The following is a 57,406-nucleotide window of genomic DNA, read 5'->3' as shown; positions in this document are numbered from 1 at the left end:
CCTCAGCGGCATGTTCCTGATGGCCTGGAATACCTGGCGCACCGTGCGTTCGCCGGCGCTTGATGCTGCCCCTGCGAACGCCCAGCTGGCTTGAGGAGACCTGCCTGATGAAACATGAAGTCATCGAGAAAAACGTTGGCCTGCTGGCCCTGCTGATGGTGTTGGCCGTCAGTATCGGCGGCCTGACCCAGATCGTGCCGCTGTTCTTCCAGGACGTCACCAACAAGCCGGTCGAAGGCATGAAGCCTTACACCGCGCTGCAGCTCGAAGGCCGCGACATCTACATCCGCGAAGGCTGCGTAGGCTGCCATTCGCAGATGATCCGCCCATTCCGCGCCGAAACCGAGCGCTACGGCCACTACTCGGTCGCCGGCGAGAGCGTGTGGGACCACCCGTTCCTGTGGGGCTCCAAGCGTACCGGCCCGGACCTGGCCCGGGTCGGCGGCCGCTACTCGGACGACTGGCACCGCGCGCACCTGTACAACCCGCGCAACGTGGTACCGGAGTCGAAGATGCCGGCGTACCCCTGGCTGGTCGCCCAACAGGTGGATAACAGCCACACCGACGTGAAGATGCGCACCCTGCGTACGCTCGGCGTGCCGTACACCGACGACGACATCGCCGGTGCCCGCGACGCGGTCAAGGGCAAGACCGAGATGGACGCGCTGGTGGCCTACCTGCAGGTGCTTGGCACCGCGATCAAGAACAAGAGGTGATTGCGATGGAAATGGACACCGGCATGATTCGCGGCCTCGGCACCCTGGTGGTGATGGTCGCCTTCATCGGCCTCTCCCTGTGGGTATTCAACCGCCGTCGCGACCGTGATTTCGCCGAGGCGCGCTTGCTGCCCTTCGTCGACGACCGCCTGCCCGCTGCCGGGCAGGAACCTGCTGCAAAAAGGAGTAACGGGCAATGACCACCTTCTGGAGTACGTATATCAGCGTACTGACCATCGGGAGCCTGATTGGCCTGACCTGGCTGTTGCTCGCCACCCGCAAGGGCCAGAGCCACAACCCCACCGACCAGACTATGGGCCACAGCTTCGACGGCATCGAGGAGTACGACAACCCCTTGCCCAAGTGGTGGTTCTGGCTGTTCGTCGGCACCCTGGTGTTCGCGGTCGGCTACCTGATCCTTTACCCGGGCCTGGGCAACTGGAAAGGCATTCTGCCGGGTTATGAAAATGGCTGGACCGGCGCCAACGAATGGCAAAAGGAAATGGACAAGGCCGATGCCCGCTTCGGGCCGATCTTCGCCAAGTACGCCGCCATGCCGGTGGAGGAAGTGGCCAAGGACCCGCAGGCGTTGAAAATGGGCGGGCGCCTGTTCGCCTCCAACTGTTCGGTCTGCCATGGCTCGGACGCCAAGGGCGCGTTCGGCTTCCCCAACCTCACCGACAAGGACTGGCGCTGGGGCGGTGATGCGCAGACCATCAAGGCGTCGATCATGAACGGCCGCCATGGTGTGATGCCGGCCTGGGCCGAGGTGATTGGCGAGCAGGGCGTGGCCGACGTCGCCGCGTTCGTGCTGACCAGCATGGACGGCCGTAAACTGCCGGAAGGCGCCAAGGCCGACCCGGCCAAGGGCAAGGAGATCTTCGCCGGCAACTGCGTGGCCTGCCACGGGCCGGAAGGCAAAGGCACCCCGGCCATGGGCGCGCCCGACCTGACCCACCCACAGGCGTTCATCTATGGGTCGAGCTTTGCCCAGCTGCAACAGACCATCCGCTACGGTCGCCAAGGGCAGATGCCGGCGCAGGCCGAGATTCAGGGTAATGACAAAGTGCACCTGTTGGCGGCGTATGTGTACAGCCTGTCGCAGGATGGCGCGGCTGAAACTGTGACCTCCAAGTAATACCCCCGGGGCCGCTTTGCGGCCCATCGCGACGCAAGGCCGCTCCTACAGGAGATCGCATTTTTTCTGTAGGCGCGGCCTTGTGTCGCGAAAGGGCTGCAGAGCAGCCCCAGCGCTCCCCCGCCCTACTCCCTCCCTTGCACCCCCTCCGAACAGAACTAAGCTTGTTGCCACAGTGGGCATCCTACGAAAGCACCGGCGCAGACGCCGCGCCTGGTCAGTGGCCGCCTCCAAAAAAAGCTTGACCGATCGATCAGAAAAAGGTGAAAAACGGTACACATTACAAATATTTATTTGTGTACAATCCACCTGACCCGAGCGCTGCGGGACATCAGTGAACGGGCCCGGACACGGGTCGGCGTACCAAAGTTGCGTTGCGGTAACCCGGAGGGTTATCAATACTGGCGCCGATTTTTCAACCAACAAGAACATCAAAACCGTGGAACCTTAGAATGAGCACAGCAATCAGTCCGACTGCTTATAACTATAAGGTCGTCCGCCAGTTCGCCATCATGACGGTGGTCTGGGGGATCCTTGGCATGGGCCTCGGCGTCTTCATCGCCTCGCAGCTGGTGTGGCCACAACTGAACCTGGACCTGCCCTGGACCAGCTTCGGGCGCTTGCGTCCGCTGCACACCAACCTGGTGATCTTCGCCTTCGGCGGCTGCGCGCTGTTCGGCACCAGCTACTACGTGGTGCAGCGCACCTGCCAGACGCGGCTGATTTCCGACAGCCTGGCCGCCTTCACCTTCTGGGGCTGGCAGGCGGTGATCGTCGGGGCGCTGATCACCCTGCCGATGGGCTACACCACCACCAAGGAATACGCCGAGCTGGAGTGGCCACTGGCGATTCTGCTGGCCATTGTCTGGGTCACCTACGGGGTGGTGTTCTTCGGCACCATCGTCAAGCGCAAGACCAAGCATATCTATGTCGGCAACTGGTTCTACGGTGCCTTCATCGTGGTCACCGCGATGCTGCACATCGTCAACCACATCTCCCTGCCGGTCAGCCTGTTCAAGTCGTACTCGGCCTACTCCGGCGCCACCGATGCGATGATCCAGTGGTGGTACGGGCACAACGCCGTGGGCTTTTTCCTGACCACCGGCTTCCTGGGCATGATGTACTACTTCGTGCCCAAGCAGGCCGAGCGGCCGATCTACTCGTACCGCCTGTCGATCGTGCACTTCTGGGCGCTGATCACCCTGTACATCTGGGCCGGCCCGCACCACCTGCACTACACCGCCCTGCCCGACTGGGCGCAGTCGCTGGGTATGGTGATGTCGATCATCCTTCTGGCGCCAAGCTGGGGCGGCATGATCAACGGCATGATGACCCTGTCGGGCGCCTGGCACAAACTGCGTACCGACCCGATCCTGCGCTTTCTGGTGGTGTCGCTGGCGTTCTACGGCATGTCCACCTTCGAAGGCCCGATGATGGCCATCAAGACCGTCAACTCGCTGTCGCACTACACCGACTGGACCATCGGCCACGTGCACGCAGGCGCCCTCGGCTGGGTCGCCATGATTTCGATCGGCGCCGTGTACCACATGATCCCGCGCCTGTATGGCCGCGTGCAGATGCACAGCGTTGGCCTGATCAACGCGCACTTCTGGCTGGCCACCATCGGCACCGTGCTGTACATCGCCTCGATGTGGGTCAACGGCATCACCCAGGGCCTGATGTGGCGTGCCATCAACGATGACGGCACCCTCACCTACTCGTTCGTCGAGGCACTGCAAGCCAGCCACCCGGGCTACATCGTGCGTGCCCTGGGCGGTGCGTTCTTCGCCAGCGGCATGCTGCTGATGGCCTACAACGTGTTGCGTACCGTGCGTGCCGCCAACCCGGCACAGGCTGAAGAAGCCGCCAAGATCGTCGTTGTGGGAGCGCACTGATGAAGCATGAAGCCGTCGAGAAGAACATTGGCCTGCTGGCCTTCTTCATGGTCATCGCGGTAAGCGTCGGTGGCCTGACCCAGATCGTCCCGCTGTTTTTCCAGGACGTCACCAACAAGCCGGTCGAGGGCATGAAGCCGCGTACCGCCCTGGAGCTGGAAGGCCGCGACATCTATATCCGCGAAGGTTGCGTGGGCTGCCACTCGCAGATGATCCGCCCGTTCCGCGCCGAAACCGAGCGCTACGGGCACTACTCGGTCGCCGGCGAGAGCGTGTGGGACCACCCGTTCCTGTGGGGCTCCAAACGCACCGGGCCGGATCTGGCACGGGTCGGTGGCCGCTACTCCGATGACTGGCACCGCGCGCACCTGTACAACCCGCGCAACGTGGTGCCGGAATCGAAGATGCCGGCCTACCCCTGGCTGGTCGAGAACACGCTCGACGGCAAGGACACCGCGAAGAAGATGGAGGTGCTGCGCACACTCGGCACACCGTACACCGACGCCGACATTGCCGGCGCCCGTGACGCGGTCAAGGGCAAGACCGAAATGGACGCCCTCGTGGCGTACCTGCAGGGTCTTGGCACCATCATCAAGAGCAAACGGTGACGCTGATGGATATCGGGATGATTCGCGGCCTGGGTACCGTCGTGGTGATGGTGGCGTTCGTGGGCCTGGCGCTGTGGGTGTTCAACCCACGGCGCAAGAAGGACTTCGACGAAGCCACCCAACTGCCCTTCGCCGATGACCCCGAGGCCAAACGGCACGTCGAGCAAGCAAAAGCTTCTGGGAGCAAACAACAATGACAACCTTCTGGAGTCTGTACGTTACCGTCCTGACCCTGGGCACCATCTTCTCGTTGACCTGGCTGCTGCTGTCGACCCGCAAGGGCCAGCGCGAAGAGGTGACCGACGAAACCGTCGGGCACGCCTTCGATGGTATCGAGGAGTACGACAACCCACTGCCGAAATGGTGGTTCTGGCTGTTCGTCGGCACCATCGTCTTCGCCCTCGGCTACCTGGTGCTGTACCCAGGGCTGGGCAACTGGAAAGGCATGCTGCCGGGTTATGCCTACCTGGACAACGACAAACAGACCGAGTTTTCCAACGGCCAGCAGGGCTGGACCGGCGTGCACGAGTGGGAAAAGGAAATGGCCAAGGCCCAGGCGCGCTTCGGCCCGATCTACGCCAAGTTCGCCGCCATGCCTATCGAGGAAGTGGCCAAAGACCCACAGGCGCTGAAAATGGGCGCACGCCTGTTCGCCTCCAACTGCTCGGTATGCCATGGCTCCGACGCCAAGGGCGCCTTCGGTTTCCCCAACCTGACCGACAATGACTGGCGCTGGGGCGGCGAGCCGGAAACCATCAAGGCCACCATCATGGGCGGCCGCCACGGTGTGATGCCGGCATGGGCCGAAGTGATCGGCGACCAAGGTGTGGCCGACGTCGCGGCATTCGTGGTCAGCAAGCTCGATGGCCGTACCCTGCCGCAAGGGGTCAAGGCCGATGTGCAGAATGGGCAGAAGATCTTCGCCGCCAACTGCGTGGCCTGCCACGGGCCGGAAGGCAAAGGCACGCCAGCCATGGGGGCACCGAACCTGACCCACCCGCAGGCGTTCATCTACGGCTCCAGCTTTGCCCAGTTGCAGCAGACCATCCGCTATGGCCGCCAGGGGCAGATGCCGGCCCAGGAACAGCTGCAGGGTAACGACAAGGTGCACTTGCTGGCGGCTTATGTGTACAGCCTGTCGCACCAGGCTGAGCCGGCCAAGGCCGAGTAAGGCAGGCCCGGCCTCTTCGCGGGCTCGCCCGCTCCCACAGCCTCGAGGCTGATGAGGGACCTGTGGGAGCGGGCAAGCCCGCGAAAAGGCCGGCACAACCAAGCATTTCTCGCAGGCTGATGACCTGGATCAATTGACACCCGCCATAACACGATTCACACCGCGAACCCAACGCGACTAAAGGTCGCAGTGCGACCCCGGGCCGCCCACAGCGGCGTATCATGAACCGCAGAGCGCTAGCAGATTGCGCGAGACTGCGGCCGGCACGCACTGGCCGCGGCATTTTTCCACTGCCGTGGGACTTGATGATGAGCAAGCAAATTCCGGTACATGATGTAACCCCGCCTGCCACGAAAGGGAAGGACTCCGTCGACCTCTACGCGTCCCGCGAAAAAATCTATACCCGCGCCTTCACCGGCCTGTTCCGGCGTTTGCGCATGGTTGGCGGTGCCGCGCTGTTCCTGCTGTACTTCGGCACGGTATGGCTGAACTGGGGTGGCCACCAGGCGGTGTGGTGGAACCTGCCCGAGCGCAAGTTCTATATCTTCGGTGCCACCATCTGGCCGCAGGACTTCATCCTGCTGTCAGGCATCCTCATCGTCGCCGCCTTCGGCCTGTTCTTCATCACCGTGTTCGCAGGCCGGGTCTGGTGTGGCTACACCTGCCCGCAAAGCGTGTGGACGTGGATCTTCATGTGGTGTGAAAAGGTCACCGAGGGCGACCGCAACCAGCGCATCAAACTGGACAAGGCGCCCATGAGCGCCAGCAAGTTCCTGCGCAAGTTCAGCAAGCACAGCCTGTGGCTGCTGATCGGCTTCGTCACCGGCATGACCTTCGTCGGCTACTTCTCGCCGATCCGTGAACTGGTGATCGAGTTCTTCACCGGCCAGGCCGATGGCTGGGCCTATTTCTGGGTCGGCTTCTTCACCCTCGCCACCTACGGCAACGCCGGTTGGCTGCGCGAGCAGGTGTGTGTGTACATGTGCCCCTACGCCCGCTTCCAGAGCGTGATGTTCGACAAGGACACACTGATCGTCTCCTATGACCCGCGCCGCGGCGAAACCCGGGGGCCGCGCAAGAAAGGCGCGGATTACAAGGCCCAAGGCCTGGGTGACTGCATTGACTGCACCTTGTGCGTGCAGGTCTGCCCGACCGGCATCGACATCCGCGACGGCCTGCAGATCGAATGCATCGGCTGCGCCGCCTGCATCGATGCCTGCGACGGCATCATGGACAAGATGAACTACCCCAAAGGGCTGATCAGCTACACCACCGAGCACAACCTCTCCGGGCAGAAAACCCACCTGCTGCGGCCCCGCCTGATCGGCTACGCGCTGGTGCTGCTGGTGATGATCATCGGCCTGGCCACGGCCTTCGCCACCCGCTCGCTGGTCGGTTTCGACGTCAGCAAGGACCGTGTGCTGTACCGCGAAAATGCCCAGGGCCGGATCGAGAACGTGTACAGCCTGAAGGTCATGAACAAGGACCAGCGTGACCATGTGTATGTGCTGGACGCCACTGGCCTGCCAGACCTCACGCTCGAAGGCCAACGCGAGATCCGCGTGGCCGCCGGGGATATCGTCAGCCTGCCGGTGCAGCTGTCGGTGGCGCCGGAAAAACTGCCATCGACCACCAACGAAATAACCTTCATCCTCAAAAGCGCCGACGACAGCAGCGCACAAGTTGAAGCCAAGAGCCGCTTCATCGGCCCACAGATCCGCTAAGAGAGATAACCCACAATGCCTGCCACCGCCGCCGACCCTTGGTACAAGCACCTCTGGCCCTGGATCATCATCGCGATCCTCACCACCTCGGTGTGCCTGAGCCTGAGCATGGTCAGCATCGCCGTGAACAACCCGGACAACCTGGTGAACGACAATTACTACGAGGCGGGCAAGGGCATCAACCGCTCACTGGACCGCGAACTGCTGGCACAGAAGCTGCGCCTCCAGGCCAGTGTGCACCTGGATGAACTGACCGGCGAAGTGGACCTGCGCCTGGCCGGCAACAGCAACCCGCAGAACCTGGAACTGAACCTGATATCGCCCACCCAGCCGGAAAAGGATCGCAAGGTGCTGCTGAGCCAGGTCGAGGCCGGGCGTTACGTGGGGCAACTGCAAGACAAGGTTGACGGGCGGCGTTTCGTTGAGCTGCTGGGCAGTGAAGGTGGCCAGGTGTGGCGGCTGTTCGAGGAGGAGAAGGTCGAGCATGGCGTGACCTTGCAGCTTGGTGATGAAGCCATCCAAGGCGCCGAGCACCTGTAGGAGCGGCCTTGTGTCGCGAAAGGGCTGCGCAGCAGCCCCTGCAACCTATGCTGCGAAGCTAAGATCGTGGGGCCGCTTCGCGCCCCTTTCGCGACACAAGGCCGCTCCTACAGGGAAGCGCGCCAACCGGCCGCTATGTGTAAGGCAATGATGTGATGACCCAACCCATTCCCTGCTACCACTGCGCCCTGCCCGTTCCGGCCGGCAGCCGCTTCACCGCTGTGGTGCTCGGCGAGCCCCGCGAGTTCTGCTGCCCCGGCTGCCAGGCAGTGGCCGAGGCGATCGTGGCCGGCGGCCTGGAACACTACTACCAGCACCGCAGCGACAACAGCACCAACCCCGAAGCGTTGCCCAGGCAGTTGCAGGACGAACTGGCCCTGTACGACCGCAGTGACGTGCAGCAAACCTTCGTCCACCACCTGGGCGACCTGGCCGAGGCCACCTTGCTGATCGAAGGTATCAGCTGTGCAGCGTGTGGCTGGCTGATCGAAAAACACCTGCGCAACCTGCCCGGCGTCGCCGAGGCGCGCCTTAACCTGTCCAACCACCGCCTGCTGGTTGCCTGGGATGCCTCGCAGCTGCCACTGTCGCGCCTGCTGGCCGAACTGCGCCAGATCGGTTACGCCGCTCACCCCTACCAACCCGACCAGGCCGCCGAGCAGTTGGCCCGGGAAAACCGCAGTGCCCTGCGGCGCCTGGGCGTTGCCGGGTTGTTGTGGTTCCAGGCAATGATGGCGACCATGGCCACCTGGCCGGAATTCAACATCGACCTGTCGCCCGAGCTGCACACCATCCTGCGTTGGGTGGCGCTGTTCCTGACGATCCCCATCGTGTTCTACAGCTGCGCACCGTTCTTCAAGGGCGCCGCCCGCGACTTGCGCACCCGCCACCTGACCATGGATGTTTCGGTGTCACTGGCCATTGGCCTGGCCTTCGGTGCCGGCATCTGGACAGCCATCACCGGCAGCGGCGAGCTGTATTTCGACACCGTGGGCATGTTCGCCCTGTTCCTGTTGACCGGCCGCTACCTGGAACGCCGCGCCCGCGAGCGCACCGCAGCGGCCACGGCGCAACTGGTGAACTTGCTGCCGGCTTCGTGCCTGCGGCTGGACAGCCAAGGCCGCAGCGGGCGCATTCTGCTCAGTGAACTGCAATGCGGCGACACCGTACAGGTGCTGCCCGGCGCGGTGATTCCCGCCGACGGGCGCGTCGTCGAAGGCCGCTCCAGCGTCGACGAATCGCTGCTCACCGGTGAATACTTGCCACAGCCGCGGCGGGTGGGGGACCGGGTCACCGGCGGCACCTTGAACGTGGAAAGCACGCTGAATATAGAAGTCCAGGCCTTGGGCCACGACTCGCGGCTGTCGGCTATCGTCCGCCTGCTGGAGCGCGCGCAGACGGAAAAACCACGCCTGGCAGAAATTGCCGACCGCGCCTCGCAGGGGTTCCTGCTGTTCTCGCTGCTGGCCGCAGTGGCCATCGGCCTGTGGTGGTGGTACCTGGAGCCGGCCCGGGCGTTCTGGATCGTGCTGGCCATGCTGGTGGCGACGTGCCCTTGTGCGCTGTCGCTGGCCACCCCCACCGCACTCACTGCAGCCACCGGCACCCTGCATAAGCTTGGCCTGCTGGTGACCCGTGGCCATGTGCTGGAAGGCCTGAACCAGATCGATACGGTGATTTTTGACAAGACCGGCACGCTGACCGAAGGCAGGCTGACCTTGCGCAGCATTCGCCCACTCGGCAGCCACCCCGCGGACCGTTGCCTGGCGCTGGCGGCGGCATTGGAGAACCGCTCGGAGCACCCCATCGCCCGCGCGTTCGGGCGCGCGGCCACAGCTGCTGAAGAGGTGCAGAGTGTACCCGGCCTGGGCCTGGAAGGGCTGGTCGATGGCCAGCGCCTGCGCATTGGCCAGGCCAGCTTCGTCTGCGCCTTGAGCGGCGCGCAAGTACCTGCGGTGCCCGAGCCTCGCGGCCAGTGGCTGCTGCTGGGCGACCGCCAGGGGCCATTGGCCTGGTTCGGCCTGGACGACCGCTTGCGCGATGATGCACCGGCCCTGCTGGCTGCCTGCAAAGCGCGGGGCTGGCGCACCCTGCTGCTGTCTGGCGACAGTTCGCCGATGGTCGCGGAAGTCGCCGCGCAACTGGGCATCGACCACGCCATTGGCGGCCTGCGCCCGGACGACAAACTGGACCGCCTCAAAGCCTTGCAGGCCGAAGGGCGCAAGGTGCTGATGCTGGGCGACGGGGTCAACGATGTGCCGGTGCTGGCCGCCGCCGACATCAGCATCGCCATGGGCAGCGCCACCGACCTGGCCAAGACCTGCGCCGACGCGGTGCTGCTGTCCAACCGCCTGAGCGCGCTGGTGCAGGCGCTGGAACTGGCGCGCCGCACCCGCCGCAACATCCTCGAGAACCTGCTGTGGGCAACCCTGTATAATGGCCTGATGTTGCCGTTCGCCGCCCTCGGCTGGGTCACCCCGGTGTGGGCTGCTGTCGGCATGTCGGTGAGCTCACTGATCGTGGTGCTCAATGCCCTGCGCCTGACCCGCGCGCCAGTCAGTGCGGGGCTGCCCGCGATGGATGCCGCGCAACCCGCCAGGAGTACGCCATGCCCGCCCTCTATGTCATGATCCCCGCAGCCCTGCTGCTGGTCGGCGTGGCCGTGTACATCTTCTTCTGGGCCGTGGACAGCGGCCAGTACGACGACCTCGACGGCCCGGCGCACAGCATTCTGTTCGACGACCAGGACCCTCGTCACCAGGCGGCGGTCAAACCCGACGACACGCCGGGCAGCGCCGACAAGGACTTGCCACCCCGTGTCTGACCTGCTTCCCCTGCTGGGCTCGGCGCTGGTGCTCGGCTTGCTCGGCGGCGGCCACTGCCTGGGCATGTGCGGCGGCCTGATGGGTGCGCTGACTTTGGCCATCCCCCCTGAACAACGCGGCAGGCGCCTGCGCCTGCTGCTGGCGTACAACCTGGGGCGCATCTTCAGCTATGCCTGCGCCGGGTTGCTGCTGGGCCTGGCCGGCTGGGCCGTGGCCAGCAGCCCGGCCGCCCTGGCCCTGCGGGTCCTGGCCGCCTTGCTGTTGATTGCCATGGGCCTGTACCTGGCCGGCTGGTGGAGCGGGCTGACGCGTATCGAGGTGCTAGGCCGCGGCGTGTGGCGGCATATCCAGCCGCTGGCGTCACGCTTGCTGCCGGTGTCCAGCCTGCCCCGTGCGTTGCTGCTGGGGGCCTTGTGGGGGTGGTTGCCATGCGGGTTGGTGTACAGCACGTTGTTATGGGCGGCCAGCCAGGGCCATGCCGGCTACAGCGCGGCGTTGATGCTGGCGTTCGGGGTGGGCACCTGGCCGGTGCTGCTGGCGACCGGATTGGCGGCAGAGCGGGTAAACACTTTGTTGAAACGGCGCAGTGTGCGGGTGGCTGGCGGGGTGCTGGTGATGCTGTTTGGTATCTGGACCATGCCCGGGCCGCACCAGCATTGGCTGATGGGGCATTGAGGGCTACAAGCTACAAGCTACAAGCTACAAGAAAAAGCAGATCTGCTTTCGACTTTCGACTTTCGACTTTCCACTTGCTGCTTGCTGCTTGCCGCTTGCCGCTTGCCGCTTGCCGCTTGCCGCTTGATACAAATCAACACAGATTCCTACAGACGCCCATAGACTCCGGTTCACTGCTGCTCTTTCCGGGGACCGCCCACATGCTCGACGACATTCGTTGGGATACCGACCTGATCCGCCGCTACGATCTTGCCGGGCCACGCTACACCTCCTACCCGACCGCCGTGCAACTGCACAGCGAGGTGGGTTCCTTCGACCTGCTCCACGCCCTGCGCGAAAGCCGCCGGGCGGTACGCCCGCTGTCGCTGTATGTGCATGTGCCGTTCTGCGCCAACATCTGCTACTACTGCGCCTGCAACAAAGTCATCACCAAGGACCGCGCCCGCGCCGCGCCGTACCTGCAGCGCCTGGAGCAGGAGATTCAGCTGATCGCCTGCCACCTGGCACCGAAACAGCGAGTGGAACAGCTGCATTTCGGCGGCGGCACCCCGACCTTCCTCAGCCATGTGGAACTGCGCCAACTGATGACTACCCTGCGCCAGCACTTCCACTTGCTGGACGATGACTCCGGCGACTACGGCATCGAGATCGACCCGCGCGAAGCCGACTGGTCGACCATGGGCCTGCTGCGTGAACTGGGTTTCAACCGCGTCAGCCTCGGCGTGCAAGACCTCGACCCCGCCGTGCAGCGCGCGATCAACCGCCTGCAAAGCCTGGAGCAGACCCGCACCCTGATCGAGGCGGCGCGCACCTTGCAATTCCGCTCGATCAACCTCGACCTGATCTACGGCCTGCCCAAACAAACCCCGCAAGGCTTCGCCCGCACCGTCGAAGAGGTGATCCGCCTGCAGCCCGACCGCTTGTCGGTGTTCAACTACGCCCACCTGCCCGAACGCTTCATGCCGCAACGGCGTATCGACAGCAGCGACCTGCCCAGCGCGGCCGCCAAGCTGGAGATGCTGCACGCCACCATCGAGCAGTTGACCGCCGCTGGCTACCGCTATATCGGCATGGACCATTTCGCCCTGCCCGACGACGAGCTGGCCATCGCCCAGGAAGAAGGCACCCTGCAGCGCAATTTCCAGGGCTATACCACCCACGAGCACTGCGACCTCATCGGCCTGGGCGTGTCGGCCATCAGCCAGATCGGCGACTTGTACTGCCAGAACAGCAGTGACCTCAACACCTACCAGGACAGCCTGACCAACGCCCAGCTGGCGACCCAGCGCGGCCTGCTGTGCAACCATGACGACCGCATCCGCCGGGCGGTCATCCAGCAACTGATCTGCCATTTCCAGCTGGTTTACGAACCCATCGAGCAAGCGTTCACCATCGATTTCCGCGGTTACTTCGACCACCTCTGGCCAGAACTGCTGACCCTGCAGCGCGACGGCCTGATCAGCCTGGACGACAAGGGCATCCGCATTCTCCCGGCCGGGCGCTTGCTGGCGCGTTCGGTATGCATGGTGTTCGATGCCTACCTGGCGATGCAGAACCGCCAGCGCTTCTCCCGGGTTATCTGAAAAGCGAGACGTTCAACCGCATGGACACCCCACCTTGCCGGGCACACTATGGGCGAACGAGGAGTCCCGGCAGGGCATCTGCCGGGGTTTTGCCAGCGCGCAGCATTGATGCGCACACTGGCCTACACCCTGTGTCGTAGGTTACCCTTACGACTTATGTGTGCTTTCCCACAAGGATCGATCCAAATGTCCGAGCCAGTCAAACTGCGCCCTCACAACCAGGCCCATTGCAAGGATTGCAGCCTGGCCCCCCTGTGCCTGCCTCTTTCACTCAACCTGGAAGACATGGATGCACTGGATGAAATCGTCAAACGCGGGCGTCCGCTGAAAAAAGGCGAGTTTCTGTTCCGCCAGGGTGACAATTTTGGCTCGGTCTACGCGGTACGTTCCGGCGCCCTGAAAACCTTCAGCCTCAGCGACAGCGGCGAAGAACAGATCACCGGTTTCCACCTGCCCAGCGAACTGGTCGGCCTGTCGGGCATGGACACCGAAGCCTACCCGGTGTCGGCGCAAGCTCAGGAAACCACCTCGGTGTGCGAAATCCCCTTCGAGCGCCTCGACGAACTGTCGGTCCAGCTCCCGCAGCTGCGCCGCCAGCTGATGCGGGTAATGAGCCGTGAAATCCGCGATGACCAGCAAATGATGCTGCTGCTGTCGAAAAAAACCGCCGACGAGCGCATTGCCACGTTCCTGGTGAACCTGTCGGCGCGCTTCCGCGCCCGCGGCTATTCGGCCAACCAGTTCCGCCTGAGCATGTCGCGCAACGAAATCGGCAACTACCTGGGCCTGGCAGTGGAAACCGTGTCACGGGTGTTCACCCGCTTCCAGCAGAACGGCCTGCTGCGCGCCGAAGGCAAGGAAGTGCACATCCTCGACCCGATCCAGCTGTGTGCGCTGGCCGGTGGTGCAATGGAGGCCTGATGCCGGTATTTAGCGGGTATACTTGGGCATTCGTTTTCCCAGGATACCCGCAACAATGCACAGCGACGCCTTCGACCTCAAAGCCCTGATCCGCCCAGTGGTGGACTTCCCCAAGCCCGGCGTGATCTTCCGTGACATCACCCCGCTGTTCCAGTCGCCGCGCGGGCTGCGCTATGTGGCCGACCAGTTCATCGAGCGCTATGTCGAGGCTGAGTTCAGCCACATTGGCGCCATGGACGCGCGGGGTTTCCTGATTGGTTCGATCATCGCCCACCAGTTGAACAAGCCACTGATCCTGTTCCGCAAGCAAGGCAAGCTGCCAGCCGACGTGCTGAGCGAGGGTTACCAGACCGAGTACGGCGAGGCCTTTCTGGAGGTGCACGCCGACAGCCTGTGCGAAGGCGATTCGGTGTTGATTTTCGATGACTTGATCGCCACGGGCGGGACCTTGCTGGCAGCGGCCAACCTGGTGCGCCGCACCGGTGCGCAGGTGTTCGAGGCCGCCGCGATCATCGACCTACCCGAACTGGACGGTTCGCGCCGGCTGCAGGCGGCCGGGGTGCCGACCTTCTGCCTGACCGAGTTTTCCCTCAGCGAGTATTGAGTTGCAAGTCGCAAGCAGCGCAAGTCGCAAGTCGCAAGTCGCAAGTCGCAAGTCGCAAGTCGCAAGTCGCAAGTCGCAAGCTACAAGCAGAAGCCGATCTGCTTTAGCTTGTAGCTTGTAGCTTGTAGCTTGTAGCTTGCAGCTTGCAGCTTGCAGCTTGCAGCTTCAGAGCGAAATCGGCCGCCGCCCGGCAAAGGCATGGGCCAGTGTTCCGCCATCCACCAGTTCGAGCTCCCCGCCCAGGGGTACACCATGGGCGATGCGCGAGGCCACCAGGCCTTTTTCATTGAGCAGCTGCGCGATGTAATGCGCCGTCGCCTCGCCTTCCACGGTCGGGTTGGTCGCCAGGATCACCTCGGTGAAGGTACCCTGCTCTTCGATCCGCGCCATCAGTTGCGGAATGCCGATGGCCTCCGGCCCCAGGCCGTCCAGTGGCGACAGGTGGCCTTTGAGCACGAAGTAACGGCCGCGGTAGCCGGCCTGCTCGACCGCATACACATCGGTCGGCCCCTCGACCACACACAGCTGGGTGTCGTCACGCCGCGGGTCAGCACACTGTGGGCACAGGTCCTGCTCGGTCAAGGTGCGGCACTGCCGGCAATGCCCTACCCCTTCCATGGCCTGGGTCAAAGCCTGGGCCAGGCGCAGCCCCCCGCTACGGTCACGCTCGAGCAGTTGCAGGGCCATGCGCTGGGCGGTTTTCTGGCCTACACCTGGCAAGATGCGCAGGCCGTCGATCAATTGGCGGATAAGGGGGCTGAAGCTCATGGGGAAGGCCTGACAATTCAATAAGGGGCGGTTTATACCCAGCGGGGACAGTGGCGTCAAATCAGCCTCCGGGTGGGAGCGCGCCGGGTCAAGAATAATGACCGCGGCGGCTGCGAGTACGCACAAAAAAAAACCGCCGCTGGTGTCAGCGGCGGTTTTCGAGGGCGCATGCCTTAGAACGGCATTTTGAAGCCCGGCGGCAGCTGCATGCCGGCGGTCATGCCGCCCATTTTTTCCTGGCTGCTCTGCTCCACCTTGCGCACTGCATCGTTCAACGCAGCGGCGATCAGGTCTTCCAGCACTTCCTTGTCATCTTCATCGGTCGACATCAGGCTCTGGTCGATGCTGACGCGCTTGACGTCGTGACGACCGGTCATCACCACGCTCACCAGGCCGCCACCAGACTGGCCGGTGACTTCGGCGTTGGCCAGCTCTTCCTGCATTTTCTGCATTTTTTCCTGCATCTGCTGGGCCTGCTTCATCAGGCCGGCCATGCCACCTTTCATCATGGGGGTATACCTCGATTGGGTCATTTGATGCGGCCCGGCGCCGGGCCGGCCGCAGGGTTATCCGTTACTGGCCCTGGTTGGCCAGGGCTTCTACAGGCTCAATAGTATCCTGCCGCACCTTGGCACCGAACAACTTGATCATCTGCTGGATCAATGGATCCTGCTCGATCGAGGCGACGGCGCCCTGCTGACGCTCGGCCCGCTTGCGCGCGGCGGCCTGGGCCGGGGTTTCCTGCTCGGGCAGGACCAGTTCGATGCGCAGGTTCAGCGTGCGCCCCAGATGCTGGTTGAGCGCCTCGTTCAGGCGCCGCTGCTGGGTCGTGTTGAACAGCGCACCCTGGCCTGGGTCCAGGTGCAGCAGCCAGTCGTCGCCATCGGCGGCAATCAGCGTACAGTTTGCTGCGATGTTGCCTGTCATACCCGAGACAGGCAACTGTGGGAATAATTCCAGCCATTGCAGGGCCAGACCGGTGGCCGGCTTGGCGGCTGGCAACGGAGCAGGCGCGGGCGCAGGGGCTTCTTCCTGAACGTGTTCGGCTAACTCGTCGAGGTAGCTGAAGCCAACCGGATCGCTTTCGCCGCCGTAGTAGTCTTCGTCCAGCGGCGGCTCGTCGTCCCGGTCCATGCCAACGGCGGCGTAGGCAGACGGGTCGAAAGGCGGCTCGTCATGCACGGCAGGCGCGGCCGTAGGCGCCGCCTGCGGGGTCGGCCGCGGGGCTGACGCAGGCTCTGCGACTGGCGTCTGCGGCGCCACAGGCGCGCTGGTCGGGGCTGGGTCCTCCCACGGCAGGTCGACCACCTCGGCGACGGGCTCAGGCACCGAAATGGCCTCGACTTCGGCCCTCAGCTCGGCGTCTGCGGGCAGCTCGGGCTCATGGTCCACCGTGGCTGGCGGCGGCACTACCAGCGGCGCGGGCGCAGGCTCGGCGGCGGGCGGCGGCACGGCAGGCGCAGGGGCTGCCACCGGGTTGGCAGGATCAGCTGTGGCCTGGCTGATCCCCACTGGCTTTAGCACCGGTTTCGGCGCATCGTCGGTGTCGGCCGGGCGGAAGGCGAGCATTCGCAACAAGACCATCTCGAAGCCACCACGCGGGTCCGGCGCCAGCGGCAGGTCACGCCGACCGATCAGGCCCATCTGGTAATAGAACTGCACATCCTCGGCCGGTAATGCCTGGGCCAGCGCCAGCACCCGGTCACGGTCGCCCTGGCCGTTGTCCACTGCCTCGGGCAGCGCTTGGGCGATGGCTACACGGTGCAGCACGTTGAGCATTTCCGCCAGCACGCCAGCCCAGTCCGGCCCTTGCTCGGCCAGGTTGCGCACGGCCTCCAGCAGGGCCCGGGCATCGCCCTCGAGCAGCGCCTGCAGCACCCCATAGACCTGCCCGTGGTCGAGGCTGCCGAGCATGGCCCGCACATCGGCGGCCAGCACCTTGCCTTCGCCGAATGCGATGGCCTGGTCGGTCAGGCTCATGGCGTCACGCATGGAACCGTCGGCGGCGCGGCCCAACAGCCACAGGGCATCTGCCTCGAACGGGACGTTCTCCGCAGCCAGCACATGGCTGAGGTGCTCGACCACCCGCTCTGGGCTCATGTTCTTCAGCGAGAACTGCAGGCAACGCGACAGGATGGTGGCCGGCAGCTTCTGCGGGTCGGTGGTGGCCAGGATGAACTTGACGTACGGCGGCGGCTCTTCCAGTGTCTTGAGCAAGGCATTGAACGAGTGCGTCGAGAGCATGTGCACTTCGTCGATCAGGTAGACCTTGAAGCGCCCACGGCTGGGCGCGTACTGCACGTTATCGAGCAGTTCGCGGGTGTCTTCGACCTTGGTACGGCTGGCGGCGTCGATTTCGATCAGGTCGACGAAGCGGCCCTCGTCGATCTCCCGGCACACCGAACAGGTGCCGCAGGGCGTGGAGGTGATGCCCGTCTCGCAGTTCAGGCATTTGGCGATGATACGGGCAATGGTAGTCTTGCCCACGCCACGAGTACCGGTGAACAGGTAGGCATGGTGCAGGCGCTGGTTGTCCAAGGCATTGATCAAGGCCTTGAGCACATGGGTCTGGCCGACCATTTCGCGGAACGAGCGCGGACGCCATTTACGTGCAAGAACCTGATAACTCATCGAAAAACCATCGTAGCCTGATCGAGCGGAAGATCGCTAATGCTAGCGGAGCGGGGGCAAAATTGCACCCTGCGCAGCTCGTCTAAGCTATGAATCGGGCGCCTGTTGTCCAGGGAGGAGATGCTTTTGCGAAAACTGCTGGCCTTGCTGTTGGTCTGGGCTACCCAGAGCGTGGCAGAACAGCCGGTGCTGCGTTTTTCCGTGGCTGAAAGCTGGAGCATGCCGCTGGTGCGGATTGAAGATGACCAGCCGGTCGAGGGCCTGGTCTATGACCTTGTACAGGCGCTGGCCCGGGAAGCAGGGGTCCGCCCGCAGTATCACGTGATGGCCAGGCTGCGCTTGCAGGAGGCCATGAACAGCGGTGACATTGATGTGCGCTGCTACGTCAGCACGCAATGGTTCAATGACCGCCCGGGGGACTTTGTCTGGAGCATCCCGCTGTTTCACCAGCGCGACGTGCTGGTGGGGCGCCTTGGCGACAGCAACCCGGTCGCAGCAGAGCAACTGCCGCCCCAGGCCATCGGTACAGTGCTGGGGTACACCTATCCAACCTTGCAACCCCTGCTGGACCAAGGCCGGCTGAGTCGCGAAGACAGCCGCAGCCAGCTGCTGGTCCTGCAGAAACTGCAAGCCCACCGCTATCGCCATGCAGTGAGCAACGAGTTGTCGCTGCAGTGGTTCAACCAGGGGCAGCCGGCAGCTCGGCAGCTGCAAGTGCTGGCAGTACTGGAGGAGCAGGACCTGGGGTGCATGGTGCGCAACGACCCGGCGATACCCACACAAGGGCTGCTGCGGGCCTTGGTGCGCCTGAAACAGACGGGGGAAATCGAGCGGATCCTGCAGCGATACGCAGGGATGGGCCGTAGCGACAACCCGTCTGTCGCTCGCCCGTGAAACAGAAGCGCTGGTGATGTACAGAGGCAGCAAGCCAGCACGCTCCCTGTGGTCGCTGGCTTGCCGGCGATCTACGGCGAAGCGGGTGCCTATACCGCGTCGCCTGTTTCGCGGGCACGCCCGCTCCCACAGGGTATTGCGACCGATTCGAGCTCGCGTGGTGCCTGTGCCATGGACTACAACATGCTTGCTTCAGGCTGACCGCGAACACCTCGAACTTGAGAAGTTACAAAATGAAGGCCGCAAGCTAGGCGCCGAGACGCAGAAATTCGTGGCAGAAGCGCGTAAGCTCAGACAAGAAGCACTTTGGCATCCCATAGCAACTGGCTCAGCGGTTGTAACGACCATCGTTGGCATCATGGCGCTGGCCAGCAAGCTGTGAGTTTTAGATCGATCCAGTAACAAGGAGTCGCTAATGCGCTTCACTCCCCCAAGTCACACTGAAAACGCACGAAGTGAAGCGGAGGCATTCGCCGAGGAAATGCGCAAGCTCAGAACATCCTCCCCCTGGACAGGCGTGCTGCTGTTTTACCTTGGCGCCCTCTCTACAGCGCTCATGCTGATTGCCGGCATTTTCATCCTGCGCTCGCTCTGACCGCCTGGCCTGTCCTCACACCGAGGCCCGCAGCCCCGCACTCAGGAACAACCCCACACCAAACACAAAATGCGTAGCCAGGCTCTTCACGCAGTTACGCGCAGGCGCCGGTGTCCTCGACGCAAAGAACCCTGCCCCCAACAACGGCTGCATGAGACACAACGGCGCAACGGCCGTGCCCACGCCGAGCGCTACCGCGGGCAGCAAGGTAGGCGCCATCAACCATCGTTCCCCCACAAACCCAATCAGCAATATCGCGAACAGCACGCCGACGGCGTAATGAATCCCCCACCCCAACACCTGCTCATGCCGCACCGGCTCAGCCCTGGCAATCGCCTGATGCCGCACCCGCCCATTCAGCAGATGCCCCGCCCAACGCCCGACCATGGCGAAACTCAAGGTGGCAACGCCAAAGCGCCTCAGCAACAGGCCCCACATGTCCATCACTACCGTAGCACCGATACCAATCGGCAAGGCCGCTGAAAACATCGCAGTCAACGTCATTGAAAAATCCCCCATAGATTGACTGTCATCACCACGCCACGCAGCATAGAAGTTGAAGCCAGCTTTAAGTCAAGGACCCAAAATGGACATAGCCGACGTTGCCAAACGCACGGGCGTACCCGCCTCGACACTGCGTTACTACGAGAAGAAAGGGCTGCTCAAATCGCTCGCTGCACACGGCCAGCGGCGCCAGTTCGCAGCCGATGTGACCGACCGCTTGGCGCTGATCGCCTTGGGCCAGGCTGCGGGGTTTTCGCTGGATGAGATGGGAGCGATGCTGGTGAATCTGCAGGTCGACCGGCAGAAGCTGCTACTCAAAGCCGATGAACTGGATGCACGGATCAGGCGCCTACAGGCGATGAGCAAAGGCTTGCGACATGCGGCGCAGTGCCCTGAGGAGGATCATCTGGCCTGCCCTAAATTCCAGCGACTGATGAAGCTGTCGGCGGTGGGAGCATTGGGCGAGAAGCAGGACAGAAAGAAGGCGTTCGCAGCAGATTGAGGTTTTCCGACCCCGGAAATGGAGGCGGCCCCACCAGCCACACCCCGGCACTCGATGTTCCCGCTATGGCTGCTCCCTTCCGGGCCTGACCAGGTTAACGGGTAATCAATGCGGGGGGACCGATGGGGCCACCACTACATGCCTCGCTGAGCAGCGAGTGGCGCCATTGTACCGGTCTTGGGGGCAGATACAACCTCTGGGAGCAGAAAAAGTCATCATTTCTCAATGACTTGTCTGGGTTGGGGTGGCGCTGCAGGCAAGACTGGCGCGAGGCCTGTGGGAGCGGGCGTGCCCGCGAAGCAAGCTACGCGATGGATGGCACCGGCTTTGCCGGTGTTCGCGGGCATGCCCGCTCCCACAAGTGGCGCGCGCAGGGACTTAAATAGTGATGCCCTGCCCAGCCAGGAACGCGACGAAGGCCTCCTCGTCCAGCACCTTCACGCCCAGCTCGCTGGCCTTGGCCAGCTTCGATCCAGCCCCCGGCCCTGCGACCACGCACTGGGTCCTGCCAGACACCGAACCGGCCACCTTGGCGCCAAGGCTTTCCAGCTTGTCCTTGGCCACATCCCGGCTCATGCGCTCCAGGGTACCGGTCAGCACCCAGGTCTGGCCGGCCAGCGGCAAACCCTCGGCGACTTTCTTCTCGCTGGTCCAGTGCATGCCGAACGCCAGCAACTGCGCTTCGATCGCGCGCGCCAGTTGCTGGTTGGCCTCATCCTTGAAGAATTCACGCACCGCGTCCGCCTGCTTGGCCGCCAATGCCTGGCGCAGGTCGATGCCGTCGGCAGCGATGATCTTGTCCAGGCTGTCGAGCTTGGCTACCAGTTTCTCGGCACCGGTTGGGCCTACCGAAGCGATGTCGAGCTTGGCGATCATGCCGGCCAAGCTGGTGCTGGCCGCGAATTCGGCGGCCAACTCGCCTTCGTCCTGCAGGTGCATGCCGCTGTCGAGCAACTGCTGGATAACCTTCTGGTTGTGCTCATCTTCGAAGAAGTTGTGAATCTCGTAGGCGACCTCAAGGCCAATGTCCGGCAGATACGTCAGCACCTGCGGCAAGGCCTGCTGCACGCGCGCCAGGCTGCCCAGCGAACGGGCCAGCACCTTGGCCGTCTCCTCACCCACATCCGGTATGCCCAGCGCATAGATGAAACGCGCCAGGCTCGGCCGCTTGCTGGCTTCGATGGCATCCAGCAGTTTGCGGGTGGACACCTCGGCGAAGCCTTCCAGGCCGACCACCTGCTCGAACTGCAGCTTGTACAGGTCAGCCGGCGAGCCGATCAGGCCTTCGTCCACCAACTGCTCGACGCTTTTTTCGCCAAGCCCGTCGATGTCCATGGCGCGACGCGACACATAGTGAATGATCGCCTGCTTGAGCTGCGCACCACAGGCCAGGCGGCCGACACAGCGGTACACCGCCCCTTCGCTGGTGGTCTCCTTGCCCTTGCTGCGCTTGACCAGCTGGGTGCGCTCGACTTGCGAGCCACACACCGGGCACTCGCTTGGCACGGCAACCGGGCGGGCATCGTCCGGGCGACGCTCCAGCACCACCTGCATCACCTGCGGGATCACGTCGCCGGCCCGGCGGATGATCACCGTGTCGCCAATGCGCAGGCCCAGGCGGGCGATTTCGTCCATGTTGTGCAGGGTGGCGTTGGACACGGTCACGCCCGCCACCTTGACCGGTTTCAGGCGCGCCACCGGGGTGACCGCGCCGGTACGGCCGACCTGGAACTCGACGTCCAGCACCTCGGTCAGCTCTTCCATGGCCGGGAACTTGTGGGCGATTGCCCAGCGCGGTTCACGGGCGCGGAAGCCCAGTTCACGCTGGGCGGCCAGGCTGTTGACCTTGAACACCACACCATCGATTTCATACGGCAGGCTGTTGCGCCGCTCACCGATGTCGCGGTAGTAATCCAGGCACTCTTCGATCCCTGCCGCATGCTTGAGCTCGCGGCTGATCGGCAGGCCCCATGCCTTGAGCTGTTCAAGGATGCCGATATGGCTGTCGCCGATGCTGGCAGACAGCTGACCGACGCCGTAGCAGCAGAACTCCAGCGGGCGGCTGGCCGTGATTTTCGAATCGAGCTGGCGCAGGCTACCGGCAGCCGCGTTGCGCGGGTTGGCGAAGGTCTTGCCGCCGGCTTCGGCCTGGGCTGCATTGAGGCGGTCGAAGCCGGCCTTGCTCATGTAGACCTCGCCACGCACTTCCAGCACCGCGGGCCAGCCCTCGCCGTGCAACTTCAGCGGGATGTTGCGCACGGTGCGTACGTTGGCGCTGATATCTTCGCCAGTGGTGCCGTCGCCGCGCGTGGCACCCTGCACCAGCAGGCCGTCGCGGTACAACAGGCTAACGGCCAGGCCATCGAGCTTGGGTTCGCAGCTGTAGTCAACCGCGCCCGGCTGATCGAGGCCGTCCACCACGCGGCGGCCGAACTCACGCAGGTCGGCCTCCTCGAAGGCGTTGCCCAGGCTGAGCATGGGCACTTCATGGCGCACCTGGCTAAAGGCCGACAGGGCCGCACCGCCGACGCGCTGGGTGGGCGAGTCGGGGGTAACCAGGTGCGGGTGTTCGGCTTCCAACGCCTTGAGCTCGTTGAACAGGCGGTCGTATTCGGCGTCGGGCACACTGGGCTCGTCGAGCACGTAGTAGCGGTAGTTGTGCTGGTCGAGTTCGGCACGCAGTTCGTGGATACGGGTTTCGGCGGTCATGGGGTTTGTCTTCTCTTGCAAAGCAAAAGAGCAGCCTGGGGCGGCGGCTGCGGTCTGGAGTAGCCATTGCCTGCCCTGGCCCTGTCGCCGGCAAGCCAGCTCCCACAGGCCCTTGTGGGAGCTGGCTTGCAGGCGACAAGGCCGGAACAGGTAACAACACCCGAACCGGCCAGCACGCCCTCAGGCTGCTCTTTCGTTGGATCTGTCAGCGCTTCTGGGTCAGCGCACGGCGCTCGAACTCGACGATGCGCTGGCGATAGTGCTCGATGGTCTGGGCGGTCAGCACGCTGCGCTGGTCGTCCTTGAGCTCACCATTCAGTTCATGGGCCAGCTTGCGCGCGGCCGCCACCATCACGTCAAAGGCCTGCTTCGGATGACGTGGGCCAGGCAGGCCGAGGAAGAAGCTCACCGCACGGGTGCTGAAATGGTCGATGTCGTCCAGGTCGAACACACCAGGCTTGACCGCATTGGCCATGGAGAACAGCACTTCGCCGTGGCCGGCCATGCTTTCGTGGCGGTGGAAGATGTCCATTTCGCCGAAGCGCAGGCCGCTTTCAAGAATGTTCTGCAACAATGCCGGGCCCTTGAAGCCACCCTCGTCGCGGGAAATGACGCTGATGACCAGCACCTCTTCGGCCGGTGGCAGCTCCTTGACGCTGCTGGCAGCGGGCGCCGGGTTGCCACGGGTATTTTCGGCGGCGAAGTCGTCGTCGCTGTCGGTGAACAGGTCGGGCTCGCGCGGCTCGGCGCTCAGGCCCAGGTCGCCCTGCTGCACATCGGCCGCGGCTGTGGCGCGCTTGCCACGCTTGCTGGCCTTGGCCGGCTTTGGCTCGCGCTCGCGGTCACGCGCCGAGGCGCTGAGCGAAGGCAGGTCGCTTTCGTCCAGTTCCGGTTCTTTATGGGTATCCAGTACCCGCGACGGGCCGAGTACTTCGGCACTGCCGCCCTCTTCGTCCGGCAGGTTGGAATAACTGCGGTCCAGACGGAATTTCAACTTGCCTTTGCCGCCGCGCATGCGGCGCCAGCCGTCGAAAAGAATACCGGCAATGACAATGATGCCGATGAGGATCAGCCACTCGCGCAGACCGATTTCCATGTAATCCCGTGCCTCTATAAAAATATGCTTGAAAACAAAGGGTTCAAAGCCCTTTAACACGTGGCGCCAACTCTATGTTCTGACAGGCGTTTTACCCACGCAATAAACGAGTGACATTAAGCTAGCACGACCAAAGACAACTTTACACCGTCTGTCGCACATGACGGGGGCATTTCGTTGGAGAAAGTGCCCGCATCGTCGCGCATCACGCATCGACCATGGCCATGGCGGCCTCCACATCAACTGCAACAAGACGTGAACAACCGGGTTCATGCATGGTTACCCCCATCAGTTGATCGGCCATCTCCATCGCAATCTTGTTATGGGTGATGTAGATGAACTGCACGCTCTCACTCATTTCCTTGACCAGGCGCGCGTAGCGCCCGACGTTGGCATCGTCCAGCGGCGCATCGACTTCGTCGAGCATGCAGAACGGTGCGGGGTTCAACTTGAAGATGGCAAACACCAGCGCCAATGCGGTCAGTGCCTTTTCGCCGCCGGACAGCAGATGGATGGTGCTGTTCTTCTTGCCCGGCGGTCGCGCCATGATCGTCACCCCTGTATCGAGTAGATCTTCGCCCGTCAGTTCCAGATAAGCGCTGCCACCACCGAAAACTTTTGGGAAAAGTGCCTGTAATCCGGCATTTATCTGATCAAAGGTATCCTTGAAGCGGTTGCGGGTTTCCTTGTCGATCTTGCGAATGACGTTTTCCAGGGTCTCCAGCGCCTCCACCAGGTCGGCGTCCTGGGCATCCAGGTAGCGCTTGCGCTCGGATTGTTGCTCGTACTCCTCAATGGCGGCGAGGTTGATCGCCCCCAGGCGCTGGATACGCGCCTCGAGTTGTTCCAGCGCCTGTTCGGTGCCCTGCTCGCTGGCATCGGCCTCCAGGGTGGCGAGCACCCCTTGCAGGTCGTAACCGTCGGCCAGCAGCTGCTCCTGCAGGGTCTTGCGCCGCACATCCAGGCCCTGGCACTCCAACCGCAACTGCTCCAGCTGGCCGCGCAACAACAGCGCCTGCTGCTCGGCCTGTGAGCGACGCTTCTCGGCCTCGCGCAATTCGCGGTCGGCTTCGTCCATGTGCAGGCGCGCCAGGCGCATTTCCTCGTCAACACTCATGCGCAGTTCCAGCAGCGCTTCGAGCTTCAGGCGCAACTCCTCCTGTGGTGCCTCGCCCTCCTCCAGGTTCAGGCTCAGTTGCTCCTGGCGCTCGGTCAGCCTCGCTGCTTGCTGCTCCAGGCGCTCCAGGGCCTGGCGGGTGGAGTCATGCTGCGCACGCAGCGAGCCCAGCCGCACGGCCAGCTGGTGGGCGTGGTCCTTGTGCTGGCGGGCCTCCTGGCGCACCCGGTCGAGGCTTTCGCGCAGGGCGTCGCGGCGGGCCATCAATTGCTCGCGCTGCTCGGTGTCCTGGGCCATCAGCTCCACCGCCTCTTGCAGCAACAGGCGGGCTTCGCCCAGTTGTTCGTGCTCAAGGGCGCGCTGTTCTTCCAGTTCGGCCAGTTCTTCCTGCAAGCGCCGGCGGCGCAGCTCGACCTGTTCGGCGCGCGCACGGCTGGCCGAGAGGCTGGCTTTCAGTTCACCGTGCAGGCGGTTTTCTTCCTGGCTGCGGCGGCGCAGTTGCTCGCGCTGTTCCTCCAGGTCCAGCTGCTGCTCGCGCAGGGTTTGCAACTGTTGCTCAAGTTGTTCCAACGCCGCTTCCTGCTGCAGTTGTTCCTGGCCCAGGCGGTCGATTTCCTGGCCACGCGCCAGCACACCGCCTTCGGCCTCACCACCACGGCGCACCCGCAAGAAGTGCCGGCCAACCCAGTAGCCATCGCGGCTGACCAGGCTCTGGCCGTCGCCAAGCGCTATGCGCTGCGCCAGCGCCTGGGCCAAGTCTTCGACAGGCTTGACCTGGCCCAGCCAGGGTGCCAGATCGACACCGCCTTCGACCTTTTCCAGCAGGCTGCCGGGCAACGACGCGCTGGCATCGCTGGCCTGCAGCAAGCGCAGCTCGCCTTGTTCCAAACCGGCAAAATCGAGGCCGTTGAAATCGTCCACCAGCACGGCCTGCAGGTCAGCGCCGAGCACGGTTTCTACGGCAAGCTCCCAGCCCGGTTCTACCCGCAAGCCTTCAGCCAAGCGTGGCTGTTGCTCCAGGCCCTGGCCCTGCAGCCAGTCTGCGGCGCCCGCCCCCGGCTCCAGGGCTGCCTGCTGCAACGCTTCCAAGGATGCCAGGCGGCCGCCCAGGCGCTGCAGGTCGCCCTGTGCCTGCTGCTGGGCCTGGGTAGCCTGCTGCAACTGCCCGCGCGCGCTTTCCAGACGCTCGACCACCTGTTCTTCGGAGAGCTGCAGTTCTTCCAGCAACATTTCGCTGCTGGCCAGCTGCTCGGCCAGATCCAGCAGGGTGGCGTCCTGCGGATCGCTCCCCAGTTGCTCGCGCTCTTCGCCCAGCTTGCGCTGGCGCTCGGCCTGGCGCTCCAGGCTGGCTTCCAGCTGCTGCAGGCGCGCCTGCTGCACTTCGGCCTGGCGGCGCGGTTCGGCAGAGCGGCTGTTGAAGCTGTCCCACTGCTCTTGCCAGCCGTGCATGGCCAGCTCGGCCTCTTCCAGCGCCGCCGCAGCTTCTTCGGCGGCGGCCAGGGTCATTTCCTGCTCGGGTTCGAGCATGGCCAACTCTTCGCCCAGGGTCGCCAGCAAGGTGCGGTCATGCCCCAGGTGCGACTCGGTTTCCAAACGGGTGCGCTCGGCCTCGTTGAAGTCGTCCTGCAACTGGCGCAGGCGCTGCTGGCCGTGCTGGATACTCTGCTCGACCCGGGCAATGTCACCGGCCACCGAATAGAAACGGCCCTGCACCTGGTTGAACCGCTCGGACAACTCGTGATGGCCGTCACGCAGGCGCTCGATGCTGGCATCGGCGTTGCGCTGCTCGGCCACCAATGCCTCGTGGGCCACGCCCTGATCACCAATCACCGACTCGCGCTGGCGTACCCGCTCGTCCAGGTCGCGCCAGCGCAAGGCCGACAGCCGCGCTTTCAGCTGCCGTTCCTGCGCCTTGTACTCACGGTACTTTTCCGCGGCCTGGGCCTGGCGGTGCAGGCGCTCGAGCTGGCGTTCCAGTTCTTCACGCAGGTCGGTCAGGCGCGCCAGGTTTTCCTGGGTGCGGCGGATACGGTTCTCGGTTTCGCGGCGGCGCTCCTTGTATTTGGAGATGCCGGCGGCTTCCTCGATGAAATTGCGCAACTCTTCGGGCTTGGCCTCGATCAGCTTGGAGATCATGCCCTGTTCGATGATCGAGTAGCTGCGCGGCCCCAGCCCGGTGCCGAGGAAAATGTCGGTGATGTCGCGCCGGCGGCACTTGGTGCCGTTCAGGTAGTAGCTGTTCTGCCCGTCGCGGGTGACCTTGCGGCGGATGGAAATTTCGGCGTACGCGGCATACTCGCCGACCAGGGTGGTTTCGCTGTTGTCGAAGACTAGCTCGATGCTGGCCTGGCTGACCGGTTTGCGCCCACTGGAGCCGTTGAAGATGACGTCGGTCATCGATTCGCCGCGCAGGTTCTTCGCCGAGCTCTCGCCCATCACCCAGCGCACCGCGTCGATGATGTTGGATTTGCCGCAGCCGTTGGGTCCGACCACGGCCGCCATGTTGCTGGGGAAATTGACTGTGGTCGGGTCGACGAACGACTTGAAGCCAGCCAGGCGAATGCATTTGAGGCGCATCGGTCAGCCTCGGGCCAGTGCCGCCAGCACCAGTTCGCAGCTGCGCTGGCAGTAAGCGGTAAGCACCTCGCGAATGTGCGGCAGGTCACGGGCGACCACCGCTTCGAGCAGGCGGGCGAACAGGTCGAGGTAATCGATCATGTTGGCCTGGCGTTGGTCCAGCGCCAGATAATAGGCACGGCTCATGGCCGGCTGCAGGTTTTCCACGGTTTCCTGCAAGAAAGGATTATCGGCAAATGGATAGGCGGCGCGCATCACCGCGAAGCTGTCACCGACGAAAGCCTTGATGTCCAGCCGGTCGTGGGCGCGCTGCAGCCGCTGCTGAATCTCCAGAAACGGGCGCAGGTCGGCTTCGGTGCGCCATTTTTGTGCAACCGCATTGCCCAGCAGGATATAGAACTCGCCCATCAGCGCGCACAGGCTGCGCACGCTGCGTTCGTCCAGCTCGGTGACATGGGCACCGCGGCGCGGCAAGATCGCCACCAAGTGGCGGCGTTCGAGAATCAGCAACGCCTCGCGCACCGAACCGCGGCTGACATTGAGTGCCTGCGTAACCTTTTGCTCCTGAATGCGCTCGCCGGGCGCCAGCTCGCCGCGGATGATGCGTTCGGCCAGGTAATCGGCAATCTGCTCGGAGAGGCTGTCCGGGGCCTTGAACGTCATGGTTTTCCTTCAAAATCATTGAACTGGGCACAAGGGGCGAAGTGTAGCGCACTTGACCATTGGTCGCGCAGAGGGGGCAGGCGGTTTATTTGACCCAGCAGACAACCGCGGGCCCGGCGCGATCTATGCTTGCAATATGGGCAATGAACAGGGTTGGGCGAGACCATGCGCAATTTCTTGACCCTTGGGTCAGAAAAATATTGACCTGCTGGACAGGTGTTGCTTAGAGTCCGCCCAACAACAATAAAACCATTGCGAGGCCATCCCCGTGATCCAGTTTCTCGTCAATCAGGAGCTGCGTAGTGAGCACGCCCTGGACCCTAACATGACGGTGCTGCAGTACCTGCGCGAGCACCTGGGCAAACCCGGCACCAAGGAAGGCTGCGCCAGCGGTGACTGCGGCGCCTGCACCGTGGTGGTCGGTGAACTGACCCAGGACGCACAGGGCAACGACAACCTGCGCTACCGCAGCCTCAACTCGTGCCTGACCTTCGTCTCGTCGCTGCATGGCAAGCAGCTGATCAGCGTCGAGGGCCTCAAGCACCAGGGCCAACTGCACAGCGTGCAGCAAGCCATGGCCGACTGCCATGGGTCGCAATGCGGGTTCTGCACACCCGGCTTCGTGATGTCGCTGTTTGCCCTGCAAAAGAACAGCGACGGCGCCGACCTGCACCAGGCCCAGGAGGCCCTGGCCGGCAACCTGTGCCGCTGCACCGGCTACCGGCCGATCCTCGACGCCGCCGAGCAGAGCTGCCGCCAGCCTTGCCGCGACCAGTTCGATGCCCAGCAGGCGCATACCATCAGCCGCCTGAAGGCCATTGCCCCCACCCAGACCGGTGAACTGAACAGCGGCGACAAGCGCTGCCTGGTGCCACTGACCGTGGCGGATCTTGCCGAATTGTACAGCTCGCACCCAGAGGCGCGGCTGCTGGCCGGCGGTACAGACCTGGCCCTGGAAGTCACCCAGTTCCACAAGACCCTGCCGGTGATGATCTACGTGGGCCACGTCGCCGAACTCAAACGCATCGAGAAAACCGCCAGCCACCTGGAAATCGGCGCCGCAACCCCGCTCACCGACTGCTACGGCGCCCTGAACGACGAGTACCCCGACTTCGGTGCCCTGCTGCACCGCTTCGCCTCGCTGCAGATCCGCAACCAGGGCACCCTCGGTGGCAACATTGGCAATGCCTCACCGATTGGCGACTCGCCACCCCTGCTGATCGCCCTGGATGCGCAGGTGGTGCTGCGCCAGGGTGAGCGTCAACGGGTGATGCCGCTGGAGGATTACTTCATCGACTACCGCATCACTGCCCGCCAGGACAGCGAGTTCATCGAGAAGATCATCGTGCCACGCGCCAGCCGCGACTGGGCGTTCCGTGCCTACAAGGTATCCAAGCGCCTGGACGACGACATCTCCGCCGTGTGCGGCGCTTTCAACCTGAGCATCGAGGACGGGGTGGTCAGCGGTGTGCGCATCGCCTTTGGCGGCATGGCAGCGATACCCAAGCGCGCGCGCGCCTGCGAAGCCGCGCTGCGCGGCAAACCCTGGAACGCGGCGGCCATCGAGCGTGCCTGCCAGGCCCTGGCCGAAGACTTCACCCCGCTCAGCGACTTCCGCGCCAGCAAGGAATACCGCCTGCTGACTGCACAGAACCTGCTGCGCAAGTACTTCATCGAACAGCAATCGCCGCACATCGAAACCCGGGTGACCGCTTATGTCTAACCACCATGTAGCCAAGAGCCAGGCCGAGATGGCCGAACTGTTCAGCCAGCACCTGACCACCGGGGTTGGCCGCAGCGTCAAGCACGACAGCGCCGACAAACATGTCTCCGGCGAGGCGCTGTACATCGACGACCGCCTGGAATTCCCCAACCAGCTGCACGTCTATGCCCGCACCGCCGACCGTGCCCATGCGCGCATCCTGCGCATCGACACCACGCCGTGCTATGCCTTCGAGGGCGTGCGCATCGCCATCACCCACGAAGACATCCCTGGCCTGAAGGACATCGGCCCGGTGGTGGCGGGTGACCCGCTGCTGGCTATCGACAAGGTCGAGTTCTTCGGCCAGCCGGTGCTGGCCGTGGCTGCACGTGACCTGGACACCGCACGCAAGGCGGCCATGGCCGCAATCGTCGAGTACGAGGACCTGGAGCCGGTGCTGGACGTGGTCGACGCGCTGCGCAAGCGGCACTTCGTGCTCGACAGCCACACCCACCAGCGCGGCGATTCCGCCAGCGCCCTTGCCAGCGCCCCGCACCGCCTCCAGGGCACCCTGCACATCGGTGGCCAAGAGCACTTCTACCTGGAAACGCAGATTTCCTCGGTGATGCCTACCGAAGATGGCGGCATGATCGTCTACTGCTCCACGCAGAACCCCACCGAGGTGCAGAAGCTGGTCGCCGAAGTACTCGACGTGCCGATGAACAAGGTGGTGCTGGACATGCGCCGCATGGGCGGCGGCTTTGGCGGCAAGGAGACCCAGGCCGCCAGCCCGGCCTGCCTGTGCGCGGTGGTGGCGCGCCTGACCGGCCAGCCGACCAAGATGCGCCTGCCGCGGGTCGAAGACATGACCATGACCGGCAAGCGCCACCCGTTCTACGTCGAGTACGACGTGGGCTTCGATGAGAATGGGCGCCTGCATGGCATCAATCTGGACCTGGCCGGCAACTGTGGCTATTCGCCCGACCTGTCTGGCTCGATCGTCGACCGCGCCATGTTCCACTCAGACAATGCCTACTACCTGGGCGATGCCACCGTGCATGGTCACCGCTGCAAGACCAACACTGCCTCCAACACGGCGTACCGCGGCTTTGGCGGCCCGCAGGGCATGGTTGCCATCGAACAGGTGATGGACCACATTGCCCGCCACCTGGGCCGTGACCCCCTGGCGGTGCGCAAGGCCAACTACTACGGCAAGACCGAACGCAACGTCACGCATTACTACCAGACCGTCGAGCACAACATGCTCGAAGAGATGACCGCCGAGCTGGAAGCCAGCAGCGACTACGCCGAGCGCCGCGAGTCGATCCGCCGCTTCAACGCCAACAGCCCGGTGCTGAAGAAAGGCCTGGCCCTGACCCCGGTCAAATTCGGCATTTCGTTCACCGCCACCTTCCTCAACCAGGCCGGTGCGCTGATCCACATCTACACCGATGGCAGCATCCACCTGAACCATGGCGGCACCGAAATGGGCCAGGGCCTGAACACCAAGGTGGCGCAGGTGGTGGCACAGATCTTCCAGGTGGATTTCAGCCGTATCCAGATCACCGCCACCAATACCGACAAAGTGCCCAACACCTCGCCCACGGCCGCCTCGAGCGGTGCCGACCTGAATGGCAAGGCGGCGCAGAACGCGGCCGAGATCCTCAAGAAGCGCCTGACCGAGTTTGCCGCACGGCACTACCAGGTGACCGAGGAAGACGTCGAGTTCCGCAACGGCCATGTGCGGGTGCGCGAACAGATCGTCAGTTTCGAGCAGCTGGTGCAGCAGGCCTACTTTGCCCAGGTGTCGCTGTCCAGCACGGGCTTCTATCGCACGCCGAAGATCTACTACGACCGCAGCCAGGCCCGTGGCCGGCCGTTCTACTACTTCGCCTTCGGCGCTGCCTGTGTGGAGGTGATCGTCGACACCCTGACGGGTGAATACAAGATGTTGCGCGCCGATATCCTGCACGATGTCGGTGACTCGCTGAACCCGGCCATCGACATTGGCCAGGTAGAGGGCGGTTTCATCCAGGGCATGGGCTGGCTGACCACCGAGGAACTGGTGTGGAACGCCAAGGGCAAGCTGATGACCAACGGCCCGGCCAGCTACAAGATTCCGGCAGTGGCCGACATGCCACTGGACCTGCGCGTGAAGCTGGTGGAAAACCGCAAGAACCCGGAAGACACCGTGTTCCACTCCAAGGCCGTGGGCGAGCCGCCGTTCATGCTCGGCATTGCCGCCTGGTGCGCGATCAAGGATGCCGTGGCGAGCCTTGCCGATTACCGCGTGCAGCCGAACATCGACGCGCCGGCAACGCCGGAGCGGGTGTTGTGGGGGTGTGAGCAGATGCGAAAGGCGGTGGCCCAGCAGCAACCGTCTGAACATGAATTGGAAACCGTCACCCACTGACAACGCAAGGCCCTGTAGGAGCGGCCTTGTGTCGCGAAAGGGTCGCGAAGCGGCCCCAAGATCTTGGCTACTGCATAGATTGTCGGGGCTGCGGTGCAGCCCATTCGCGACACGAGACCGCTCCTACAAGGGGGCCGTGTCGATCTTTAGAGAGGTCGCATCATGCACCAATGGATCAACGCCCTCGCCGACCACCAGGCCCGTGGCGAAGCCTGCGTACTGGTGACCATCATCGAGGAACGCGGCTCGACCCCGCGTAATGCCGGCTCGAAGATGGTGGTCAGCGCCAGCGGCCTGTTCGACACCATCGGCGGTGGCCACCTGGAATACAAGGCCCTGCACATCGCCCGGCAAATGCTTGAAGCACAACGCACCACGCCGCACCTGGAACGCTTCAGCCTCGGCGCCAGCCTGGGCCAGTGCTGCGGCGGCGTCACCGTGCTGCTGTTCGAACCCATGGCTGCCGTGCAGGCGCACATCGCCGTGTTCGGCGCGGGCCATGTCGGCCGCGCTCTGGTACCCTTGCTCGCCGCCCTGCCCTGCCGGGTGCGCTGGGTCGACTCGCGTGAACAGGAATTCCCCGAATTCATCCCCAACGGGGTGACCAAGGTGGTCAGTGAAGAGCCGGTCGACGAAGTGGCACAGCTGCCACCAGGTTGCTACTGCATCGTCATGACCCACAACCATCAGCTCGACCTGGAACTGACCGCCGCCATTCTCAAGCGCAACGACTTCACCTGGTTCGGCCTGATTGGCTCGAAGACCAAACGGGTCAAATTCGAGCACCGGCTGCGCGAGCGGGGCTACGACGACGCGCTGATGGCGCGCATGCGCTGCCCGATGGGCCTGGCCGAGGTCAAGGGCAAACTGCCCATCGAGATCGCGGTGTCCATTGCCGGCGAAATCATCGCCACCTACAACGCCTGCTTTGGCCAGCACGACGCTGCCGCCAATGCCGGCCCCATTGCCCAGTTGCTGCCGCCTTCCCGGCGCAGCCAAGCCCTTTGACGAGTGAGTTATGACCGTTACCCGCAAAGCCTACCGTGCCGCCATCCTGCACAGCATCGCTGACCCGGCCGAGGTGGGCCTGGAGGCATCCCATGAATACTACGAAGACGGCCTGCTGGTCGTCGACGATGGCCGCATCAGCGCCGTCGGCCACGCCAGCGAGCTGCTGCCGACCCTGGCCGCGGACTTTCCGGTCGAGCACTACCAGGACGCACTGATCACCCCGGGTTTCATCGATACCCACATCCACTTCCCGCAAACCGGCATGATCGGCTCCTACGGCGAGCAGTTGCTGGACTGGCTGAACACCTACACCTTCCCGTGCGAAAAGCAGTTTGCCGACAAGGCCCACGCCGACCAGGTGGCGAAGATCTTCCTCAAGGAACTGCTGCGCAACGGCACCACCACCGCATTGGTATTCGGCAGCGTGCACCCGGAATCGGTGAATGCCCTGTTCGAAGAGGCCGAGCGCCTGGACCTGCGGCTGATCGCCGGCAAGGTGATGATGGACCGCAACGCCCCGGACTACCTGACCGACACTGCCGAGTCCGGCTATGCCGAAAGCAAGGCGCTGATCGAACGCTGGCACGGCAAGGGCCGCCTGCACTACGCCGTCACCCCGCGGTTCGCCCCGACCAGCACGCCTGAACAGTTGACCCTGGCCGGCCAGTTGCTCAAGGAGCACCCGGGCGTGTACATGCACACGCACCTGTCGGAAAACCTCAAGGAAATCGACTGGGTCAAGTCGCTGTTCCCTGAGCAGAAGGGTTACCTGGACGTCTATGACCACTTCGAGCTGCTGGGCGAGCGCTCGGTATTCGCCCACGGCGTGCACCTGTGCGACGACGAATGCCAGCGCTTGGCCGAAACCGGCTCGGCCGTGGCCTTCTGCCCCACCTCCAACCTGTTCCTCGGCAGCGGCCTGTTCAACCTGCCGCAGGCCGAGCGCTTCAAGGTCAATGTGGGCCTGGGCACCGACGTCGGCGCCGGGACCAGCTTCTCGCTGCTCAACACCCTGAACGAGGCGTACAAGGTGATGCAACTGCAAGGCGCGCGCCTGCACCCGTTCAAGTCACTGTACCTGGCCACCCTAGGCGGCGCCCGTGCGCTGCGCCTGGACGACCGCATCGGCAGCCTGCGCCCCGGCAACGATGCCGACTTCGTGGTGCTGGACTACAAGGCCACGCCGCTGCTGGACTACCGCATTCAGCAGTCCAACAGCATTGAAGAGACCCTGTTCGTGCTGACCACCCTGGGTGACGACCGCACCGTGCGTGAAACCTACGCTGCCGGGCGTTGCGTGCACCAGCGCTAGCCGCCACAGCCCTGGTAGGAGCGGCCTTGTGTCGCGATGGGCTGCAGAGCAGCCCCAGGGGTGAGCACACATGCACACCCCTGGGGCTAACCAGGCAAACGATCAGCCCTTGACGGAAACCTTGGGCTTTTTCAGCAAATGCGAGAACACCGCATGCAGGTCGTCCGAGGCGCTTTCCTCGTCCAGGTTCAGCTTGCTGTCGATGTGGTCCATGTGGTGCATCATCAGGCTCACCGCCTGCTGGGCATCGCGCGCCTCGATGGCGTCGATCAGCTGCATGTGTTCGTCATACGAGCAGTGCGAGCGCGTGCCGCTTTCGTACTGGGCAATGATCAGCGAGGTCTGCGACACCAGGCTGCGCTGGAAGCTGACCAGCGGCGCATTGCCCGCTGCCTCGGCCAACTTGAGGTGGAACTCGCCGGACAGGCGGATACCCGCACCACGGTCGCCGCGCGAGAAGCTGTCACGCTCTTCACGCACCATCTGTCGCAGCTCGTTCAGTTGCTCGGCGGTGGCATGCTGCACGGCCAGTTCGGTAATGGCCCGTTCTACCATGCGCCGCGAGAAGAACACCTGGCGCGCCTCTTCAACGGTCGGGCTCGCCACCACGGCGCCGCGGTTGGGCCGCAGCAAGACCACGCTCTCGTGAGCCAGCCGAGACAGGGCGCGGCGGATGATGGTGCGGCTGACGCCGAAGATTTCGCCCAGCGCTTCCTCGCTCAACTTGGTGCCCGGGGCCAGCCGCTGTTCAAGAATCGCCTCGAAAATATGCGCGTAGACGATGTCGTCCTGGGTACCGCTGCGGCCGGCCTTGCCGATCCGTGCAGGTTTCTTCAGAGGTTGCAGCTGTTCGTTCATGGGCTCTCGAGGCACGAAGAGAAAGTATGGCGCCATTGTACACAGGCTGAGGCGATTCCGCAGGGGGCGTTTTCGCTATATAGCCGTTGTACGACGCATTGCGCACACAAAACATAAAACATTATTTGCATTCTTTGTACACAAAAGCATAATCCATCGAGCAACTTCTTGACCCATAAGTCAACAAAACGGTCGGACGTCTGCCTCACCTCGCGGGGTCACCAAGTGCATGGCGCAGGAACTGGCCCCCACAACAACAAGAAAGACTTGAGGAGTACACGCTGTGGAAAGCCGCAAATCCGAAGCCCCTACGCTGGATCTTGCCCCGCCGCTCGAAACGAGTTGGCTGGAGCGGATTTTCAAACTCAAGCAACACGGCAGCACCGTCAAAACCGAACTGATCGCCGGGGTGACCACCTTCATCACCATGGCCTACATCATCTTCGTCAACCCCAACATCATGGCCGACGCCGGCATCGACCATGGCGCCGCCTTCGTCGCCACCTGCATCGCCGCGGCGCTGGGTTGCCTGCTGATGGGCCTGTACGCCAACTGGCCGGTGGGCCTGGCGCCAGGCATGGGGCTCAACGCCTTCTTCACCTACACCGTGGTCGGCACCATGGGTTACAACTGGGAAACCGCGCTGGGGGCCGTTTTCGTTTCGGGCGTGCTGTTCATGTTCCTGACCTTGTCGAAAGTGCGCGAATGGCTGCTAAACAGCATCCCGGTCAGCCTGCGCCATGCCATGGGGGCCGGCGTCGGATTGTTTCTCGGGCTGATCGGCCTGAAAACCGCCGGCATCATCGTCGACAGCCCCGCCACCCTGATCAAGCTGGGCTCGCTGCATGAGCCCGGGCCACTGCTGGCGGCGGTGTGCTTCCTGCTGATCGCCATTCTCAGCTACAAGCGCGTGTTCGGCGCGATCCTGATCAGCATCATCGGCGTGACCCTGGCAGGCTGGGGGCTAGGCCTGGTGAAATTTGGCGGGGTGATGTCGATGCCGCCGAGCCTGGCACCGACCTGGATGGCGATGGACGTGGCGGGCGTGTTCAACGTCAGCATGATCAGCGTGGTGCTGGCGTTCCTGTTCGTGCACATGTTCGATACGGCCGGCACGCTGATGGGTGTGGCCCAGCGGGCGAATCTGGTAGCACCGGACGGGCGTATCGAGAACCTGTCGCGGGCGTTGAAGGCCGACAGTGCATCGAGTGTGTTCGGTGCGGTGGTGGGTGTACCGCCAGTGACCAGCTATGTGGAAAGTGCTGCCGGGGTTGCGGCAGGTGGCCGCACCGGCCTGACGGCGGTGGTGGTCGGTTTGCTGTTTGTGGCGGCGATGTTCTTTGCCCCACTGGCCGGGATGATCCCAGCTTACGCAACTGCAGGCGCGCTGATCTACGTGGCCATGCTGATGATGGGCAGCATGGCGCACATCCATTGGGACGAGGCTACCGACAGCATTCCGGCAATTGTCACGGTGATCATGATGCCGTTGACCTTCTCGGTCGCCGATGGCATCGCCCTGGGCTTCATCAGCTATGTGGCATTGAAGGCAGGTACCGGCAAGTACAAGGAAATCTCCGCCAGCCTGTGGGTGCTGTGCGCGATCTTCATTGCCAAGTTCGTGTTCCTTTAACCTACATAGTTTCAAAAGGGCGCCTCCGCGCCCTTCTTCATTACAGATACCCCTACTTTAGCGAGTGCTTCAGCCTGACACTTTTATCAGGTGCCGGGGGCGCAGGGAAATGATAAACATGGTGCACCCTCAATGACGGTAGGGCCGGAGATAGCTCCTATGCACATTGTGCCTGCTGCACGCAACTACACCCCTTGTGGTTACAGTGTACTCAGTGGCGATTTACTAGGCTATAACGGCCATTTTCAAGATCCCGTATCAGGTCTGTATCCGCTCGGCCAAGGCTATCGCCATTTCAGCCCTCAGCTCGGACGGTTCTACAGCCCAGACGACAGAAGTCCTTTTGGCAGAGGCGGATTGAATGCGTACGCCTACTGCCAAGGAGACCCTGTCAATCGAATTGATCGCGACGGACATTCATTTATTAATGCGGTTTTGGGTGCGTTCACCCTTAAGAAAAATAGAACACCCGGCAGCGCGCCACAGGTAAACCCACCACTCACGGCCCCCAGCCAACAGCCCCATACAACTGTGGTAAACCCTGAAAATGTCATTACTCCCCCAAGCAAAAGCAACGTGACCATCAGCTGGTCGGGCGTGCAATACAATCTGCATCCAGGTGACATCTGGGGCATGGCTAAAGAAATGAAATTCAGCGTTGGTTCTGGCGGATTGCAAGTTAACTTACCAATGAACGCAGTTCTGCCTGGCACGCCCAACTCTGGAATTACGCTGAATCGCAGCGGGCTAAATATTCATCTCGACCACCGGGACGCTATCAAATTGGCTTTTTCGGTAGCGCTCAACACGCCCGCAGCCGGCTCGATCCCTGTACCCTTTGACTTAAGAATCAATAATCTCCAAGTAGGTCTGCGTGCAACAAGCATCCGGTGTTCTTACAGCGACCTTCTCGGCATGACTGCAAAGGCCGCCAAGCGAAACAGGTAAAGCCGGGAAAAAAAGCGTACTACGGACGAAAAAAAGCCCGCCAGTGTGAGAGCGGGCCAAAGGACCTACGAAGATTCTTCTAGCGACCAACTAGCTTCCACGGTAGGTCGAATAGCTGTACGGCGAGATCAACAGCGGCACGTGGTAGTGCTCCTGCTGCTCGTCGATGCCAAAGCGCAGCACCACAACATCCAGGAACGCCTGGGCCGGCAGTTGCACACCGCGGGCGCGGTAGTAGTCGCCTGCGCTGAACTGCAGCTGGTAGACGCCAGTGCGGTAGTCGTCGCCTTGCAACAGCGGCGCGTCGACGCGGCCATCGCTGTTGGTCAGGGCGGTGTTCACCAGCTCCAGTTGCTGGCCTTCGACACGGTACAGCTCGACCTTGATCGAGCTGCCCGGGCAGCCATGCGCGGCATCCAGTACGTGTGTGGTCAAACGTCCCATTGCGTGTCGCCTCTTGTTCAATCTGTGGGCAAGAAATACTCGCCAGCGCACCCAAACAGGGCCTGCGGCAGGCGCGAATGAGGCTATTAAGACATTCCACTGCAAAATTGTACACAATTTTTTGGACCCAGCCGTCGCACCCCACCGCACCTTGCCCACAAACGACCCAGCAGTCGCGAATAAAGGCGGGATAGCGACGCCCACTTCATTATCTGACCAATCAGGCAGGTTTCTTGCACTGTATTTCTTGCTGGCAGTGAAGCGACAAAAGGGCAGAAATGCGGAAAAACAGGCTTACAAAAGATTTCATAAGTTGTATACAATCAGCCCATCCGGTGGTGCGACATCCCGACGCGGCCCGCCCACCCCCCGCACCAACGCACAAGAAGGAAGACTGCAGTGAGCGCTGACTATCCTCGCGACCTGATCGGTTACGGCAACAACCCTCCTCACCCGCAATGGCCGGGCAACGCTCGCATCGCGCTGTCTTTCGTGCTCAATTACGAGGAAGGTGGCGAACGCAACATCCTGCACGGCGACAAGGAGTCCGAAGCGTTCCTCTCCGAAATGGTTGCTGCCCAGCCGCTGCAAGGCCAGCGCAACATGAGCATGGAGTCGCTGTATGAGTACGGCAGCCGTGCCGGTGTATGGCGCCTGCTCAAGCTGTTCAAGGACAGCGGCGTCCCGCTCACCATCTTTGCCGTGGCCATGGCCGCCCAGCGCCACCCCGACGTGATCCGCGCCATGGCCGAAGCTGGCCACGAGATCTGCAGCCACGGCTACCGCTGGATCGACTACCAGTACATGGATGAGGCCCAGGAGCGCGAGCACATGCTCGAAGCCATCCGCATCCTCACCGAAATCACCGGTGAACGCCCAGTGGGCTGGTACACCGGCCGCACCGGCCCGAACACCCGCCGCCTGGTGATGGAGGAAGGTGGCTTCCTCTACGACAGCGACACCTACGACGACGACCTGCCCTACTGGGAGCCGAACAACCCGACCGGCAAGCCGCACCTGGTGATCCCCTACACCCTGGACACCAACGACATGCGCTTCACCCAGGTGCAGGGTTTCAACTGTGGCGAGCAGTTCTTCCAGTACCTGAAAGACGCGTTCGACGTGCTTTATGCCGAAGGCGCCGAAGCGCCGAAGATGCTCTCCATCGGCCTGCACTGCCGCCTGGTCGGCCGCCCGGCGCGCCTGGCTGCGCTCAAGCGCTTCATCGACTACGCCAAGAGCCACGAGCAGGTCTGGTTCGCCCGTCGCGTGGACATCGCCCGCCACTGGCACACCACCCACCCGTACAAGAAAGAGAACGCCTGATGACCGCCTTCAAGACCCTCAAGCCCTCCGCCCTGGACCGCGACGCCTTCGTCGAGGTATTCGCCGACATCTACGAGCACTCGCCGTGGGTCGCCGAAAAAGCCTACGACCTGGGCCAGTTGGGTGAACTGGACGAAGTCGAGGTACTGCACCAGCGCATGAGCGATATCCTGCTCAGCGCCAGTCACACTGACCAGCTGGCACTGATCAATGCTCACCCGGACTTGGCCGGCAAGGCCGCCATTCAGGGCGAGCTCACCGCATCGAGCACCAACGAACAGGCCGGCGCCGGTATCCACCAGTGCACCGCCGAAGAGTTCGCCCGTTTCACCGAGCTGAACGATGCCTACAAGGCCAAGTTCCAGTTCCCGTTCATCATGGCGGTAAAAGGCAGCAACCGGCACCAGATACTCGCCGCGTTCGAAAAGCGCATCCACAACGACAGCGAGGCCGAATTCAAGGAAGCCTTGGCGCAGATCAACCTGATCGCCCTGTTCCGCCTGCTGCAGCTGTAAGCGGCAGCCGACCCCCATTCAGTACAACGAACATAAAAGAGAGACCCGCATGCGCACCCTGATGATCGAGCCCCTGACCAAAGAAGCCTTCGCTCCCTTCGGCGACGTGATCGAAACCGACGGCAGCGACCACTTCATGATCAACAATGGCTCGACCATGCGCTTTCACAAGCTCGCCACGGTCGAGACCGCCGAGCCTGAAGACAAGGCGATCATCAGCATCTTCCGCGCCGATGCGCTGGACATGCCGCTGACCGTACGCATGCTGGAACGCCACCCGCTGGGCAGCCAGGCTTTCATCCCGCTGCTCGGCAACCCCTTTCTGATCGTGGTCGCGCCCATTGGCGATGCACCTGTATCAGGCTTGGTCCGTGCCTTCCGCAGTAATGGCAGGCAGGGCGTTAATTACCATCGCGGCGTCTGGCACCACCCGGTGCTGACGATCGAAAAGCGGGATGACTTCCTGGTGGTTGATCGCAGCGGTTCTGGCAACAACTGCGATGAGCATTACTTCACCGAGGAACAGATGCTGATCCTCAATCCCCACCAATAAGAAAAGGTCGGTCATCGTTCTCGGTGATCGGCAGAGGTACATACTGTGGAAGCACACCTTCACGAATGGCTGAACCTGAGCATTCGCTGGGTTCACATGATCACCGGCGTAGCCTGGATCGGTGCATCGTTCTACTTCGTCTGGCTGGAGAACCACCTGAACCGAAGCAACCCGCGCGATGGGTTGTCGGGTGATCTCTGGGCGATTCACGGCGGTGGTATCTACCACCTGGAGAAATACAAGCTCGCCCCCCCGAAAATGCCCGAGAACCTGCACTGGTTCAAATGGGAAGCCTACTTCACCTGGATGTCCGGTATCGCCCTGCTGTGCGTGGTGTTCTACTGGAACCCGACGCTGTACCTGCTGGCCCCTGGCAGTACCCTCAGCGGTGCCGAAGGCGTGGCCATCGGTATCGGCTCGCTGGTCGCCGGCTGGTTCATCTACGACTTCCTGTGCGACTCGCCGCTGGGCAAGAAGCCGGCGTTGCTCGGTGCCGTGCTGTTCGTGCTGATCATCGCCGCCTGCTGGGGCTTCAGCCTGGTGTTCAGCGGCCGCGGTGCCTACCTGCACACCGGCGCGATCATCGGCACCATCATGGTCGGCAACGTGTTCCGCATCATCATGCCGGCCCAGCGCCAGCTGGTGGCCGCGATCGAGAACAACCAGACGCCCGACCCGGTACTGCCGGCCAAAGGCCTGTTGCGCTCGCGTCACAACAACTACTTCACCCTGCCGGTGCTGTTCATCATGATCAGCAACCACTTCCCGAGCACCTACGGTAGCCAGTACAACTGGCTGATCCTGGCCGGTATCGCGGTAGCTGCGGTGCTGATCCGCCACTACTTCAACACCCGCCACGACAGCAACAAGTACGCCTGGACCTTGCCTGTCGGTGCCCTGGCAATGATTTGCCTGGCCTACGTCACCGGCCCCAAACCGATGGCAGTGAGCCCTGAGCAGGCCGCCGCGAAGATCGAGTACCAGCCTCTGCCGGCTACGGCTGTGGGTGGCAAGACCGCTGCCGAGCAACGCGCCGAAGAGGCCGCCAAGGCCGCCGCAGCGCCTGCCGAAGCCCCGGCCCAGGCTACGGCCCAGGCCGGTGCTGGCGACTTCGACAAGATCCACAATGTCATCCAGGAACGCTGCACCGTGTGCCACTCGGCCAAGCCGACCAGCCCACTGTTCAGCGCCGCGCCTGCCGGCGTGATGTTCGACACCCCGCAGCAGATCCAGGCCCAGGCCGCGCGCATTCAGGCGCAGGCAGTGGCCAGCCAGATCATGCCGCTGGGCAACATCACCCAGATGACCACCGAGGAGCGCAAGCTGGTCGGTGACTGGATCGCCAAGGGCGCCCAGGTCAACTGATCGAGCCACAAGCGTCAAGCTGCAAGCCTCAAGCTGTACGTAGTAGGAAGCAAGCATCGAGTGCCAGGCTCCAGTGCGGATACCAAGCTTTTTCTTGAAGCTTGCCGCTTGGAGCTTGGCACTTGGATCCGAGAATAAAAACAAAACTCGAGGTGCTGCATGTCCGAGTCCCGCAAGGCGTACATACCCGTTGCGCCACCGCGCGAACCCTTGCCCCTGTTCCAACTGTTCCTGGTTGGCCTGCAACACGTTTTGCTGATGTACGGTGGCGCCATCGCTGTGCCGCTGATCATTGGCCAGGCCGCCGGGCTGTCCCGTGAAGAAGTCGCTTTCCTGATCAACGCCGACCTGCTGGTCGCTGGCGTCGCCACCATCATCCAGTCGTTCGGTATCGGCCCGGTGGGCATCCGCATGCCAGTGATGATGGGTGCCAGTTTCGCAGCCGTGGGCAGCATGGTGGCCATGGCCGGCATGCCCGGTGTAGGCCTGCAGGGGATCTTCGGCGCGACCATCGCCGCCGGCTTCTTCGGCATGCTGATCGCACCGTTCATGTCCAAGGTCGTGCGCTTCTTCCCACCACTGGTCACCGGAACGGTGATCACCTCGATTGGCCTGTCGCTGTTCCCGGTAGCGGTCAACTGGGCCGGCGGCGGCCAGGATGCCAGTACGTTCGGCTCGCCGATCTACCTGCTGGTGGCCGGCCTGGTGCTGGCCGTGATCCTGCTGATCAACCGCTTCATGCGCGGCTTCTGGGTCAATGTGTCGGTGCTGGTTGGCATGGGCCTGGGCTACGTGCTGGCCGGCACCATCGGCATGGTCGACCTGTCAGGCCTGAGTGAAGCGCCGTGGTTGCAGGTGGTGACGCCCCTGCACTTCGGCATGCCGACTTTCAGCCTGGCACCGATCCTGTCCATGTGCCTGGTGGTGGTGATCATCTTCGTCGAGTCCACGGGCATGTTCCTGGCCCTGGGCAAGGTGACCGACCGCGAAGTCACCCCAGGCATGCTCCGCCGCGGCCTGCTGTGCGATGCCGGTGCCTCGTTCATCGCCGGCTTTTTCAACACCTTCACCCACTCGTCGTTCGCCCAGAACATCGGCCTGGTGCAAATGACCGGGGTCCGCTGCCGCTTTGTCACCATCGTGGCCGGCGCCCTGCTGATTCTGCTCAGCCTGCTGCCCAAGGCAGCGTTTCTGATCGCATCGATCCCGCCCGCGGTACTGGGTGGGGCGTCGATCGCCATGTTCGGCATGGTGACCGCTACCGGGATCAAGATCCTCCAGGAAGCCGACATCGGCGACCGCCGCAACCAGTTGCTGGTTGCGGTAAGCGTGGGCTTCGGCCTGATCCCCGTGGTGCGCCCGGAGTTCTTCGCGCAGATGCCGCAGTGGATGGAGCCCATCACCCACAGTGGCATCGCCATGGCCACGGTCAGCGCCCTGGTGTTGAACGTGCTGTTCAACATTCTGGGCGGTGCCGACCGCGCGGTGCACAACGACGCCTGTCACCAGCACTGAGGCAAAACCCCTTCGAGTGAACGGGAGCGGCCTGTTGCCGCTCCGGTCTCGAACCGTCGTAGACGCTACACCGTCGGCCCGCCGGAATGGGCCGCCCGGGGCACCTGCACGCCAAAAAAACCCAAAAAAAACAATAAGTCCGGGAAGCACAACATGAAACGCATCACCACGTCCCTCTTGCTGGGCAGCAGCTTGCTGGCTACCGTTCCTGCCCACGCGGGCGAATGGCTGCAATGGCACGGCGAAAGCCTGACCTACCTGTACGGCAAGGACTTCAAGGTCAACCCCAGCATCCAGCAAACGGTTACCTTCGAGCACGCCAACAAATGGAAGTACGGCGACACTTTCATGTTCGTCGACAAGATTTTCTACAACGGCAAAGCAGACGCCAGCAAGGGCGTGACCACCTACTACGGTGAGTTCAGCCCGCGCCTGTCATTCGGCAAGATCTTCGACCGCAAACTGGCGTTCGGCCCGGTCAAGGATGTGTTGCTGGCCATGACCTACGAACGTGGCGAAGGCGACAACGAGGCCTACCTGATCGGCCCCGGCTTCGACCTGGCCATCCCGGGCTTCAACTACTTCACCCTCAACTTCTATGTGCGCAACACCGAGGGCAGCCGCCCCGGGGACAATGTGTGGCAGATCACCCCCGCCTGGTCGTACACCCTGCCGGTGGGCAAGTCCGACATCCTGATCGATGGTTACATGGACTGGGTGACCGACAACGACCAGACCCGCCGTGGCACCTACCACGCCAACCTGCACTTCAACCCGCAGGTCAAATATGACCTGGGCAAGGCCCTGAACCTGGGGGCGAAGCAGCTTTATGTGGGCTTCGAGTACAGCTACTGGAAGGACAAGTACGGCATCGACAGCCGCGGCAACCTGGACAGCAACCAGAGCGTGGCGAGCGCGCTGATCAAGGTACACTTCTAAGAAGTTGACCAAACGCACAAGTTTGATTCACAGCGCTCCAGGACGGAGCACTTGAGGCGCGGCGCGCAAGCCAGTAATCTGCGCGCCCCCTCGATCAGGGCAGAACGGATTCTGCCTGCGTTTACTGACCGCTCAGTCAATGAATACGGGCGGTTGGCGAACGTGTTGCCAGCCTGAAAGACCCTTTTCATCCGTTCAGAACGAAGTCGAGCAGGAAGGTTTTGCCAACCCGGAAAAGTTGGCCCAACCCTTGCCAAACAGCTGTGGCCTATCGAAAAAAGCTGACTCAAAAGACAAAAAGCGCCAACAACGAGCGTAGACAACAGATCAAACAAGGGAGCGACACTCGCAATGCGTACCATCAACAGCCTGATCCTTGCTGGCGGCCTGCTGGCCTGCGGCACCACCTTCGGCGGTGACTTGCTGCAATGGCAGAACAACAGCCTGACCTACCTGTGGGGCAAGAACTTCAAGGTCAACCCGCCAACCCAGCAAACCGTGACCTTCGAACATGCCGATGGCTGGAAGTACGGCGACAACTTCATCTTTGTCGACAAGATCTTCTACCAGGGCCAGAAGGACGAGGGCAACGGCCCGAACACCTACTATGGCGAGATCAGCCCACGCCTGTCGTTTGGCAAGATCTTCGACCAGAAGCTGGAGTTCGGCCCGGTCAAAGACGTGCTGCTGGCCATGACCTACGAGTTTGGCGAGGGTGATACCGAGTCGTACCTGATCGGCCCGGGCTTCGACCTGGCCATCCCCGGTTTCGACTACTTCCAGCTGAACTTCTACAACCGCACCACCGACGGCAGCCGTGCCGGCGACAATGTGTGGCAGATCACGCCGGTGTGGTCGTATACCATCCCGGTCGGGGATTCCGACGTACTGATCGACGGCTTCATGGACTGGGTGGTCGACAACGACCAGAACCGCCGTGGCACCTACCACGCCAACCTGCACTTCAACCCGCAGATCAAGTACGACCTGGGCAAGGCGCTGCACTTTGGCGAGAAGCAGTTGTACGTGGGTGTGGAGTATGACTACTGGAAGAACAAGTACGGCATCAAGGACAGCGATGCCTTCACCACCGACCAGAACACCATGAGCTTCCTGGTCAAGGTGCACTTCTGACCTGAGCCCTCGGGGCCGCGCTGCGGCCCATTCGCGGGCACGCCCGCTCCCACAGGGTCCGCGCTCCGCCCAAGGCAGACACTGTACCTGTGGGAGCGGGCGTGCCCGCGAACCGGCGCAACGTCCCGGCCATGCGCACTAGCTGGCCGGCCGAACCGCCCGCCACAACTTGCCGGCCACCGCCACCACCGCCAGCACCACGGCCCCGGCCACCACCCCGGCCACGCCATTGAGCAACGCCACGGTAAGCCCACCACCGCGCCCCTCGCTGAACGCTTCGACCGCGTGATGCAGCGGCGCGATGCCATGCACCAGAATCCCGCCACCCACCAGGAACATCGCCGCCGTGCCGACCACCGACAGGCCTTTCATCATGTAGGGTGCCGCGCGCAATATGCCATTGCCTACCGCCTGAGCCACGCCCGACGCCCGCTTGGTCATCCACAGCCCGAGGTCGTCCAGTTTGACAATGCCGCCCACCACCCCGTAAACGCCCAAGGTCATTACCACCGCGATGCCCGACAGCACGATCACCTGCTGTGGCAGCGGCGAGTCGGCGACGATGCCCAGGGTAATGGCGATGATTTCCGCCGACAGGATGAAGTCGGTACGCACAGCCCCTTTGATCTTGGCTTTCTCATACGCCACCAGGTCGACATTGGCATCGGCCACAGCCTGTTTGCGCGCAGCCTTTTGCGCCTCGTCGTCTTCTTTGCTGTGCAAGAACTTGTGCGCCAGCTTCTCGAAGCCCTCGAAGCACAGATACGCGCCACCCAGCATCAGCAAGGGCGTGACCGCCCAAGGGATGAAAGCGCTGATCAGCAGGGCCGCCGGTACCAGAATGGCCTTGTTCATCAACGAACCCTTGGCCACCGCCCACACCACCGGCAGTTCACGATCAGCCCGCACACCCGTCACCTGCTGGGCATTGAGCGCCAGGTCATCGCCCAGCACGCCTGCGGTTTTTTTTGCTGCCACTTTGGTCATCAGCGAAACATCGTCCAGCAACGTGGCGATATCGTCGATCAGTACCAGTAGACTGCTTCCTGCCATGTTTGCCTGCATCCGAATGAGTAATTGCCCAGAATTCTAGCCCAAAGCCGCTGCCTTGAGCGCCCGTCGGGCCCGGTGCTACCATGCCCGATCCCTCTTAGAGGTGGCCAGACACGAGGAAGATCCCTGACCATGAGCACCATTCGCGAGCGCAACAAGGAATTGATCCTGCGCGCAGCCAGCGAGGAATTCGCCGACAAGGGCTTCGCGGCCACCAAGACCAGCGATATTGCGGCCAAGGCCGGCTTGCCCAAGCCGAACGTGTATTACTATTTCAAGTCCAAGGACAACCTCTACCGCGAGGTGCTGGAAAGCATCATCGCGCCGATCATGCAGGCGTCCACGCCGTTCAATGCCGACGGTGACCCGAAAGAAGTGCTGAGCGCCTACATTCGCTCGAAAATCCGCATTTCCCGCGACTTGCCCCATGCCTCCAAGGTATTTGCCAGCGAGATCATGCACGGTGCCCCGCACCTGTCACCGAACCAGGTGGCGCAGTTGAACGAGCAGGCCCGGCACAACATCGAGTGCATCCAGCGCTGGATCGACAACGGGCAGATCGCCCATGTAGATGCGCACCACCTGATGTTCAGCATCTGGGCGGCCACCCAGACCTATGCCGATTTCGACTGGCAGATTTCTGCAGTGACCGGCAAGGCCAAGCTGGCCGACAGCGATTATGACGCAGCAGCCGAGACCATCATCCGCATGGTGCTCAAGGGCTGTGAGCCCGAGCTGGCCTGACAGGGCCAGTGGGGCTGCTTTGCAGCCCTTTCGCGACACAAGGCCGCTCCTACAGGGTCACGCGATTCCCCGTAGGAGCGGCCTTGTGTCGCGAAAGGGCCGCAACGCGGCCCCGGCTATCTTGAGCTTTACGCCGCTACTCCGGCATCCGCCAGCAACCCCACCTCCTCGATCGCACTGATCGCGCACTGTTCGTCGATATCCGACGTATCGCCGCTGATCCCGACAGCACCCAGTACCTTGCCGTCCTGATCACGAATCAGCACGCCCCCCGGCGCCGGCACCACCGGCCGTTCACCCATCCCGTTCAGCGCGGCAAAAAACGCCGGCCGCTGCTGCGCATCCAGCGCCAGCAAGCGCGAGCCCTTGCCCAGGGCTATCGCACCCCAGGCTTTGCCGGTGGCCACTTCCGGGCGGATCAGGCTGGCGCCATCTTCGCGCTGCAGCGCCAGCAGGTGGCCGCCAGCATCCAGCACCGCCACGGTCAGCGGCGCCGCGTTGATCTTGCGGCCCGCCGCCAGCGCGGCGTTTACCAGCCCAACGGCGACTTTCAGGTTCAAAGCGTTCATGAAAAGGTCCTCTTCTTGTTGTGAGAAGCCCTGAGGGCAGTTGAAAACCGATGAACAAATAGAACACAACGAGGATTGTTTTTGTATACAATATTTTGAAACGATCGTATGCGATCACGCAAACTCCCGTTTTCATGGGCGCTCTGAGGAAAGCCAAGTCAACCGATGAAAACCCATTGACCTACAGCGCCAGGCGTGAATACACTCTACCGCAAAGCAAGTTGTATACAATTACAAAATCAATGAGGCACAAACCATGAGCAAAATGAGAGCAATCGATGCAGCCGTTCTGGTCATGCGCCGTGAAGGTGTAGATACCGCGTTCGGCATCCCGGGGGCTGCCATCAATCCGCTGTACTCGGCCCTGAAGAAAGTCGGTGGCATCGATCACGTCCTCGCTCGCCACGTCGAAGGTGCCTCGCACATGGCCGAGGGCTACACCCGCGCCAACCCGGGCAACATCGGTGTGTGCATCGGCACCTCCGGCCCTGCCGGCACCGACATGGTCACCGGCTTGTACAGTGCCTCGGCCGACTCCATTCCTATTCTCTGCATCACTGGTCAGGCCCCGCGTGCGCGCCTGCACAAGGAAGACTTCCAGGCTGTCGATATCACCAGCATCGTCAAGCCGGTGACCAAGTGGGCGACCACGGTGCTGGAGCCAGGCCAGGTGCCTTACGCCTTCCAGAAAGCCTTCTACGAAATGCGCACCGGCCGCCCAGGCCCGGTGCTGATCGACCTGCCGTTCGACGTGCAGATGGCCGAAATCGAATTCGACATCGACGCCTACGAGCCGCTGGCCATCAACAAACCTGCCGCCACCCGCGTGCAGGCCGAAAAAGCCCTGGCCATGCTCAATGACGCCGAGCGCCCGCTGCTGGTCGCCGGCGGCGGCATCATCAACGCCGACGCCAGCGACAAACTGGTGGCGTTCGCTGAACTGACCGGCGTACCGGTAATCCCGACCCTGATGGGCTGGGGCACCATGCCGGACGACCACGCGCAGATGGTCGGCATGGTCGGCCTGCAGACGTCGCACCGCTACGGCAACGCCACCCTGCTCAAGTCGGACCTGGTGTTCGGTATCGGTAACCGCTGGGCCAACCGCCACACCGGCTCCGTGGACGTCTACACCGAGGGCCGCAAATTCGTCCACGTGGACATCGAACCGACCCAAATCGGCCGCGTGTTCACCCCGGACCTGGGGATCGTTTCCGACGCTGGCAAGGCGCTGGACGTACTCCTGGAAGTCGCCCGCGAATGGCAAGCCGCTGGCAAGCTGAAATGCCGCAAGGCCTGGCTGGAAGACTGCCAGCAGCGCAGGGCCAGCCTGCAGCGCAAGACCCACTTCGACAATGTGCCGGTCAAGCCGCAGCGCGTGTACGAAGAAATGAACCAGGTGTTCGGCAAGGACACCTGCTACGTCAGCACCATTGGCCTGTCGCAGATTGCGGGCGCGCAGTTCCTGCACGTGTACAAGCCACGCCACTGGATCAACTGCGGCCAGGCCGGCCCGCTGGGCTGGACCATCCCTGCGGCACTGGGCGTGGTCAAGGCTGATCCGCAGCGCAAGGTCGTGGCGCTGTCGGGTGACTACGACTTCCAGTTCATGATCGAAGAGCTGGCGGTGGGCGCACAGTTCAACCTGCCGTACGTTCATGTGCTGGTGAACAACGCCTACCTGGGCCTGATCCGCCAGGCGCAGCGTGGCTTCGACATGGATTACTGTGTACAACTGGCGTTCGAGAACATCAACTCGACCGACGCTGCCACCTACGGCGTTGACCACGTGGCCGTGGTCGAAGGCCTGGGCTGCAAGGCCCTGCGCGTGTTCGAACCGGCCGAGATCGCCCCTGCCCTGATCAAGGCGCAGAAGATGGCCGAAGAGTTCCGCGTACCGGTGGTGGTCGAGGTGATTCTCGAGCGCGTCACCAACATTTCCATGGGCACCGAGATCAACGCGGTCAACGAATTCGAAGACTTGGCTCTGGTCGGCAACGACGCGCCAACCGCCATCTCGATGCTGGACTGATCGCCTGACGCCCCCAGGCATGCCCTGGGGGCCTTCACCGCAAGGAGACACCTATGCCTCGCTTCGCTGCCAACCTGTCCATGCTGTTCACCGAACAGGACTTCCTGGCCCGCTTCAAGGCTGCCGCCGATGCTGGCTTCAGCGGCGTCGAATACCTCTTCCCGTACGACTACAGCGCGGCTGAAATCAAGCAGCAGCTGGACGCCAACGGCCTGACCCAGGTGCTGTTCAACCTGCCAGCCGGTGACTGGGCCAAAGGCGAGCGCGGGATCACCTGCCACCCCGACCGCGTCGAAGAATTCCGCGCGGGGGTCGACAAGGCCATCGAATATGCCAAGGTGCTGGGCAATACCCAGGTCAACGCCCTGGCCGGCATTCGCCCACAAGGCCTGCAGTGTGCCGACGTGCGCAAGACCTTCGTCGCCAACCTCAAGTATGCCGCAGACAAACTCCAGGCCGCCGGCATCCGCCTGGTCATGGAAATGATCAACACCCGCGACATCCCTGGCTTCTACCTCAATACCACCCAGCAGGCCCTGGAAATTCAGGCCGAGGTAGGCAGCGACAACCTGTTCCTGCAGTACGACATCTACCACATGCAGATCATGGAAGGTGACCTGGCCCGGACCATGGAAGCCAACCTGAAGTCGATCAACCACATCCAGTTGGCCGACAACCCCGGCCGCAACGAGCCAGGCACCGGGGAGATCAACTACCGCTTCCTGTTCGAACACCTGGACCGCATCGGCTACCAGGGCTGGGTGGGCGCGGAATACAAACCGCTGACCACCACCGAAGCAGGCCTGGGCTGGCTGAAGACCCATAACGCAATCTGAACGGCTGAACGCTAGCGCCCTGTGAAACACGAAACCCTGTGGGAGCGGGCATGCCCGCGAACACCGGCATAGCCGGTGCCATCCACCGAGTCGCCTGTTTCGCGGGCATGCCCGCTCCCACAGCTTGAGACATCACAAATACAAAGAGGCATATTCTCATGGCTAAAATCGGTTTCATCGGCACCGGCATCATGGGCAAGCCCATGGCCCAGAACCTGCAAAAAGCAGGGCACAGCATTTTCGTTTCCACCCACCACGACGCCGCGCCAGCCGACCTGATCGCCGCCGGTGCAGTGGCCCTGGCCAACCCGAAAGAAGTGGCCCAGGAAGCCGAGTTCATCATCGTCATGGTGCCGGACACCCCACAAGTGGAAAGCGTGCTGTTCGGTGACAACGGCGTGGCCGAAGGCGTGGGCCCCAACAAGGTGGTGATCGACATGAGCTCGATCTCCCCTACCGCCACCAAATCCTTCGCCGAAAAAATCAAGGCCACCGGCGCCGCCTACCTGGACGCCCCGGTGTCCGGTGGCGAAGTAGGTGCCAAGGCCGCCACCCTGAGCATCATGGTTGGCGGCTGCCCGAACGCCTTCGAGCGCGCCCTGCCACTGTTCCAGGCCATGGGCAAGAACATCACCCGCGTGGGTGGCAACGGTGACGGCCAGACCGCCAAGGTGGCCAACCAGATCATCGTCGCCCTGAATATCCAGGCTGTCAGCGAAGCGCTGCTGTTCGCCGCCAAGAACGGCGCCGACCCGGCCAAGGTGCGTGAAGCGCTGATGGGTGGCTTTGCCTCGTCGAAAATCCTCGAGGTGCATGCCGAGCGCATGATCAAGGGCACCTTCGACCCGGGCTTCCGCATCAACCTGCACCAGAAGGACCTGAACCTGGCCCTGCAAGGCGCCAAGGAGCTGGGCATCAACCTGCCCAACACCTCCAATGCCCAGCAAGTGTTCAACACCTGCCAGGCCCTGGGTGGCGGCAACTGGGACCACTCGGCGCTGATCAAAGGCCTGGAGCACATGGCCAACTTCTCGATCCGCGACGAGAAATAAGCTTCAAGCTGTGAGCCTCAAGTGGCAAGCGACAAGCGACAAGCGACAAGCGAGAGCAGATCTGCTTTTGCTTGTAGCTTGTAGCTTGCAGCTCGCAGCTCGCAGCTGTGGAGACCGCCCCTGGTTCGGCCTGCACGGAGGCAGTTCCAGGGGCGTTTTTGATTGTGCAGAACAACAATAATTGGGAGCCTGCCATGTCGGTCGATCCGCAAAAAATTCTCCGCGACCTGTTCGACACAGCCATCGCCGCCGCCCACCCCCGTCAAGTTCTCGAACCCTACCTGCCCGCCGACCGTAGCGGCCGGGTCATCGTCATCGGCGCCGGCAAGGCCGCAGCCGCCATGGCCGAAGTGGTCGAGAAAAGCTGGCAGGGCGAAGTCTCCGGCCTGGTCGTCACCCGTTACGGCCACGGCGCCAACTGCCAGAAGATCGAGGTGGTCGAAGCCGCCCACCCGGTCCCGGATGCCGCCGGCCTGGCCGTGGCCAAGCGCGTGCTGGAACTGGTCAGCAACCTCAATGAAGAAGACCGCGTCATATTCCTGCTCTCCGGCGGTGGCTCTGCCCTGCTGGCCCTGCCCGCCGAGGGCCTGACCCTGGCCGACAAGCAGCAGATCAACAAAGCACTGCTGAAATCCGGCGCCACCATCGGCGAGATGAACTGCGTGCGCAAGCACCTCTCGGCGATCAAGGGCGGGCGCCTGGCCAAGGCTTGCTGGCCGGCAACGGTCTACACCTATGCCATCTCCGATGTACCCGGCGACCTCGCCACGGTAATCGCTTCCGGCCCCACCGTGGCCGACCCGAGCACCTCGGCCGATGCCCTGGCCATTCTCAAGCGCTACAACATCGAAGCGCCAAAAGCGGTGATCGACTGGCTCAACAACCCGGCCTCGGAAACCGTCAAGGCCGACGACCCGGCCCTGGCCCGCAGCCACTTCCAGCTGATTGCCAAGCCCCAGCAGTCGCTGGAAGCCGCCGCAGTCAAAGCTCGCCAGGCAGGCTTCAGCCCGCTGATCCTCGGCGACCTGGAAGGCGAATCGCGGGAAGTGGCCAAGGTGCATGCCGGCATCGCCCGGCAGATCGTGCTGCACGGCCAGCCGCTGAAGGCGCCCTGCGTGATCTTGTCCGGTGGCGAAACCACCGTGACCGTGCGCGGCAATGGCCGTGGCGGGCGCAATGCCGAGTTCCTGCTCAGCCTCACCGAAAGCCTGAAAGGGCTGCCGGGCGTGTACGCCTTGGCCGGTGACACCGACGGTATTGACGGCTCGGAAGAAAACGCCGGCGCCTTCATGACCCCGGCCAGTTACGCCTGCGCCGAAGCCCTGGGCCTGTCGGCCAGCGATGAGCTGGACAACAACAACGGCTATGGCTACTTCGCCGCGCTGGACGCACTGATCGTCACCGAGCCGACCCGCACCAACGTCAACGACTTCCGCGCCATCCTGATCCTCGAGACTGCCCAATCATGACGCCTGATAAAAAAGTGAAGATCCTCGCCACCCTCGGCCCGGCGATCGAAGGCATCGACGACATCCGCCAACTGGTCGAAGCGGGGGTGAACATCTTCCGCCTCAATTTCAGCCACGGCGAACACGCCGACCACGCCCTGCGCTACCAGTGGATCCGCGAAGTCGAGCAGCAGTTGAACTACCCCCTGGGTATTCTCATGGACCTGCAAGGGCCCAAGCTACGGGTCGGCCGCTTTGCCGAAGGCAAGGTCCAGCTGCAACGCGGCCAGGCCCTGCGCCTGGACCTGGACAACACCCCGGGCGATAACCACCGGGTCAACCTGCCGCACCCCGAGATCATCGCCGCCCTGGAGCCAGGCATGGACCTGCTGCTGGACGACGGCAAGCTGCGCCTGCGGGTAACCGCCAAGCACAGCGACGCGATCGACACCGAAGTGCTGAACGGTGGTGAGCTGTCGGACCGCAAGGGCGTCAACGTACCGCAAGCGGTGCTCGACCTCTCGCCGCTCACCGAAAAAGACCGCCGCGACCTGGCCTTCGGCCTGGAGCTGGGCGTGGACTGGGTCGCCCTGTCGTTCGTGCAGCGCCCTGAAGACATCGTTGAAGCGCGCCAGCTGATTGGCGGCCGCGCCTACCTGATGGCCAAAATCGAGAAACCGTCGGCAGTCGAGCATCTGCAAGCCATCGCCGAACTGGCCGACGCCATCATGGTGGCCCGTGGGGACCTGGGCGTGGAAGTGCCGGCCGAAAGCGTGCCGCAGATCCAGAAGCGCATCATTGGCACCTGCCGCCAGCTGGGCAAGCCAGTGGTGGTGGCCACGCAGATGCTCGAATCGATGCGTTTCTCGCCGGCACCGACCCGTGCCGAAGTCACCGACGTGGCCAACGCCGTGGCCGAGGGTGCCGACGCGGTGATGCTGTCGGCCGAAACTGCCTCGGGGGATTACCCGCTGGAGGCTGTGCAGATGATGAGCAAGATCATTCGCCAGGTCGAGAACGGCCCGGACTACCAGGCGCAGCACGATGTCGGCCGGCCCAAGGCCGAAGCCACCGTGTCGGACGCCATCAGCTGCGCAATCCGCCGTATCAGCGGCATCCTCCCGGTGGCGGTGCTGGTCAACTACAGCGAGTCGGGCGCCTCCACCCTGCGCGCTTCGCGTGAACGGCCACGGGCACCGATCCTCAACCTTACGCCCAACCTGAACACCGCGCGGCGCCTGAGCGTGGCCTGGGGTGTGCACTCGGTGGTCAATGACCGCCTGCGCCAGGTGGATGAGGTGGTCTCCACGGCCCTGGAAATTGCCCAGGCACAAGGCATGGCCAGCCGGGGCGACACACTGCTGATCACTGCCGGGGTGCCGTTCGGCAAACCTGGGTCGACCAACACGCTGCGGATCGAAACACTGATCTAAGCCACTGCATAGCCCCTGTGGGAGCGGGCGTGCCCGCGAATGCGTCAGTCCAGGCAACTTCGTTGACCCTGCTGGCCCTTTCGCGGGCACGCCCGCTCCCACAGGGTCGGTGGTGAAGCAAAGAATCGCGGAAAACCGAGGCCCAAAGAGGCCCACCGCTCCCCATCCACTTCACTGACTGCCCCATGTACAGCAAACATTTCGTCAACCCGTGCCCCGACTGGGCCACGGCGTTACTCAACGGCTTCAGCCAGGTGCTGCTGCTGCGCAACCCCCTGTGCGGCCTGTGCTGCCTGCTGGCCATCCTGCTGACTGCGCCCGACCTGGTCGGCGGCGCCCTGCTCGGCGCCCTCGCCGGCCTGCTCACTGCCCAGCGCCGCGGCTACGACCGTGCCGACCGCCAGGCCGGGCTGTACTGCTACAACGGCGTACTCATCGGCATCCTGATCAGCGCCGTGCTGCCCTGGTCGGCCATCCTGCCGCCCTTGATCATTGCCGCTGGCGGCCTTTCGAGCATCATCACCCACCAATGGCGCAAGCGCGGCGGCAAGCTGCTGGTTGCCTATACCGCACCGTTCGTGCTGTTGGGCTGGGGCACGCTGTTGCTCGCCGAACCCTCGATGACCGCCTTCGTCGAAGCCGAACCGCTGTACGCCCTGGCCCGCGGCATAGGGCAAATCTTCCTGCTCGACCAGCCGTTGGCCGGGTTGCTGATCATCGTCGGCATGTTCATCGCCCAACCCTATGCGGCGGTGTGGGCGGTAATTGGCTCGGCCATCGGGGGCGGCATGGCGCTGCTCACAGACCAGGCGCAAGCAGCGTGGATGGGCCTGGCTGGCTTCAACGCCGCGCTGGCGGCGCTGGCCTTCAGCAGGCAAGGTGAAAAGCCATGGGTCACACTGCTGGCAATTGCCCTGGCGTTGCTGTTGCAATCACTGTTCAAGCTGTTGCCGCTGCCCGGCCTCACCGCACCCTTCGTCGCCGCCTGCTGGCTGATGCACCTGGGCTGCCAGCTGGCCCAGCCCAAGCAGCGCGACGCCAGCCGCTTGCACAGCTGATACACAGCCCCTAGGCTCAGCCCATCGCACTACGGAATGAGCCAATGAACAACCCTGCAAGCCTGCGCGAGCGGCTTTACATCATGGTCTTCCAGACCGACACCGTCGCTGGCAGGCGCTTCGATAAAATCCTGCTGCTGATCATCCTGGCCAGCCTGGTCACGGTGATCCTCGACAGCATCGACGAAGTCCACCAGGGCTACGCCGGCCTGCTGGCCGGTATCGAATGGGGCTTTACCGCGATCTTCCTGGCCGAGTACCTCACCCGCCTGTACTGCTCGCCCAAGCCGCTGCGCTATGCCTTCAGTTTCTATGGGCTGGTCGATTTACTGGCGATCGTGCCGGGGATCATCGCGCTTTATTACAGCGACGCCCAATACCTGTTGATCGTCCGCGTCATCCGCATGCTGCGGATCTTCCGCGTACTCAAGCTCAGCCCGTACCTCAAGCAGGCCCATTACCTGATCGACGCGCTGCGCGGCAGCAAGCAGAAGATCATCGTGTTCCTGGTCACGGTATCGACCCTGGTCACGGTGTTCGGCACGCTGATGTATGTGATCGAAGGGCCGGAGCACGGTTTCACCAGCATTCCCAAGGGCATCTACTGGGCGATCGTCACCCTGACCACCGTGGGCTTTGGCGACATCGTGCCGAAGACGCCCTTGGGGCAGGTAATTTCGTCGATGGTGATGATCATCGGTTATTCGATCATTGCCGTGCCGACCGGGATCTTTACCGCAGAGCTGGCCAACGCCATGCGGGGTGAGCAGCTGCAGCATGATTGCCCGGTCTGCAAGAAAAAGACCCATGAACAAAGCGCGGCGTTCTGCTCGCGGTGTGGGAGTGGGTTATTCCCCAAACAGTGATGTTGCCCGATCGGGCCCTGTTGCCGGCGAGCCAGCTCCCACAATGTGCACCACCGGGACTGACCCTTGTGCAATACTTGTGGGAGATTCTATGGTTCCTGGCAAGGGTAGCCAGAGCATCTTCAGCGCCTGTGAGATCGAGCGCCGCCCGCGCGGCGCAATCGCGAGCTGCGCTCGCTCCTACGTTTGTT

The 57,406-nt window shown here is 63.0% G+C and carries 52 protein-coding genes, 1 other RNA gene and 1 pseudogene (1 of these 54 cut by a window edge); 41 read left to right on the top strand and 13 right to left on the bottom strand.

Features of this window, described 5'->3' with window-relative positions:
* From ccoN (EGJ22_RS15595) to EGJ22_RS15510, 16 genes are all read left to right on the top strand, one after another.
* On the top strand, window positions 1-94 hold the final stretch of the coding sequence (gene ccoN, locus EGJ22_RS15595; RefSeq protein WP_125920316.1) for a cytochrome-c oxidase, cbb3-type subunit I. It extends 1,331 nt beyond the left edge of the window; 94 of the gene's 1,425 nt are visible here — the last part of the coding sequence; the start codon falls outside the window, past its left edge; its stop codon occupies window positions 92-94.
* A 13-nt stretch (window positions 95-107) separates the two neighbouring features.
* Window positions 108-716, top strand: coding sequence for a cytochrome-c oxidase, cbb3-type subunit II (gene ccoO / locus EGJ22_RS15590; protein WP_009683894.1), 609 nt, complete (start codon window positions 108-110; stop codon window positions 714-716).
* Between the two features lie 5 nt (window positions 717-721).
* A complete protein-coding gene (locus tag EGJ22_RS15585; RefSeq protein ID WP_009683895.1) occupies window positions 722-916 on the top strand; it encodes a cbb3-type cytochrome c oxidase subunit 3 in 195 nt (64 codons plus the stop codon).
* Window positions 913-1,854: a cytochrome-c oxidase, cbb3-type subunit III gene (ccoP, locus tag EGJ22_RS15580; RefSeq protein WP_009683896.1), complete on the top strand. Its 942-nt coding sequence runs from the start codon at window positions 913-915 to the stop codon at window positions 1,852-1,854. The genes EGJ22_RS15585 and ccoP (EGJ22_RS15580) overlap by 4 nt, the downstream gene beginning before the upstream one ends.
* 452 nt (window positions 1,855-2,306) lie before the next feature.
* Window positions 2,307-3,749 carry a cytochrome-c oxidase, cbb3-type subunit I gene (gene ccoN, locus EGJ22_RS15570; protein ID WP_029885689.1) on the top strand — a complete coding sequence of 481 codons (1,443 nt, stop codon included), beginning with the start codon at window positions 2,307-2,309 and terminating at the stop codon, window positions 3,747-3,749.
* Entirely contained in the window at window positions 3,749-4,357 is a 609-nt protein-coding gene (gene ccoO / locus EGJ22_RS15565) for a cytochrome-c oxidase, cbb3-type subunit II (RefSeq protein WP_009683898.1), read from the top strand. The genes ccoN (EGJ22_RS15570) and ccoO (EGJ22_RS15565) overlap by 1 nt, the downstream gene beginning before the upstream one ends.
* A 5-nt stretch (window positions 4,358-4,362) precedes the next feature.
* Window positions 4,363-4,554 (top strand): CcoQ/FixQ family Cbb3-type cytochrome c oxidase assembly chaperone, encoded by a 192-nt coding sequence (locus EGJ22_RS15560; protein WP_009683899.1) that lies wholly within the window; start codon window positions 4,363-4,365, stop codon window positions 4,552-4,554.
* Window positions 4,551-5,528 (top strand): cytochrome-c oxidase, cbb3-type subunit III, encoded by a 978-nt coding sequence (gene ccoP, locus EGJ22_RS15555; RefSeq protein ID WP_029885690.1) that lies wholly within the window; start codon window positions 4,551-4,553, stop codon window positions 5,526-5,528. Before EGJ22_RS15560 ends, ccoP (EGJ22_RS15555) begins: the two co-directional genes overlap by 4 nt.
* 308 nt (window positions 5,529-5,836) lie before the next feature.
* Window positions 5,837-7,252, top strand: a complete 1,416-nt coding sequence (gene ccoG / locus EGJ22_RS15550; protein WP_009683902.1) for a cytochrome c oxidase accessory protein CcoG — start codon at window positions 5,837-5,839, stop codon at window positions 7,250-7,252.
* Window positions 7,253-7,267: 15 nt separating this feature from the next.
* The gene (locus tag EGJ22_RS15545; RefSeq protein ID WP_009683903.1) at window positions 7,268-7,792 is read left to right on the top strand and encodes a FixH family protein; all 525 of its coding nucleotides are present in this window, start codon (window positions 7,268-7,270) and stop codon (window positions 7,790-7,792) included.
* Between the two features lie 155 nt (window positions 7,793-7,947).
* Window positions 7,948-10,422 (top strand): heavy metal translocating P-type ATPase, encoded by a 2,475-nt coding sequence (locus EGJ22_RS15535; RefSeq protein WP_029885691.1) that lies wholly within the window; start codon window positions 7,948-7,950, stop codon window positions 10,420-10,422.
* Complete coding sequence (gene ccoS, locus EGJ22_RS15530) at window positions 10,401-10,616, top strand: cbb3-type cytochrome oxidase assembly protein CcoS (protein ID WP_009683906.1); 216 nt, start codon at window positions 10,401-10,403, stop codon at window positions 10,614-10,616. The genes EGJ22_RS15535 and ccoS overlap by 22 nt, the downstream gene beginning before the upstream one ends.
* Window positions 10,609-11,292: a sulfite exporter TauE/SafE family protein gene (locus tag EGJ22_RS15525; RefSeq protein WP_009683907.1), complete on the top strand. Its 684-nt coding sequence runs from the start codon at window positions 10,609-10,611 to the stop codon at window positions 11,290-11,292. The genes ccoS and EGJ22_RS15525 overlap by 8 nt, the downstream gene beginning before the upstream one ends.
* A 200-nt stretch (window positions 11,293-11,492) precedes the next feature.
* Window positions 11,493-12,875, top strand: a complete 1,383-nt coding sequence (gene hemN / locus EGJ22_RS15520) for an oxygen-independent coproporphyrinogen III oxidase (RefSeq protein WP_125920315.1) — start codon at window positions 11,493-11,495, stop codon at window positions 12,873-12,875.
* Between the two features lie 186 nt (window positions 12,876-13,061).
* Window positions 13,062-13,796 carry a Crp/Fnr family transcriptional regulator FnrA gene (gene fnrA, locus EGJ22_RS15515; RefSeq protein WP_009683909.1) on the top strand — a complete coding sequence of 245 codons (735 nt, stop codon included), beginning with the start codon at window positions 13,062-13,064 and terminating at the stop codon, window positions 13,794-13,796.
* Window positions 13,797-13,851: 55 nt separating this feature from the next.
* Window positions 13,852-14,400, top strand: coding sequence for an adenine phosphoribosyltransferase (locus tag EGJ22_RS15510; RefSeq protein ID WP_009683910.1), 549 nt, complete (start codon window positions 13,852-13,854; stop codon window positions 14,398-14,400).
* A gap of 165 nt (window positions 14,401-14,565) precedes the next feature.
* Here the strand turns inward: EGJ22_RS15510 and recR are convergent, their stop codons facing one another.
* From recR to dnaX, 3 genes are all read right to left on the bottom strand, one after another.
* Entirely contained in the window at window positions 14,566-15,168 is a 603-nt protein-coding gene (gene recR / locus EGJ22_RS15505) for a recombination mediator RecR (RefSeq protein ID WP_009683911.1), read from the bottom strand.
* Between the two features lie 173 nt (window positions 15,169-15,341).
* Window positions 15,342-15,677 (bottom strand): YbaB/EbfC family nucleoid-associated protein, encoded by a 336-nt coding sequence (locus EGJ22_RS15500; protein ID WP_003254305.1) that lies wholly within the window; start codon window positions 15,675-15,677, stop codon window positions 15,342-15,344.
* A 64-nt stretch (window positions 15,678-15,741) separates the two neighbouring features.
* Window positions 15,742-17,799, bottom strand: a complete 2,058-nt coding sequence (gene dnaX, locus EGJ22_RS15495; protein ID WP_029885693.1) for a DNA polymerase III subunit gamma/tau — start codon at window positions 17,797-17,799, stop codon at window positions 15,742-15,744.
* Window positions 17,800-17,919: 120 nt separating this feature from the next.
* Here dnaX and EGJ22_RS15490 point away from each other — a divergent pair, with 120 nt between their 5' ends.
* The 3 genes from EGJ22_RS15490 to EGJ22_RS15480 all read left to right on the top strand — a co-directional run bounded on the left by EGJ22_RS15490 (window position 17,920) and on the right by EGJ22_RS15480 (window position 19,288).
* Window positions 17,920-18,693 (top strand): ABC transporter substrate-binding protein, encoded by a 774-nt coding sequence (locus EGJ22_RS15490; protein WP_009683915.1) that lies wholly within the window; start codon window positions 17,920-17,922, stop codon window positions 18,691-18,693.
* Between the two features lie 187 nt (window positions 18,694-18,880).
* On the top strand, window positions 18,881-19,075 hold the full coding sequence (locus EGJ22_RS15485) for a hypothetical protein (RefSeq protein WP_009683916.1): 195 nt from the start codon (window positions 18,881-18,883) through the stop codon (window positions 19,073-19,075).
* A gap of 33 nt (window positions 19,076-19,108) precedes the next feature.
* A complete protein-coding gene (locus tag EGJ22_RS15480) occupies window positions 19,109-19,288 on the top strand; it encodes a hypothetical protein (protein WP_009683917.1) in 180 nt (59 codons plus the stop codon).
* A 15-nt stretch (window positions 19,289-19,303) separates the two neighbouring features.
* Here EGJ22_RS15480 and EGJ22_RS15475 read toward each other — a convergent pair whose 3' ends face one another.
* Window positions 19,304-19,792 carry a DUF2938 domain-containing protein gene (locus EGJ22_RS15475; protein ID WP_009683918.1) on the bottom strand — a complete coding sequence of 163 codons (489 nt, stop codon included), beginning with the start codon at window positions 19,790-19,792 and terminating at the stop codon, window positions 19,304-19,306.
* A gap of 82 nt (window positions 19,793-19,874) precedes the next feature.
* On the opposite strand from EGJ22_RS15475, the gene EGJ22_RS15470 reads away from it, so the two are divergent.
* Complete coding sequence (locus EGJ22_RS15470; protein WP_009683919.1) at window positions 19,875-20,294, top strand: helix-turn-helix domain-containing protein; 420 nt, start codon at window positions 19,875-19,877, stop codon at window positions 20,292-20,294.
* A 28-nt stretch (window positions 20,295-20,322) separates the two neighbouring features.
* Here EGJ22_RS15470 and ffs read toward each other — a convergent pair.
* From ffs to EGJ22_RS15445, 5 genes are all read right to left on the bottom strand, one after another.
* An RNA gene (gene ffs / locus EGJ22_RS15465) (signal recognition particle sRNA small type) lies at window positions 20,323-20,419 on the bottom strand.
* A gap of 253 nt (window positions 20,420-20,672) precedes the next feature.
* Window positions 20,673-23,003 carry an NAD-dependent DNA ligase LigA gene (gene ligA, locus EGJ22_RS15460; RefSeq protein WP_009683920.1) on the bottom strand — a complete coding sequence of 777 codons (2,331 nt, stop codon included), beginning with the start codon at window positions 23,001-23,003 and terminating at the stop codon, window positions 20,673-20,675.
* A 205-nt stretch (window positions 23,004-23,208) separates the two neighbouring features.
* Window positions 23,209-24,099: a cell division protein ZipA gene (zipA, locus tag EGJ22_RS15455; RefSeq protein ID WP_009683921.1), complete on the bottom strand. Its 891-nt coding sequence runs from the start codon at window positions 24,097-24,099 to the stop codon at window positions 23,209-23,211.
* 205 nt (window positions 24,100-24,304) lie between these two features.
* Window positions 24,305-27,793, bottom strand: a complete 3,489-nt coding sequence (smc, locus tag EGJ22_RS15450; protein ID WP_029885694.1) for a chromosome segregation protein SMC — start codon at window positions 27,791-27,793, stop codon at window positions 24,305-24,307.
* A 3-nt stretch (window positions 27,794-27,796) separates the two neighbouring features.
* A complete protein-coding gene (locus tag EGJ22_RS15445) occupies window positions 27,797-28,456 on the bottom strand; it encodes a GntR family transcriptional regulator (protein WP_009683923.1) in 660 nt (219 codons plus the stop codon).
* Between the two features lie 268 nt (window positions 28,457-28,724).
* Between EGJ22_RS15445 and xdhA the strand changes: the two genes are divergently transcribed.
* From xdhA to guaD, 4 genes are all read left to right on the top strand, one after another.
* The gene (gene xdhA / locus EGJ22_RS15440) at window positions 28,725-30,179 is read left to right on the top strand and encodes a xanthine dehydrogenase small subunit (RefSeq protein ID WP_009683924.1); all 1,455 of its coding nucleotides are present in this window, start codon (window positions 28,725-28,727) and stop codon (window positions 30,177-30,179) included.
* On the top strand, window positions 30,172-32,571 hold the full coding sequence (gene xdhB / locus EGJ22_RS15435) for a xanthine dehydrogenase molybdopterin binding subunit (RefSeq protein ID WP_009683925.1): 2,400 nt from the start codon (window positions 30,172-30,174) through the stop codon (window positions 32,569-32,571). The genes xdhA and xdhB overlap by 8 nt, the downstream gene beginning before the upstream one ends.
* A 162-nt stretch (window positions 32,572-32,733) precedes the next feature.
* Complete coding sequence (gene xdhC / locus EGJ22_RS15430; RefSeq protein ID WP_009683926.1) at window positions 32,734-33,579, top strand: xanthine dehydrogenase accessory protein XdhC; 846 nt, start codon at window positions 32,734-32,736, stop codon at window positions 33,577-33,579.
* A 10-nt stretch (window positions 33,580-33,589) separates the two neighbouring features.
* A complete protein-coding gene (gene guaD / locus EGJ22_RS15425; protein WP_009683927.1) occupies window positions 33,590-34,894 on the top strand; it encodes a guanine deaminase in 1,305 nt (434 codons plus the stop codon).
* Between the two features lie 102 nt (window positions 34,895-34,996).
* Here guaD and EGJ22_RS15420 read toward each other — a convergent pair whose 3' ends face one another.
* On the bottom strand, window positions 34,997-35,752 hold the full coding sequence (locus tag EGJ22_RS15420; RefSeq protein WP_009683928.1) for a GntR family transcriptional regulator: 756 nt from the start codon (window positions 35,750-35,752) through the stop codon (window positions 34,997-34,999).
* Between the two features lie 283 nt (window positions 35,753-36,035).
* Between EGJ22_RS15420 and EGJ22_RS15415 the strand changes: the two genes are divergently transcribed.
* A complete protein-coding gene (locus tag EGJ22_RS15415; protein WP_009683929.1) occupies window positions 36,036-37,385 on the top strand; it encodes an NCS2 family permease in 1,350 nt (449 codons plus the stop codon).
* 186 nt (window positions 37,386-37,571) lie between these two features.
* Window positions 37,572-37,811: pseudogene (locus tag EGJ22_RS26950) on the top strand (RHS repeat-associated core domain-containing protein); the annotation flags it as partial.
* Window positions 37,812-38,423: 612 nt separating this feature from the next.
* On the opposite strand, the gene uraH reads toward EGJ22_RS26950, so the two are convergent.
* Window positions 38,424-38,777 (bottom strand): hydroxyisourate hydrolase, encoded by a 354-nt coding sequence (uraH, locus tag EGJ22_RS15405; protein ID WP_003259496.1) that lies wholly within the window; start codon window positions 38,775-38,777, stop codon window positions 38,424-38,426.
* A 399-nt stretch (window positions 38,778-39,176) separates the two neighbouring features.
* Between uraH and puuE the strand changes: the two genes are divergently transcribed.
* From puuE to EGJ22_RS15370, 7 genes are all read left to right on the top strand, one after another.
* Window positions 39,177-40,103, top strand: coding sequence for an allantoinase PuuE (gene puuE / locus EGJ22_RS15400; RefSeq protein WP_009683931.1), 927 nt, complete (start codon window positions 39,177-39,179; stop codon window positions 40,101-40,103).
* Window positions 40,103-40,618, top strand: coding sequence for a 2-oxo-4-hydroxy-4-carboxy-5-ureidoimidazoline decarboxylase (uraD, locus tag EGJ22_RS15395; RefSeq protein WP_009683932.1), 516 nt, complete (start codon window positions 40,103-40,105; stop codon window positions 40,616-40,618). Before puuE ends, uraD begins: the two co-directional genes overlap by 1 nt.
* Window positions 40,619-40,667: 49 nt before the next feature.
* On the top strand, window positions 40,668-41,171 hold the full coding sequence (locus EGJ22_RS15390; RefSeq protein ID WP_009683933.1) for an ureidoglycolate lyase: 504 nt from the start codon (window positions 40,668-40,670) through the stop codon (window positions 41,169-41,171).
* 45 nt (window positions 41,172-41,216) lie between these two features.
* Window positions 41,217-42,536 (top strand): urate hydroxylase PuuD, encoded by a 1,320-nt coding sequence (locus EGJ22_RS15385; RefSeq protein WP_029885695.1) that lies wholly within the window; start codon window positions 41,217-41,219, stop codon window positions 42,534-42,536.
* Window positions 42,537-42,695: 159 nt separating this feature from the next.
* A complete protein-coding gene (locus EGJ22_RS15380; RefSeq protein WP_009683936.1) occupies window positions 42,696-44,051 on the top strand; it encodes a nucleobase:cation symporter-2 family protein in 1,356 nt (451 codons plus the stop codon).
* A 153-nt stretch (window positions 44,052-44,204) separates the two neighbouring features.
* Window positions 44,205-44,990, top strand: a complete 786-nt coding sequence (locus EGJ22_RS15375) for an outer membrane protein OmpK (RefSeq protein ID WP_009683937.1) — start codon at window positions 44,205-44,207, stop codon at window positions 44,988-44,990.
* Window positions 44,991-45,341: 351 nt separating this feature from the next.
* Entirely contained in the window at window positions 45,342-46,124 is a 783-nt protein-coding gene (locus EGJ22_RS15370; RefSeq protein WP_009683938.1) for an outer membrane protein OmpK, read from the top strand.
* A gap of 138 nt (window positions 46,125-46,262) precedes the next feature.
* Here the strand turns inward: EGJ22_RS15370 and EGJ22_RS15360 are convergent, their stop codons facing one another.
* On the bottom strand, window positions 46,263-47,177 hold the full coding sequence (locus EGJ22_RS15360; protein ID WP_009683939.1) for a DUF808 domain-containing protein: 915 nt from the start codon (window positions 47,175-47,177) through the stop codon (window positions 46,263-46,265).
* A gap of 132 nt (window positions 47,178-47,309) precedes the next feature.
* Between EGJ22_RS15360 and EGJ22_RS15355 the strand changes: the two genes are divergently transcribed.
* Window positions 47,310-47,921, top strand: a complete 612-nt coding sequence (locus EGJ22_RS15355; protein ID WP_009683940.1) for a TetR/AcrR family transcriptional regulator — start codon at window positions 47,310-47,312, stop codon at window positions 47,919-47,921.
* Between the two features lie 128 nt (window positions 47,922-48,049).
* On the opposite strand, the gene EGJ22_RS15345 is transcribed toward EGJ22_RS15355, so the two are convergent.
* Window positions 48,050-48,490 (bottom strand): heme-binding protein, encoded by a 441-nt coding sequence (locus EGJ22_RS15345; RefSeq protein ID WP_009683941.1) that lies wholly within the window; start codon window positions 48,488-48,490, stop codon window positions 48,050-48,052.
* A 256-nt stretch (window positions 48,491-48,746) separates the two neighbouring features.
* On the opposite strand from EGJ22_RS15345, the gene gcl reads away from it, so the two are divergent.
* From gcl to EGJ22_RS15310, 7 genes are all read left to right on the top strand, one after another.
* Window positions 48,747-50,522 (top strand): glyoxylate carboligase, encoded by a 1,776-nt coding sequence (gene gcl, locus EGJ22_RS15340; RefSeq protein WP_125920313.1) that lies wholly within the window; start codon window positions 48,747-48,749, stop codon window positions 50,520-50,522.
* 53 nt (window positions 50,523-50,575) lie between these two features.
* Window positions 50,576-51,358 carry a hydroxypyruvate isomerase gene (gene hyi, locus EGJ22_RS15335; protein ID WP_009683944.1) on the top strand — a complete coding sequence of 261 codons (783 nt, stop codon included), beginning with the start codon at window positions 50,576-50,578 and terminating at the stop codon, window positions 51,356-51,358.
* A gap of 158 nt (window positions 51,359-51,516) precedes the next feature.
* Window positions 51,517-52,410 carry a 2-hydroxy-3-oxopropionate reductase gene (locus EGJ22_RS15330; RefSeq protein WP_009683945.1) on the top strand — a complete coding sequence of 298 codons (894 nt, stop codon included), beginning with the start codon at window positions 51,517-51,519 and terminating at the stop codon, window positions 52,408-52,410.
* A 194-nt stretch (window positions 52,411-52,604) separates the two neighbouring features.
* Complete coding sequence (locus EGJ22_RS15325; RefSeq protein ID WP_009683946.1) at window positions 52,605-53,879, top strand: glycerate kinase; 1,275 nt, start codon at window positions 52,605-52,607, stop codon at window positions 53,877-53,879.
* Entirely contained in the window at window positions 53,876-55,291 is a 1,416-nt protein-coding gene (gene pyk / locus EGJ22_RS15320; RefSeq protein WP_125920312.1) for a pyruvate kinase, read from the top strand. The genes EGJ22_RS15325 and pyk overlap by 4 nt, the downstream gene beginning before the upstream one ends.
* A gap of 185 nt (window positions 55,292-55,476) precedes the next feature.
* Complete coding sequence (locus tag EGJ22_RS15315; protein ID WP_009683948.1) at window positions 55,477-56,349, top strand: urea transporter; 873 nt, start codon at window positions 55,477-55,479, stop codon at window positions 56,347-56,349.
* A 44-nt stretch (window positions 56,350-56,393) separates the two neighbouring features.
* Window positions 56,394-57,215, top strand: coding sequence for an ion transporter (locus EGJ22_RS15310; protein WP_009683949.1), 822 nt, complete (start codon window positions 56,394-56,396; stop codon window positions 57,213-57,215).
* The last annotated feature ends 191 nt before the right edge of the window (window positions 57,216-57,406 follow it).

Source organism: Pseudomonas sp. p99-361, from assembly GCF_003935475.1.
GTDB classification, from domain to species: domain Bacteria; phylum Pseudomonadota; class Gammaproteobacteria; order Pseudomonadales; family Pseudomonadaceae; genus Aquipseudomonas; species Aquipseudomonas juntendi.
Note: the sequence above shows the minus strand (reverse complement) of the source record. Positions and strands in the feature narration are given on the sequence as shown.

Coding starts and splice junctions, on each gene's coding strand:
- ccoO (WP_009683894.1), top strand. CDS start 108: ATGAAACATGAAGTCATCGAGAAAAACGTTGGCCTGCTGGCCCTGCTG.
- EGJ22_RS15585 (WP_009683895.1), top strand. CDS start 722: ATGGAAATGGACACCGGCATGATTCGCGGCCTCGGCACCCTGGTGGTG.
- ccoP (WP_009683896.1), top strand. CDS start 913: ATGACCACCTTCTGGAGTACGTATATCAGCGTACTGACCATCGGGAGC.
- ccoN (WP_029885689.1), top strand. CDS start 2,307: ATGAGCACAGCAATCAGTCCGACTGCTTATAACTATAAGGTCGTCCGC.
- ccoO (WP_009683898.1), top strand. CDS start 3,749: ATGAAGCATGAAGCCGTCGAGAAGAACATTGGCCTGCTGGCCTTCTTC.
- EGJ22_RS15560 (WP_009683899.1), top strand. CDS start 4,363: ATGGATATCGGGATGATTCGCGGCCTGGGTACCGTCGTGGTGATGGTG.
- ccoP (WP_029885690.1), top strand. CDS start 4,551: ATGACAACCTTCTGGAGTCTGTACGTTACCGTCCTGACCCTGGGCACC.
- ccoG (WP_009683902.1), top strand. CDS start 5,837: ATGAGCAAGCAAATTCCGGTACATGATGTAACCCCGCCTGCCACGAAA.
- EGJ22_RS15545 (WP_009683903.1), top strand. CDS start 7,268: ATGCCTGCCACCGCCGCCGACCCTTGGTACAAGCACCTCTGGCCCTGG.
- EGJ22_RS15535 (WP_029885691.1), top strand. CDS start 7,948: ATGACCCAACCCATTCCCTGCTACCACTGCGCCCTGCCCGTTCCGGCC.
- ccoS (WP_009683906.1), top strand. CDS start 10,401: ATGCCCGCCCTCTATGTCATGATCCCCGCAGCCCTGCTGCTGGTCGGC.
- hemN (WP_125920315.1), top strand. CDS start 11,493: ATGCTCGACGACATTCGTTGGGATACCGACCTGATCCGCCGCTACGAT.
- fnrA (WP_009683909.1), top strand. CDS start 13,062: ATGTCCGAGCCAGTCAAACTGCGCCCTCACAACCAGGCCCATTGCAAG.
- EGJ22_RS15510 (WP_009683910.1), top strand. CDS start 13,852: ATGCACAGCGACGCCTTCGACCTCAAAGCCCTGATCCGCCCAGTGGTG.
- recR (WP_009683911.1), bottom strand. CDS start 15,168: ATGAGCTTCAGCCCCCTTATCCGCCAATTGATCGACGGCCTGCGCATC.
- EGJ22_RS15500 (WP_003254305.1), bottom strand. CDS start 15,677: ATGATGAAAGGTGGCATGGCCGGCCTGATGAAGCAGGCCCAGCAGATG.
- dnaX (WP_029885693.1), bottom strand. CDS start 17,799: ATGAGTTATCAGGTTCTTGCACGTAAATGGCGTCCGCGCTCGTTCCGC.
- EGJ22_RS15490 (WP_009683915.1), top strand. CDS start 17,920: ATGCTTTTGCGAAAACTGCTGGCCTTGCTGTTGGTCTGGGCTACCCAG.
- EGJ22_RS15480 (WP_009683917.1), top strand. CDS start 19,109: ATGCGCTTCACTCCCCCAAGTCACACTGAAAACGCACGAAGTGAAGCG.
- EGJ22_RS15475 (WP_009683918.1), bottom strand. CDS start 19,792: ATGACGTTGACTGCGATGTTTTCAGCGGCCTTGCCGATTGGTATCGGT.
- EGJ22_RS15470 (WP_009683919.1), top strand. CDS start 19,875: ATGGACATAGCCGACGTTGCCAAACGCACGGGCGTACCCGCCTCGACA.
- ligA (WP_009683920.1), bottom strand. CDS start 23,003: ATGACCGCCGAAACCCGTATCCACGAACTGCGTGCCGAACTCGACCAG.
- zipA (WP_009683921.1), bottom strand. CDS start 24,099: ATGGAAATCGGTCTGCGCGAGTGGCTGATCCTCATCGGCATCATTGTC.
- smc (WP_029885694.1), bottom strand. CDS start 27,793: ATGCGCCTCAAATGCATTCGCCTGGCTGGCTTCAAGTCGTTCGTCGAC.
- EGJ22_RS15445 (WP_009683923.1), bottom strand. CDS start 28,456: ATGACGTTCAAGGCCCCGGACAGCCTCTCCGAGCAGATTGCCGATTAC.
- xdhB (WP_009683925.1), top strand. CDS start 30,172: ATGTCTAACCACCATGTAGCCAAGAGCCAGGCCGAGATGGCCGAACTG.
- xdhC (WP_009683926.1), top strand. CDS start 32,734: ATGCACCAATGGATCAACGCCCTCGCCGACCACCAGGCCCGTGGCGAA.
- guaD (WP_009683927.1), top strand. CDS start 33,590: ATGACCGTTACCCGCAAAGCCTACCGTGCCGCCATCCTGCACAGCATC.
- EGJ22_RS15420 (WP_009683928.1), bottom strand. CDS start 35,752: ATGAACGAACAGCTGCAACCTCTGAAGAAACCTGCACGGATCGGCAAG.
- uraH (WP_003259496.1), bottom strand. CDS start 38,777: ATGGGACGTTTGACCACACACGTACTGGATGCCGCGCATGGCTGCCCG.
- uraD (WP_009683932.1), top strand. CDS start 40,103: ATGACCGCCTTCAAGACCCTCAAGCCCTCCGCCCTGGACCGCGACGCC.
- EGJ22_RS15390 (WP_009683933.1), top strand. CDS start 40,668: ATGCGCACCCTGATGATCGAGCCCCTGACCAAAGAAGCCTTCGCTCCC.
- EGJ22_RS15380 (WP_009683936.1), top strand. CDS start 42,696: ATGTCCGAGTCCCGCAAGGCGTACATACCCGTTGCGCCACCGCGCGAA.
- EGJ22_RS15375 (WP_009683937.1), top strand. CDS start 44,205: ATGAAACGCATCACCACGTCCCTCTTGCTGGGCAGCAGCTTGCTGGCT.
- EGJ22_RS15370 (WP_009683938.1), top strand. CDS start 45,342: ATGCGTACCATCAACAGCCTGATCCTTGCTGGCGGCCTGCTGGCCTGC.
- EGJ22_RS15360 (WP_009683939.1), bottom strand. CDS start 47,177: ATGGCAGGAAGCAGTCTACTGGTACTGATCGACGATATCGCCACGTTG.
- EGJ22_RS15355 (WP_009683940.1), top strand. CDS start 47,310: ATGAGCACCATTCGCGAGCGCAACAAGGAATTGATCCTGCGCGCAGCC.
- EGJ22_RS15345 (WP_009683941.1), bottom strand. CDS start 48,490: ATGAACGCTTTGAACCTGAAAGTCGCCGTTGGGCTGGTAAACGCCGCG.
- gcl (WP_125920313.1), top strand. CDS start 48,747: ATGAGCAAAATGAGAGCAATCGATGCAGCCGTTCTGGTCATGCGCCGT.
- hyi (WP_009683944.1), top strand. CDS start 50,576: ATGCCTCGCTTCGCTGCCAACCTGTCCATGCTGTTCACCGAACAGGAC.
- EGJ22_RS15330 (WP_009683945.1), top strand. CDS start 51,517: ATGGCTAAAATCGGTTTCATCGGCACCGGCATCATGGGCAAGCCCATG.
- EGJ22_RS15325 (WP_009683946.1), top strand. CDS start 52,605: ATGTCGGTCGATCCGCAAAAAATTCTCCGCGACCTGTTCGACACAGCC.
- pyk (WP_125920312.1), top strand. CDS start 53,876: ATGACGCCTGATAAAAAAGTGAAGATCCTCGCCACCCTCGGCCCGGCG.
- EGJ22_RS15315 (WP_009683948.1), top strand. CDS start 55,477: ATGTACAGCAAACATTTCGTCAACCCGTGCCCCGACTGGGCCACGGCG.
- EGJ22_RS15310 (WP_009683949.1), top strand. CDS start 56,394: ATGAACAACCCTGCAAGCCTGCGCGAGCGGCTTTACATCATGGTCTTC.